Annotated in this window: 58 protein-coding genes and 1 pseudogene (2 of these 59 running past the window's edge); 29 read left to right on the top strand and 30 right to left on the bottom strand. The window is 65.2% G+C overall.

The features are described from left to right. The 8 genes from AC1DV8_RS16375 to AC1DV8_RS16340 all read right to left on the bottom strand — a co-directional run. On the bottom strand, positions 1–286 hold the start of the coding sequence (locus AC1DV8_RS16375; RefSeq protein ID WP_477149142.1) for a YoaK family protein. The gene continues 314 nt to the left of window position 1, outside the view; the window shows 286 of its 600 coding nt (coding positions 1–286); the start codon lies at positions 284–286; its stop codon lies off the left edge, out of view. A 32-nt stretch (positions 287–318) separates the two neighbouring features. Further along, on the bottom strand, positions 319–744 hold the full coding sequence (locus tag AC1DV8_RS16370) for an HIT family protein (protein WP_477149143.1): 426 nt from the start codon (positions 742–744) through the stop codon (positions 319–321). Further along, positions 741–2,069, bottom strand: a complete 1,329-nt coding sequence (locus tag AC1DV8_RS16365) for a glycosyltransferase (RefSeq protein WP_477158176.1) — start codon at positions 2,067–2,069, stop codon at positions 741–743. Before AC1DV8_RS16365 ends, AC1DV8_RS16370 begins: the two co-directional genes overlap by 4 nt. Positions 2,070–2,215: 146 nt before the next feature. Beyond that, positions 2,216–3,382, bottom strand: coding sequence for a GNAT family N-acetyltransferase (locus AC1DV8_RS16360; protein ID WP_477158175.1), 1,167 nt, complete (start codon positions 3,380–3,382; stop codon positions 2,216–2,218). Continuing rightward, on the bottom strand, positions 3,375–4,136 hold the full coding sequence (locus AC1DV8_RS16355; RefSeq protein WP_477158174.1) for a glycerophosphodiester phosphodiesterase family protein: 762 nt from the start codon (positions 4,134–4,136) through the stop codon (positions 3,375–3,377). The genes AC1DV8_RS16360 and AC1DV8_RS16355 overlap by 8 nt, the downstream gene beginning before the upstream one ends. Positions 4,137–4,213: 77 nt before the next feature. Next, on the bottom strand, positions 4,214–4,678 hold the full coding sequence (locus AC1DV8_RS16350; RefSeq protein WP_477149147.1) for a RidA family protein: 465 nt from the start codon (positions 4,676–4,678) through the stop codon (positions 4,214–4,216). After that, a complete protein-coding gene (locus AC1DV8_RS16345; protein ID WP_477158173.1) occupies positions 4,659–5,987 on the bottom strand; it encodes a DNA polymerase IV in 1,329 nt (442 codons plus the stop codon). Before AC1DV8_RS16345 ends, AC1DV8_RS16350 begins: the two co-directional genes overlap by 20 nt. A gap of 7 nt (positions 5,988–5,994) precedes the next feature. Beyond that, positions 5,995–6,267 carry a DUF3572 family protein gene (locus AC1DV8_RS16340; RefSeq protein ID WP_477149149.1) on the bottom strand — a complete coding sequence of 91 codons (273 nt, stop codon included), beginning with the start codon at positions 6,265–6,267 and terminating at the stop codon, positions 5,995–5,997. Between the two features lie 96 nt (positions 6,268–6,363). Here AC1DV8_RS16340 and AC1DV8_RS16335 point away from each other — a divergent pair, with 96 nt between their 5' ends. Next, positions 6,364–6,738 carry a response regulator gene (locus AC1DV8_RS16335; RefSeq protein ID WP_326870215.1) on the top strand — a complete coding sequence of 125 codons (375 nt, stop codon included), beginning with the start codon at positions 6,364–6,366 and terminating at the stop codon, positions 6,736–6,738. Positions 6,739–6,794: 56 nt separating this feature from the next. Next, positions 6,795–8,165 (top strand): PleD family two-component system response regulator, encoded by a 1,371-nt coding sequence (locus AC1DV8_RS16330; protein WP_477149408.1) that lies wholly within the window; start codon positions 6,795–6,797, stop codon positions 8,163–8,165. Positions 8,166–8,527: 362 nt separating this feature from the next. Here the strand turns inward: AC1DV8_RS16330 and rpmG are convergent, their stop codons facing one another. From rpmG to topA, 4 genes are all read right to left on the bottom strand, one after another. Next, on the bottom strand, positions 8,528–8,695 hold the full coding sequence (gene rpmG, locus AC1DV8_RS16325) for a 50S ribosomal protein L33 (protein WP_055048921.1): 168 nt from the start codon (positions 8,693–8,695) through the stop codon (positions 8,528–8,530). A 147-nt stretch (positions 8,696–8,842) separates the two neighbouring features. Next, a complete protein-coding gene (locus AC1DV8_RS16320; RefSeq protein ID WP_477158172.1) occupies positions 8,843–9,259 on the bottom strand; it encodes a DUF983 domain-containing protein in 417 nt (138 codons plus the stop codon). A gap of 2 nt (positions 9,260–9,261) precedes the next feature. After that, positions 9,262–11,553 carry a ribonuclease R gene (gene rnr / locus AC1DV8_RS16315; RefSeq protein ID WP_477158171.1) on the bottom strand — a complete coding sequence of 764 codons (2,292 nt, stop codon included), beginning with the start codon at positions 11,551–11,553 and terminating at the stop codon, positions 9,262–9,264. An 11-nt stretch (positions 11,554–11,564) separates the two neighbouring features. After that, positions 11,565–14,216, bottom strand: a complete 2,652-nt coding sequence (gene topA / locus AC1DV8_RS16310; protein ID WP_477158170.1) for a type I DNA topoisomerase — start codon at positions 14,214–14,216, stop codon at positions 11,565–11,567. 172 nt (positions 14,217–14,388) lie between these two features. On the opposite strand from topA, the gene AC1DV8_RS16305 reads away from it, so the two are divergent. Continuing rightward, positions 14,389–15,735 carry a hypothetical protein gene (locus AC1DV8_RS16305; protein WP_477158169.1) on the top strand — a complete coding sequence of 449 codons (1,347 nt, stop codon included), beginning with the start codon at positions 14,389–14,391 and terminating at the stop codon, positions 15,733–15,735. Here AC1DV8_RS16305 and dprA read toward each other — a convergent pair. From dprA to ruvX, 5 genes are all read right to left on the bottom strand, one after another. After that, positions 15,703–16,821 (bottom strand): DNA-processing protein DprA, encoded by a 1,119-nt coding sequence (gene dprA, locus AC1DV8_RS16300; RefSeq protein WP_477149155.1) that lies wholly within the window; start codon positions 16,819–16,821, stop codon positions 15,703–15,705. The two genes, AC1DV8_RS16305 and dprA, sit on opposite strands and share 33 nt — an antisense overlap. Positions 16,822–16,825: 4 nt before the next feature. After that, a complete protein-coding gene (gene plsY / locus AC1DV8_RS16295; protein WP_477149156.1) occupies positions 16,826–17,461 on the bottom strand; it encodes a glycerol-3-phosphate 1-O-acyltransferase PlsY in 636 nt (211 codons plus the stop codon). Continuing rightward, entirely contained in the window at positions 17,458–18,771 is a 1,314-nt protein-coding gene (gene pyrC, locus AC1DV8_RS16290; protein ID WP_477158168.1) for a dihydroorotase, read from the bottom strand. The genes plsY and pyrC overlap by 4 nt, the downstream gene beginning before the upstream one ends. Continuing rightward, positions 18,768–19,754, bottom strand: a complete 987-nt coding sequence (locus AC1DV8_RS16285) for an aspartate carbamoyltransferase catalytic subunit (RefSeq protein ID WP_477149158.1) — start codon at positions 19,752–19,754, stop codon at positions 18,768–18,770. Before AC1DV8_RS16285 ends, pyrC begins: the two co-directional genes overlap by 4 nt. 95 nt (positions 19,755–19,849) lie before the next feature. Beyond that, the gene (ruvX, locus tag AC1DV8_RS16280) at positions 19,850–20,317 is read right to left on the bottom strand and encodes a Holliday junction resolvase RuvX (RefSeq protein ID WP_477149159.1); all 468 of its coding nucleotides are present in this window, start codon (positions 20,315–20,317) and stop codon (positions 19,850–19,852) included. A 59-nt stretch (positions 20,318–20,376) separates the two neighbouring features. On the opposite strand from ruvX, the gene AC1DV8_RS16275 reads away from it, so the two are divergent. The 5 genes from AC1DV8_RS16275 (at position 20,377) to AC1DV8_RS16255 (ending at position 23,764) form a co-directional block, all read left to right on the top strand. Then, complete coding sequence (locus tag AC1DV8_RS16275; RefSeq protein ID WP_477158167.1) at positions 20,377–20,892, top strand: hypothetical protein; 516 nt, start codon at positions 20,377–20,379, stop codon at positions 20,890–20,892. 82 nt (positions 20,893–20,974) lie between these two features. Further along, on the top strand, positions 20,975–21,262 hold the full coding sequence (gatC, locus tag AC1DV8_RS16270; RefSeq protein WP_477149161.1) for an Asp-tRNA(Asn)/Glu-tRNA(Gln) amidotransferase subunit GatC: 288 nt from the start codon (positions 20,975–20,977) through the stop codon (positions 21,260–21,262). A gap of 4 nt (positions 21,263–21,266) precedes the next feature. After that, positions 21,267–21,746 (top strand): GNAT family N-acetyltransferase, encoded by a 480-nt coding sequence (locus AC1DV8_RS16265; protein ID WP_477158166.1) that lies wholly within the window; start codon positions 21,267–21,269, stop codon positions 21,744–21,746. 95 nt (positions 21,747–21,841) lie between these two features. Beyond that, a complete protein-coding gene (gene gatA / locus AC1DV8_RS16260; protein ID WP_477149163.1) occupies positions 21,842–23,326 on the top strand; it encodes an Asp-tRNA(Asn)/Glu-tRNA(Gln) amidotransferase subunit GatA in 1,485 nt (494 codons plus the stop codon). Positions 23,327–23,449: 123 nt separating this feature from the next. Further along, on the top strand, positions 23,450–23,764 hold the full coding sequence (locus AC1DV8_RS16255) for a hypothetical protein (protein ID WP_477149164.1): 315 nt from the start codon (positions 23,450–23,452) through the stop codon (positions 23,762–23,764). A gap of 372 nt (positions 23,765–24,136) precedes the next feature. Here the strand turns inward: AC1DV8_RS16255 and AC1DV8_RS16250 are convergent, their stop codons facing one another. Then, positions 24,137–24,394, bottom strand: coding sequence for a YjhX family toxin (locus AC1DV8_RS16250; protein ID WP_477158165.1), 258 nt, complete (start codon positions 24,392–24,394; stop codon positions 24,137–24,139). Between the two features lie 310 nt (positions 24,395–24,704). Between AC1DV8_RS16250 and AC1DV8_RS16245 the strand changes: the two genes are divergently transcribed. The 6 genes from AC1DV8_RS16245 to AC1DV8_RS16220 all read left to right on the top strand — a co-directional run bounded on the left by AC1DV8_RS16245 (position 24,705) and on the right by AC1DV8_RS16220 (position 28,423). Beyond that, positions 24,705–25,013 carry a chorismate mutase gene (locus AC1DV8_RS16245; RefSeq protein ID WP_477158164.1) on the top strand — a complete coding sequence of 103 codons (309 nt, stop codon included), beginning with the start codon at positions 24,705–24,707 and terminating at the stop codon, positions 25,011–25,013. Between the two features lie 27 nt (positions 25,014–25,040). Further along, positions 25,041–25,562: an N-acetyltransferase family protein gene (locus AC1DV8_RS16240; RefSeq protein WP_477149167.1), complete on the top strand. Its 522-nt coding sequence runs from the start codon at positions 25,041–25,043 to the stop codon at positions 25,560–25,562. 15 nt (positions 25,563–25,577) lie between these two features. Beyond that, positions 25,578–26,057, top strand: coding sequence for an N-acetyltransferase family protein (locus AC1DV8_RS16235; RefSeq protein WP_477158243.1), 480 nt, complete (start codon positions 25,578–25,580; stop codon positions 26,055–26,057). Further along, complete coding sequence (gene gatB / locus AC1DV8_RS16230; RefSeq protein ID WP_477149168.1) at positions 26,054–27,556, top strand: Asp-tRNA(Asn)/Glu-tRNA(Gln) amidotransferase subunit GatB; 1,503 nt, start codon at positions 26,054–26,056, stop codon at positions 27,554–27,556. The genes AC1DV8_RS16235 and gatB overlap by 4 nt, the downstream gene beginning before the upstream one ends. Before the next feature lie 9 nt (positions 27,557–27,565). Continuing rightward, positions 27,566–27,859 (top strand): DUF1330 domain-containing protein, encoded by a 294-nt coding sequence (locus AC1DV8_RS16225; RefSeq protein ID WP_477158163.1) that lies wholly within the window; start codon positions 27,566–27,568, stop codon positions 27,857–27,859. 78 nt (positions 27,860–27,937) lie between these two features. Further along, positions 27,938–28,423, top strand: a complete 486-nt coding sequence (locus AC1DV8_RS16220; RefSeq protein WP_477149170.1) for a VOC family protein — start codon at positions 27,938–27,940, stop codon at positions 28,421–28,423. Here the strand turns inward: AC1DV8_RS16220 and AC1DV8_RS16215 are convergent, their stop codons facing one another. From AC1DV8_RS16215 to AC1DV8_RS16205, 3 genes are all read right to left on the bottom strand, one after another. Further along, a complete protein-coding gene (locus AC1DV8_RS16215; protein ID WP_477158162.1) occupies positions 28,424–29,008 on the bottom strand; it encodes a carboxymuconolactone decarboxylase family protein in 585 nt (194 codons plus the stop codon). Positions 29,009–29,110: 102 nt separating this feature from the next. Next, entirely contained in the window at positions 29,111–30,001 is an 891-nt protein-coding gene (locus tag AC1DV8_RS16210; protein WP_477158161.1) for a DMT family transporter, read from the bottom strand. A 22-nt stretch (positions 30,002–30,023) separates the two neighbouring features. Continuing rightward, entirely contained in the window at positions 30,024–30,410 is a 387-nt protein-coding gene (locus AC1DV8_RS16205) for a tautomerase family protein (RefSeq protein ID WP_477158160.1), read from the bottom strand. Positions 30,411–30,568: 158 nt separating this feature from the next. Here AC1DV8_RS16205 and AC1DV8_RS16200 point away from each other — a divergent pair, with 158 nt between their 5' ends. Continuing rightward, positions 30,569–31,534, top strand: coding sequence for a bifunctional helix-turn-helix transcriptional regulator/GNAT family N-acetyltransferase (locus tag AC1DV8_RS16200; RefSeq protein ID WP_477158159.1), 966 nt, complete (start codon positions 30,569–30,571; stop codon positions 31,532–31,534). Here the strand turns inward: AC1DV8_RS16200 and AC1DV8_RS16195 are convergent. Genes AC1DV8_RS16195 through purM form a run of 4 tightly spaced genes read right to left on the bottom strand, consistent with a single transcriptional unit; the run spans position 31,531 to position 34,194 of the window. Continuing rightward, a complete protein-coding gene (locus AC1DV8_RS16195; RefSeq protein WP_477158158.1) occupies positions 31,531–32,037 on the bottom strand; it encodes a P-loop nucleotide/nucleoside kinase family protein in 507 nt (168 codons plus the stop codon). The two genes, AC1DV8_RS16200 and AC1DV8_RS16195, sit on opposite strands and share 4 nt — an antisense overlap. 3 nt (positions 32,038–32,040) lie before the next feature. Then, the gene (gene purN, locus AC1DV8_RS16190) at positions 32,041–32,640 is read right to left on the bottom strand and encodes a phosphoribosylglycinamide formyltransferase (protein WP_477149176.1); all 600 of its coding nucleotides are present in this window, start codon (positions 32,638–32,640) and stop codon (positions 32,041–32,043) included. Beyond that, positions 32,633–33,115 (bottom strand): P-loop nucleotide/nucleoside kinase family protein, encoded by a 483-nt coding sequence (locus tag AC1DV8_RS16185; RefSeq protein ID WP_477158157.1) that lies wholly within the window; start codon positions 33,113–33,115, stop codon positions 32,633–32,635. Before AC1DV8_RS16185 ends, purN begins: the two co-directional genes overlap by 8 nt. A 2-nt stretch (positions 33,116–33,117) precedes the next feature. Further along, entirely contained in the window at positions 33,118–34,194 is a 1,077-nt protein-coding gene (gene purM / locus AC1DV8_RS16180) for a phosphoribosylformylglycinamidine cyclo-ligase (protein WP_477149178.1), read from the bottom strand. A 33-nt stretch (positions 34,195–34,227) separates the two neighbouring features. On the opposite strand from purM, the gene AC1DV8_RS16175 reads away from it, so the two are divergent. The 4 genes from AC1DV8_RS16175 to AC1DV8_RS16160 are packed head-to-tail and all read left to right on the top strand — an operon-like array spanning position 34,228 to position 39,854. Continuing rightward, positions 34,228–35,415: an AI-2E family transporter gene (locus AC1DV8_RS16175; protein WP_477149179.1), complete on the top strand. Its 1,188-nt coding sequence runs from the start codon at positions 34,228–34,230 to the stop codon at positions 35,413–35,415. After that, a complete protein-coding gene (locus tag AC1DV8_RS16170; RefSeq protein ID WP_477158156.1) occupies positions 35,412–36,152 on the top strand; it encodes a P-loop NTPase family protein in 741 nt (246 codons plus the stop codon). Before AC1DV8_RS16175 ends, AC1DV8_RS16170 begins: the two co-directional genes overlap by 4 nt. 1 nt (position 36,153) lies before the next feature. Next, positions 36,154–38,319 (top strand): RNA degradosome polyphosphate kinase, encoded by a 2,166-nt coding sequence (locus tag AC1DV8_RS16165; RefSeq protein ID WP_477149181.1) that lies wholly within the window; start codon positions 36,154–36,156, stop codon positions 38,317–38,319. Next, positions 38,316–39,854: a Ppx/GppA phosphatase family protein gene (locus AC1DV8_RS16160; RefSeq protein WP_477158155.1), complete on the top strand. Its 1,539-nt coding sequence runs from the start codon at positions 38,316–38,318 to the stop codon at positions 39,852–39,854. The genes AC1DV8_RS16165 and AC1DV8_RS16160 overlap by 4 nt, the downstream gene beginning before the upstream one ends. Before the next feature lie 10 nt (positions 39,855–39,864). Here the strand turns inward: AC1DV8_RS16160 and rnd are convergent, their stop codons facing one another. Further along, on the bottom strand, positions 39,865–41,028 hold the full coding sequence (gene rnd / locus AC1DV8_RS16155) for a ribonuclease D (protein ID WP_477149183.1): 1,164 nt from the start codon (positions 41,026–41,028) through the stop codon (positions 39,865–39,867). A gap of 177 nt (positions 41,029–41,205) precedes the next feature. Between rnd and aspS the strand changes: the two genes are divergently transcribed. From aspS to AC1DV8_RS16125, 6 genes are all read left to right on the top strand, one after another. After that, on the top strand, positions 41,206–42,978 hold the full coding sequence (gene aspS, locus AC1DV8_RS16150; RefSeq protein ID WP_477158242.1) for an aspartate--tRNA ligase: 1,773 nt from the start codon (positions 41,206–41,208) through the stop codon (positions 42,976–42,978). 153 nt (positions 42,979–43,131) lie between these two features. Beyond that, on the top strand, positions 43,132–44,721 hold the full coding sequence (locus AC1DV8_RS16145) for an EAL domain-containing protein (RefSeq protein WP_477149184.1): 1,590 nt from the start codon (positions 43,132–43,134) through the stop codon (positions 44,719–44,721). Between the two features lie 130 nt (positions 44,722–44,851). Further along, positions 44,852–47,143, top strand: a complete 2,292-nt coding sequence (locus AC1DV8_RS16140; protein ID WP_477158154.1) for an NADP-dependent malic enzyme — start codon at positions 44,852–44,854, stop codon at positions 47,141–47,143. Then, positions 47,143–47,433, top strand: a complete 291-nt coding sequence (locus AC1DV8_RS16135; protein ID WP_477149186.1) for a Dabb family protein — start codon at positions 47,143–47,145, stop codon at positions 47,431–47,433. Before AC1DV8_RS16140 ends, AC1DV8_RS16135 begins: the two co-directional genes overlap by 1 nt. Before the next feature lie 81 nt (positions 47,434–47,514). Beyond that, entirely contained in the window at positions 47,515–47,874 is a 360-nt protein-coding gene (locus AC1DV8_RS16130) for a YciI family protein (protein WP_477149187.1), read from the top strand. 28 nt (positions 47,875–47,902) lie between these two features. Beyond that, positions 47,903–48,415, top strand: a complete 513-nt coding sequence (locus tag AC1DV8_RS16125; RefSeq protein WP_477158153.1) for a putative immunity protein — start codon at positions 47,903–47,905, stop codon at positions 48,413–48,415. 3 nt (positions 48,416–48,418) lie between these two features. Here the strand turns inward: AC1DV8_RS16125 and AC1DV8_RS16120 are convergent, their stop codons facing one another. Both AC1DV8_RS16120 and AC1DV8_RS16115 read right to left on the bottom strand, forming a co-directional pair. Continuing rightward, positions 48,419–49,894 (bottom strand): AMP nucleosidase, encoded by a 1,476-nt coding sequence (locus AC1DV8_RS16120; RefSeq protein WP_477158152.1) that lies wholly within the window; start codon positions 49,892–49,894, stop codon positions 48,419–48,421. Between the two features lie 321 nt (positions 49,895–50,215). Further along, complete coding sequence (locus AC1DV8_RS16115) at positions 50,216–50,698, bottom strand: hypothetical protein (protein WP_477158151.1); 483 nt, start codon at positions 50,696–50,698, stop codon at positions 50,216–50,218. A gap of 271 nt (positions 50,699–50,969) precedes the next feature. Here AC1DV8_RS16115 and AC1DV8_RS16110 point away from each other — a divergent pair, with 271 nt between their 5' ends. Further along, on the top strand, positions 50,970–51,476 hold the full coding sequence (locus tag AC1DV8_RS16110; RefSeq protein WP_477158150.1) for a hypothetical protein: 507 nt from the start codon (positions 50,970–50,972) through the stop codon (positions 51,474–51,476). Between the two features lie 38 nt (positions 51,477–51,514). Further along, on the top strand, positions 51,515–52,018 hold the full coding sequence (locus tag AC1DV8_RS16105) for a DUF1993 domain-containing protein (protein ID WP_477149192.1): 504 nt from the start codon (positions 51,515–51,517) through the stop codon (positions 52,016–52,018). Positions 52,019–52,060: 42 nt separating this feature from the next. On the opposite strand, the gene AC1DV8_RS16100 is transcribed toward AC1DV8_RS16105, so the two are convergent. After that, the gene (locus tag AC1DV8_RS16100) at positions 52,061–52,720 is read right to left on the bottom strand and encodes a sulfite oxidase-like oxidoreductase (protein ID WP_477158149.1); all 660 of its coding nucleotides are present in this window, start codon (positions 52,718–52,720) and stop codon (positions 52,061–52,063) included. Positions 52,721–52,896: 176 nt separating this feature from the next. Here AC1DV8_RS16100 and AC1DV8_RS16095 point away from each other — a divergent pair, with 176 nt between their 5' ends. Together AC1DV8_RS16095 and AC1DV8_RS16090 are read left to right on the top strand one after the other, a co-directional pair. Beyond that, positions 52,897–53,556: a DUF2076 domain-containing protein gene (locus AC1DV8_RS16095; protein ID WP_477158148.1), complete on the top strand. Its 660-nt coding sequence runs from the start codon at positions 52,897–52,899 to the stop codon at positions 53,554–53,556. Positions 53,557–53,609: 53 nt separating this feature from the next. Continuing rightward, positions 53,610–54,272 (top strand): exopolysaccharide biosynthesis protein, encoded by a 663-nt coding sequence (locus AC1DV8_RS16090; RefSeq protein ID WP_477158147.1) that lies wholly within the window; start codon positions 53,610–53,612, stop codon positions 54,270–54,272. A gap of 52 nt (positions 54,273–54,324) precedes the next feature. On the opposite strand, the pseudogene AC1DV8_RS16085 reads toward AC1DV8_RS16090, so the two are convergent. Next, positions 54,325–54,675, bottom strand: a pseudogene (locus tag AC1DV8_RS16085) (cell wall hydrolase); its annotated part runs 60 nt beyond the window's last position; the annotation flags it as partial.

Raw genomic sequence — 54,675 nt, 5'->3', positions numbered from 1 at the left:
CGGCGGAAAAGCCGTTGGTGTGGAGCGTCAGGGTGATGAGCAGGCCGGCAATCACGATGGCCAGGACGCCGACCCGGCCGCGACGATTGCCGATGCTGGAGACCAGGCTGCCGAGAAAGCTGCCGATGACGAACATGACCACCAGGCCGGCAGGGAGTGCCAGCGCGGGGCCCAGATGTGCGAGGCCGGCGCCCAGCTGCGTGGTGTTGCCGCTCATGAACGAGGTGTAGAAGCCGCCCAGTTCGATGAAGCCGACGACGTCGATCATGCCCGCGGCAGCGGTCAACAGCAGGCCCAGGGAGAGATGCGGCGCCGGAGTCACGTCAGATTGGCTGCAATCGCCTTGGCCTGTGCGGCAAGTTCGGCATCGTCAGCCTTGCCGCTGTCGCCGTGCCGGCCGACGGGGATACCCTCGTAGACCGGGATGACGTGGAAATGCAGGTGGAACACCGACTGGCCGGCCGGCGCTTCATTGTACTGCACGACGCGGATGCCGTCGGGGTTGAGGGCGGTCTGGGTGGCCTTGGCGACGCGCTGCACCTGGCTGATCGCCCTGGCGAGGACCGCCGGATCGGCATCGAGCAGGTTACGCGAAGCGGCCTTGGGGATGATCAGGACGTGACCCTTGGACTGCGGGAAGATGTCCATCATGACGAAGACATCGGCATCCTCGTAGACCTTGTGCGATGGGATTTCGCCCTTGATGATCCTGGAGAAGATGTTGCTCGGATCGTAGGCGGTCACGAGGCAGTCTCCATCACGTCGTCGGTGTCGTAGAAGTTGCCCGGGTAGCTCTCGATCGTCTCCTCGACGATGTCGGCGGCGAGGCCGGTGCCATCCTCGAGAACGAGGCGGTCGCGGAGTTCGGTCGCGGCGATCTGGAACGTGGTGTCGGTGGCGAGTTCCTCGAGCGCCGAGGCGAGGATGCCCGGGGTAAGTTTCCGCAGGCGCACCGGGGCAGGGCCGCAGCCCAGTTCGTAGACGCGGCGGCCCCAGTAGGGCTGGTCGAAGAAGTGCGGTACGACGAAGGTCGGGCGACCGGCATAAAGGCCGGCATACGTGGTGCCGGCGCCGCCATGATGGACCAGTGCCTTCATCAGCGGGAACAGCTTGGTGTGGGGCGCCTTGTCGATGGTGTAGACCGTCTCAGGTAGGTCTTCGGCCTTGATGCCGCCCCAGCCCTTGCCGACGACGGCGCGGCCGCCCCATTCCTTGAGCGCCTTGGTGATGATTTCGGTGTTCCGCGCCGCGCCCCAGGGCATCGAGCCAAAGCCGAGATAGATCGGGGCTTCGCCGGCATCGAGGAACTTGCGGAACGACGTGTCCGGCTGCCAATTGGTGATGTCGTCCAGCCGCCAGAAGCCGGTGACGGTGGTGGTCTCGGGCCAATCGCCGGGGCGGGGGGAGATCACCGGGGAATAGGCGTGCAGCGCCGGGATCGGCTCGCCACGGGCGTTCTTGGAGAAGCCCGAGCGCTTACGGCTACGGAGGCCGAGGAGCTTCGCGCGCATGCGGTCGCGCGGAAAATCGTAGTAGCTCTGGTGGGCCGCCTGGACGACGTAGCTGAGCCGGTTGAACAGCGGATCGAGGCTGATGCGGTTGAACAGCGGTTCGGGCTGCGGGCCGTCATAGCCGAAGTACGGGAACTCGCCGGTCGGGTTGATCGGCTGGAACGCCGTCATGATCGCCGGGATGTCCAGCGCCTCGGCGATGTCGACGGCGAAGTTGGTGGTCTGGTGGAAGATGATGGCGTCGACGTCCTGGGCGGTGGCCCAGAGGTGCCGGCAGGCCTCCTTCATGATCTTCTGGCCGTCGCGGAGCAGCTTTGGCGCGTAAAGCAGCGAGTTCTTCGACATGACGTTGTCGAACTGGCTCTGCCGCATAAAGGCCTGGATGTCGCTGCCCAGCGTCGCGAACTCGACACCGTGGCCGGTGACGAAACCCTCGAAGTCGCTGGTGGCGCAGAGGACCACCGAGTGCCCGCGCTTCTTCAGCGCGAGCGATAGCGCGACGAAGGGCTGGACGTCTCCCATCGTACCAATCGCGGCTATGGCGATGCGCTTGCTCATTCAGTCTCCGTCGGCCTCGGGATGAGGCGGGGCGTCATATCCATCGCGAGTGTGGTCTGGCTGAGGCGGCAAGGTACCGCGCCAGACCCAAACCCGTCCAGTGTGGTGCTTTCGAACCACAGCGGCGAAGGCCGCGCAACTCCCAGCTATTGCGGGTCCCCATGTCTGAATGGGGTGTAGCGCTCCAGCGCCTCCTGTTCGCGCGCCACCGATGCGCGTTCCTGCGCGACGAAACGGGACACCGCGTCGCGGAGACCCGGGTGGCCGATCCAGTGAACGGAGCGGGTGGTGGCGGGAGCGTAGCCCCGCGCCAGCTTGTGCTCGCCCTGCGCGCCGGCCTCGACCACGGGCAGCTTGTGCGCGATGGCGAAGTCGATGGCCTGGTAGTAGCAGAGCTCGAAATGGAGGAACGGCACGTTGCGGGTGGCGCCCCAGTAGCGGCCGTAGAGCCGGTCGTGGCCGATCATGCTGAAGGTGCCGGCGATCGGCTCGTCGCCGTCGTAAGCGAACATCAGCAGCACGCGGTCGGCCATCGCCTCAGAGAGCAGCGAGAAGAAACGGCGGTTGAGGTAGGGGCGGCCCCATTTGCGGCTGCCGGTATCCTGGTAGAACTCGAAAAAGGCGTCCCAGACCTCCTCGGTGAGGTCGGCGCCGGTGAGCCATTTCACCGTCAGGCCCTCGGCCTCCAAGGCATCGCGGCGCTCACGACGGGTAACCTTGCGGTGACGCGAGGAGAGGGTGCCGAGGAAGTCCTCGAAGCTGGAGAAGCCATCATTGTGCCAGTGATACTGGGTGTCGTGGCGGACAAGCCAGCCCGAGGCACGGGCGAGGTCGGCTTCGGCCTCGCTGACGAAGGTGGCGTGGACCGATGAGATATTGTTGCGGGTGGCAAGCGTCTCGGCGGTGCGGATCAGCGCTGTGCGGCTTGCGTCGTCGCTGGCGAGGAAGCGCGGGCCGGTGACCGGGGTGAACGGGACGGCGCATTGGAGCTTTGGATAGTACTCGCCGCCGGCCCGCGCGAAGGCATCGGCCCAGCCGTGGTCGAAGACATATTCGCCCTGCGAGTGCGACTTGAGGTAGAGCGGCATGGCCCCGACCGGGGCGCCGCCACTGTTGCTGAGCAGGATGTGCTGCGGCTGCCAGCCGGTGCGGTTGGAGGCAGAGCCGGACTGCTCCAGCGCCAGCAGGAAGCGGTGATCGAGGAAGGGGTTGTCGACTACCCCGTCATGACTCGGGGCCAGTCCGTTCCATACCTCCGCGGGGATCTCCGCGATGGAGCTGAGCACGTCGGCGCTGAGCGTTTCCTCAGGCACTTGGCGGATCGAACCCCTCGAATACGATCTGGTCGGCCTTGCCGAGCACGGCGAGCGCCGCAGCCGGCGACTTGATGGTCCAGGCGGTGACCGGCATGCCGAACGAGCGGAACAGCTTCACTGCCGGCAGATCAAGCGACTTGTCGCGGCATGAGATGAAATCGAAGCGGCTCGCCGGCCAGTGCAGCAAGTGGCGCAGCACGAACTTCGTGCCGTCGCTCAGATGCTGGTCCCACTCCGGTTCATCATAGGCATAAGTGACGATGCCGACGGGCATGGTGGCGCCGCGCTTCTTCACCTCGATGATCAGCTTGGGGTCGAAGGATTCGAGCGTCACCGGACCCCGATAGCCATTGAGGCCATCCATCACCGTCTGCGCCAGCACTTCGGTCGTGGCCTGGTTCGGCTGCTGTTTCAATTCGATCTGCAGCAGTACGCGTCCGTTGATCTGGGCGAGGAACTCGTCGAAGCGCTGCGGGGTATCGCCGGCGGCACTGTCGAGCAGGGTGTAGCTCGCGAGCTCCGCCATGCTGCGCGCGCCGACCGGGCCGGCGACGCCGGTCAGCCGGTCGAGATCGTCGTCGTGGAAGATCATCGGGATGCCGTCGCGGCTGAGCTGGACGTCGCACTCGATGGCGTAGCCGCGCTCAATCGCCGCGGCGAAGGCGCTCGCGGTGTTCTCGATGATGCCGCGAGCGCGGTCATGCAGACCGCGATGGGCGATTGGGCGGTCGAAATTGGGTTTGGCGCTCATGCTTCTAAGCCGTCATATGGGGTTCAGGACGCGCCGGCGCTAGCAGCCCCGCATGACACTTTCGCGTCGCCGCCGCCTCAGTCCTCGACTTCGATGATGCCTTCGACTTCGACGGCGGCGCCGAGGGGCAGGGAGGCCATGCCGACGGCCGAACGGGCATGTTTGCCCTTGTCACCAAGCACGCCGACGATGAGGTTCGAAGCGCCGTTGGCGACGAGGTGCTGTTCGGCGAAGTCAGGCGTCGAGGCAACGAACACCGTGAGCTTCAGCACGCGCTTGACCTTGGCGAGGTCGACGCCGGCGCTATGGACGATCTGGCTGAGGAAGTTGACTGCAGCGAGTTCGGCGGCGTTGCCGCCCTGGACGACGTTCATGGTATCGCCAAGCAGACCGACCGCCACGCCATCGGGGCCCGAGGAGATCTGGCCCGAGACATAGATGATGTTGCCCGTGCGAGTGACCGGAATGTAGGTCGCGACCGGCGCTTTCGGCTGCGGCAGCTCGTAGCCATATTCGCGGAGCTTATCGAGGGGGCTGGTCATCCTGGTTCTCTTCGTCTTTGTCTGCGTTGCGGGCGGCGCGAGCCTTCACCCGGTCGTATAGCTTGCCGCGGATCACCGCGTCCCGTCCGAAGCGATCGCGTACACGATCAATGGCCCGTTCGGCGGCAGCGCGCCGCGCGATTCCCGGCTCGATCAGGTCGACCGGATCGACGCCGTCTGCCTCCGAAATGCCGCTGACGCCGATGCCGATCAAGCGGAACGCCGTCCCGTCGATCTCGCGGGCGAGAAGCTGCAAGCCGGTCTCGTAGAGCACGTTGGCAAGCTGTGTCGGGATCATCAATTGCCGGGCCCGGGTGCGCAAGCGAAAACCGGCGGACTTGAGCTTGAGGGTAACGGTATCGCCGAGGATCGACTTGGCCTTGAGGCGCTCCGACAGGCGTTCGCAGAGGGCCAGCAGCTCGGTCGACAGGTCGTCGAAGCTCTTGAGGTCGGTGTTGAAGGTGGTCTCTGCAGAAACCGTCTTCATCTGGTCGTCGGTGGAGACGATGCGCGCATCTTCGCCACGGGCCAGACGAGCGAGGCGGGCGCCGGAATCGCCATAGAGACGCATCAGCTTTTCGGGTGGCGTCGCCTGCAGCTGGCCGATGGTGTCGAACCCGTCCTTGCGCAGCGTTTCCGCGAACACCTTGCCGACGCCGTAGATCAACGTGACCGGTTGGCGGGCGAGGAAATCCACGGTTTCGGCCCGGCCGATCACCGCGAAGCCGCGCGGCTTGTCCAGGTCCGAGGCGACCTTGGCGAGGAACTTGTTGTGGCTGAGGCCGACCGAGATGGTGACGCCGATCTCCTGCTCGACCTTGCGGGCAAAACGGGCGAGGACCACGGCGGGCTTGGCCTTGTGCAGAGTCTCCGTGCCGGTGAGGTCGAGGAACGCCTCGTCTATCGACAGCGGTTCGACCAGCGGGGTCAGCTGGTCCATCAGCACGCGGATCTCGCGGCTGACCGTGACGTATTTCTGCATGTTAGGCGGGATGATCACCGCGTGGGGGCAGAGTTCCTTGGCCTTGAACATGGGCATGGCGGAGCGCACGCCGTACTGCCGGGCGATGTAGCAACAGGTCGAGACCACGCCCCGCACGCCACCGCCGATGATCAGCGGCTTGTCGACGAGGCTCGGATCGTCGCGCTTCTCGATCGAGGCGTAGAAGGCGTCGCAGTCGACGTGGGCGATGCTCAGCGCGCCGAGCTCGTCATGGGCGATGATTCTCGGTGAACCGCACGTGCGGCAGCGGCTGGGGGCGTCGAGAGCCTCCAGCGTTGCCGAACAGTCGCGGCAGATCGATAGCATCGCTCGGTCATCCCGCCGGGTTGAGCCTGGCCCAGACGCGCATGAAGTCGTCGGGCTTGAAGCTGTTGTTGGCGCAGAGCGCGAGGAGCAGCGCCTCGTTGGTGGCGAAGTAGTCGATCAGGCCGCTATCGAGCCCGTCACCCCCGGCGGCCTTGCGCAGCGCATCGGGCGAGTAGCCGGTCAGGCTCATGAACTCGGCGAGTTGCGCCGGGTTCTCGGCCAGGTGGTGCAGGCACAGATCGCCCAGCGTGCGGGAGGTGAGTTCGGCGGTTTTGGGCAAGGGCAGGGGCTCGGTTGTAATCGATTGATGTTACCCCGAACTTCGGGCAGAACACGAGTACCCGCCAGCCCCCTTTCCGGGTGGATTTGAGTCTGCATGCCCAAGACTGTGATGATCGTTGAAGACAATGAGCTCAACATGAAGCTCTTCAACGATCTGCTTGAATCGCGTGGATATTCCATCATCCAGACCCGCAACGGACTGGAGGCGCTGGACCTTGCCCGGGCGCATCGCCCCGACCTGATTCTGATGGACATCCAGCTGCCGGAAGTCTCGGGCCTGGTGGTCACCAAGTGGCTGAAGGAAGACGACGAGCTGATGGCGATTCCTGTCATCGCCGTCACCGCCTTCGCCATGAAGGGCGACGAGGAGCGTATCCTGCAGGGCGGCTGCGAGGGATACATCTCCAAACCGATCTCCGTGCCTCACTTTTTGGAAACCATTGCCCGCTACATTGGACCCGCCAACTAGGCTTTTGCCTTGGCTGGCAACGGCAGATTTCCTCAAATCGCGGGGGCTTGAGGTCTTTGACGGCGCGGGTGCTGATCGTCGACGATATTCCGACCAATGTACGCCTGCTCGAGGCGCGGCTTTCTGCCGAGTATTTCGATGTGGTCACGGCGTCGTCGGGCAAGGAAGCGCTCGCCATCTGCGCCGAAGGCGAGATCGACATCATCCTGCTCGACGTGATGATGCCCGAGATGGATGGCTTCGAGGTCTGCGCGCGGCTGAAGGCTGACCGCAAGACCAGCCACATCCCGGTGCTGATGGTCACCGCGCTCGACCAGCCCTCCGACCGCGTGCGCGGGCTCGAGGCCGGCGCCGACGATTTCCTGACGAAGCCGGTCGACGACATCCAGCTGATGGCGCGGGTGAAAAGCCTTGTTCGCCTCAAGGCGCTGACCGACGAGCTCAGGGCGCGTGCCCGCACCGGCCAGGAGATCGCCATCGAAGACGCGATGCGCGCCATGGACACTATCGACCACGAGGATGGCCGCATCCTGCTGGTCGATGCCGACGTCCGGCACGCGGAGCGGATCAAGGGCTACCTGAGTGCCAACAATCGGGTGGATGTGCTCGTCAACCCGTCCGACGCCGCGCTGGCAGTCAGCGGTGGCGACTTCGAGCTGGCACTGGTGTCGATGGCGCTGGGCGATTTCGATCCGCTGCGAATCTGCTCGCAGATGCGCACCGCCGAACAGACACGCACGCTGCCGATCATCCTGATCGCCGAGGAGGACGACCGGCCGCGCGTGGTGCGGGGGCTCGACCTCGGGGTCAACGATTTCATCATGCGCCCGGTGGAGCGCAACGAGCTGATGGCGCGGGTGCGGACGCAGATCCGCCGGCAGCGCTACGCCGTGGAACTGCGCCAGAGCGTCAACAATACGCTGGCGCTGGCGGTGACCGACGAGCTGACCGGGCTCTATAACCGGCGCTACTTCGAGCGGCATCTGTCGATCCTGTTGCAGAAGGCGCAGCAACAGGACCGCGACATGGCGGTAATGCTGATCGACATGGATTACTTCAAGGCGGTCAACGACACGCACGGCCACGACACCGGCGATGCGGTGCTGCGCGAGTTCGCCGATCGGCTGCGCCGCAATATCCGCGGCGTCGATCTCGCTTGCCGATTCGGCGGTGAGGAATTTGTGGTGCTGATGCCGGACACTGACTTTCGCCAGGCGCAGGGCGTTGCCGAGCGGGTGCGCGGGGCAGTGGCGGAGAAGGGCTTTGACGCCGGCAACGGGCGGCCGCTGGCGGTTACGGTGTCAGTCGGGATGGCGCTCAACGAGCACGACACCGATACCCCAGAGATGCTGCTTAAGCGCGCCGACGTGGCGCTTTACCGCGCCAAGCGCGAGGGCCGGAACCGAGTCGTATTCGACGCAGCGTAGTTGCGATCGTCACGATTCCGTCGCATAGCGAAATCATTAAGGTTAAGGATTAGTAACGTTGTGGAGCGCCTATTTGCTCCGCAGCGAGAAAGGGTTAAGTTAGCCCCATAGAACAACGCCGACACTATCGGTGTCAGCAGTCACCCCTACGGTTCTCCTCAGGTCCGCCGCAACTCCTGGGTCCGTAGGGAGGCTGGTCCGTAGCGGGCAAGAGTGGCCTCTTCGACATGCCGCTACGGACCAGCCACTCATCGAACGCCCGTCCCGTTTACCGGGGCGGGCGTTTTCCATTCGTGATGCCCATAACGCAAAACCCCGCGCCAAGGGGCGCGGGGTTTTGAAACCGGCACGAAAGCGGCAGATTATTTGATCTTGGCTTCCTTGAACTCGACGTGCTTGCGCACGACGGGATCGTACTTCTTGAACGAGAGCTTCTCGGTCTGGGTACGCGAGTTCTTCTTGGTGACGTAGTAGAAGCCAGTGTCGGCGGTCGACACGAGCTTGATCTTGAGGGATACGGCTTTGGCCATGGTCAGGTTCCTTGAAACGGCTTGCCGCGCGCTATCCGCGGGGCACTGAATTCAACCGGCCAACCGGCCCGTGGAAATTTGGCCGGAAACTACGGATTTTCGGGCCGATGTCAAGCGGACACTAGGCGGCCGGGGCCGCCCATTGTGTCAGACGTCGCTGCGCGAAGTATCGCCGCGGCTCGGGTCGAACCCGTACATGTGGTTGGCCCACTGAAGGCCAACGACGGCGCCCTTGATCGAGGGCAGCATGATCAGCGGCAACAGAATCGCGGCGGGGATCATGGTCCAGACGTAGAGCATCGGATCGACCGGGCCGCTCATCTCGGCATGCAGCATCCAGCCGATCAGCACGTGGCCAACGATGAAGATGGCGATATAGGGCGGGAAATCGTCGGCACGCGCCGCGCTCAGCTTCTCGCCGCATTCGCTGCAAGTGTCGTTGAGCTTGAGGTAGGAACGGAACAGCTTGCCCTTGCCGCAGTTCGGGCAGCGGCACATCACGCCGTTGCCGATTGCCTTCCACAGCGAACGCTGCTCGCGCACAAAACCGATCTCGACCGCCATCGCTATCTCTTTCGTTTGGCGAGCTTGCGATAGGCGCCCGCCTTGCCTCGGCTGCTAGATGGTCCTTTGCGGCCGCGCCCACCAGATGACGGAACGCCGCGGCTACCTTCGCTCAGGAGTTCGAAGCGAAGAGCCCCGGCAACGGGGGCGACCTCGAGCAGGCGGACGCTGACATCATCGCCGATGCGGAAGGTTTCGCCGGTGCGATCGCCGACCATCGCCTGCATCTCCTCGACGAAGCGATAGTAGTCCTGCCCGAGGGTGGAGGCGGGAATGAAGCCGTCGGCGCCGGTATCCTTCAACCGGACGAACAGGCCCGAGCGGGTGACGCCGGAGATGCGGCCCTCGAACTTGGCGTTGACGTGAGCGGCGAGGAACTCCGCCAACAGCCGGTCGATGGTCTCGCGCTCGGCCAGCATAGCGCGGCGCTCGGTCGACGAGATGTGCTGGGCGATGCCCGGCAGCTTGACGATCTCGCCTTCGGTCAGCCCGTCCTTGCCGAGGTCGAGCGCAGTGATCAGCGCGCGGTGCACGATCAGGTCGGCATAGCGGCGGATCGGCGAGGTGAAGTGGGCGTAGCGGTCGAGATTGAGGCCGAAATGGCCGTAGTTCTCGGCCGCGTACTCGGCCTGCGCCTGGGTGCGGAGGATGATCTCGCTGACTTGCTGGATCTTGCCGTCGGTGCGGGCCTTGTCGAGGATGCGGTTGAAGTCCGAGGGACGCACCGCGTCGGACTTCGGCGCAGGCAGCTGCAGCGAGCTCAGGAAGTCGCGCAGCGCCACCAGCTTCTCCTGGCTCGGCGTATCGTGCACCCGGTAGAGCAGGGCGCTCTTGTGCTTCTCCAGCGTCTCGGCCGCCGCGACATTGGCGGCGATCATCATCTCTTCGATCAGCCGATGCGCATCGAGCCGCTCGGGGACTTTGACGTCGACGACCATCCCGGCCTTGTCGAGGATGATCTTGCGCTCGGGCAGGTCGAGATCAAGCGGACCGCGATTGTCGCGGGCCTTGGCCATGGCACCGTAGGCGGCCCAGAGCGGGCGGAGGATAGTGTCGAGGATCGGGCCGGTCTTGTCGTCCGGCCGGCCGTCGATGGCGGCCTGCGCCTGCTGGTAGTTGAGCTTGGCGGCGGAACGGAACAGCACGCGGTGGAAGCTGTGCGAGCGCTTCTTGCCATGCTGGTCGAAGACCATGCGCACCGCCATCGACGGGCGGTTCTCGCCTTCCTTCAGCGAGCAGAGGTCGTTGGAGATGCGCTCGGGCAACATCGGCACGACGCGATCAGGGAAATAGACCGAGTTGCCGCGGATGTAGGCTTCGCGATCGAGGGCCGTGCCTGGGCGGACGTAGGCCGAGACGTCGGCGATGGCGACATAGACGATGTGGCCGCCGGCGTTCTTCGGATCGGTGTCCGGTTCGGCATAGACCGCGTCGTCGTGATCCTTGGCGTCGGCCGGATCGATGGTGACGAGCGGGATGTGCCGCCAGTCCTCGCGGCCCTTGATCGTGGTTTCCTTGGCTTCTTCCGATTCCTTCAGCACAGAGGCCGGGAAGCGGTAGGGGATATCGAGGTTGTGGATCGCGATCATCGAGACCGCGCCCTCGGTCTTCGGATTGCCGATGACGAGGGTGACCTTGGCCTTGGGGATCATCAGCCGGCCGGTGAGCTTCACCTCCACTTCGACCAGGTCGCCATCACGGGCGCCGCCGAGGTCGCCACCCTCGATGCGCATTTCCTTCTGCTTGCGATCGACCGGGATCAGACGTGCGCCGTCTTCGTCCATGCGGACGATGCCGATCTGGCCGCGCCGCGGCTTGTCGAGGATCTTCATCGCCCGGGCAGTGTAGTTCGGCAGCTCGCCATCGCCGGCGCTGATGCGGGCGAGGATGCGGTCGCCCGGGGCGGGAGCAACACGGGCATCCTTGGGCTGCTTGACCATGACGCGGGGCCGCGCGCCTTCCTCGTCGTTCCACTGAGCGGGGAAGGCGTGGAGGTTGTCTGGGTCGGCGTCGGTTGGGATATCGAGCACGGTGACGGCGGGCAGGGCGGCTGTGGGCCGGATCTGCTTGCGGGTGCGGGCGATGAAGCCCTCACCCTCCATCTGCTTCAGCAGCACCTTGAATGGGGTGCGCATGTCGCCATGGATGCCGAAATGGCGCGCCAGGTCGCGCTTGCCATCGAGGGTCGGCTGCTGCGCCATCGCTTCGAGGATGGCTTCGCGAGAGGGGAGGTTGCCGACGGCGAACTGCCGCGGGCCTTTGGGAGTAATCTTGGTTTTTGGCGCTTTCGCCATTGTCTCTTTCTTTAGGCGGGTGTCTCCGCCTTCGTCTTCGATGCGGCCTTGGGCTTGGCTGCTGTCTTTGCAGTCGATTTGGCCTTGGCCGCTGGTTTCTTTGTCGCCGCTTTCTTCGCTGGGGCTTTCTTAGCACCCGCGCTGCGCGACGAGGATTTCTTTGCGCCGGATGCGCCTCCCTTGGCCGCGATCAGTTCGAGCGCCTGCTCGATCGTCACGTCTTCGGGCTTCAACTCCTTGGGCAGCGTTGCGTTCACCTTGCCCTGATTCACATAAGGGCCATAGCGGCCGGCGCGGACCGAGATCGGACCAGCGTCGTGCTCGAAGGTCTTGATCGCCGCCGGCGTACCGGAGCCTCCTCGGCCGAACCGTCCGCCGCCCGCCGCCTTCTGGGCGAGGAGATCGACGGCGCGGTTGAGCCCGACCGTGAACACTTCCTCGACTTCGGGGAGATTGGCATAGGTGCCATCGTGCAGGATGAATGGTCCATAGCGGCCGATGCCGGCGCTGATCGGCTTGCCCGTCTCCGGGTGCATTCCGACTTCGCGTGGCAGCGTCAAAAGCTGCAACGCCTTCTCGAGCGTCAGACTGTCGGGAGTCCAGCCTTTTGGGAGGGACGAGCGCTTCGGCTCGGTTCCGTCGCCAAGCTGTACATATGGACCGAAGCGGCCCGACTTCAAGGCCACCTCCAACCCGCTCTCGGGGTCGGTGCCGAGGATGCCGTCACCTGCACCGGCTTCGCTGGCCCCGCCAGCGGCGGCATCAGAAAGCTGCATGGTGTAGCGGCACTCGGGATAGTTCGAGCAGCCGATGAAGGCGCCGAACTTGCCCAGCTTCAACGACAGCTGGCCGGTCCCGCAATTCGGGCAGCGGCGCGGATCGGAACCGTCGGCCTTGGCCGGGAAGATATGGTCGGCCAGCATGTCGTTGAGAGCATCGAGCACCTCGGAAACGCGCAGGTCCTTGATGTCTTCGACGTGGCGCTGGAACTCGGTCCAGAACTCGCGCAGCACGTCCTTCCAGGCAAGTTTGCCGTCGGAGATCAGGTCGAGCTGCTCCTCGAGGCTGGCGGTGAAGCCGTATTCGACATAGCGATCGAAGAAGCTCTCGAGAAAGGCGGTTACGATGCGGCCGCGATCCTCGGGGATCAGCGTGCGCTTTTCGAGCCGGACATAGTTGCGGTCCTGCAGCACGCTCATGGTGGCGGCGTAGGTGGAGGGCCGGCCGATGCCGAGCTCTTCCATCTTCTTGATCAGGCTCGCCTCGGTGTAGCGCGGCGGCGGCTGGGTGAAGTGCTGTTCGATCAGCGCTTGTTCAAGCTTGGGCCGGTCGCCGACGTTGAGCGGCGGCAGCTCGCGGCTATCCTCGTCGTCCTCGCTATCGGCAGTGCGGTCTTCCTTGGCCTCGACGCCATAGAGCGCCAGGAAACCGGAGAAGGTGACGACCGAGCCAACGGCGCGCAGCGCGATATCGCGGCTGGTAGCAAAGACTGAGATATCGGCCGTGGTGCGTTCGATTTCGGCCGAGCGCATCTGGCTGGCGAGGGTGCGCTTCCAGATCAGCTCGTAGAGGCGATGGCGGTCCGGGTCGTCGCGCACGGTGTCGGGGTGGCGGAACATGTCCGTGGGACGGATGGCCTCGTGCGCCTCCTGGGCGTTCTTGGCCTTGGTCTGGTAGATGCGCGCCTTCTCGGGGATGTAGTCGGCGCCGAAATTCTTGACGATGGCGCGGCGCGCCTGGTCGATGCCTTCCGGCGCCATCTGCACGGCGTCGGTTCGCATATAGGTGATGATGCCCTCTTCGTAGAGCCGCTGCGCGATCTGCATGGTGCGGCTCGGCGAGAAGCCGAGGCGCGACGAGGCGTCCTGCTGCAGGCTCGAAGTGGTGAAGGGCGGATAGGGGTTGCGCTTAGTCGGCTTCTTGTCGACCGACGACACGCTGAACGTGCCGGCCTCGATCGCCTTCTTCAGCGCCTCGGCTTCGTCGCCGGTGCCGACGTCGAGCTTGTCGGTCTTTTTGCCATCGACCGAGTAGAGCCGGGCCTCGAAGGATTTGCCCTTCTCGCTCAGCTTGGCGCCGATCGACCAGTATTCCTGCGGGCGGAACTTCTCGATCTCGCGCTCGCGGTCCGAGACGATGCGCAGCGCAACGGACTGCACACGGCCGGCGGAGCGGGAGCCCGGGAGCTTCCGCCAGAGTACGGGCGAGAGCGTAAAGCCAACCAGATAATCGAGGGCGCGGCGCGCCAGGTAGGCATCGACCAACGGCTCGTCGATCTGGCGCGGATGCTGCATCGCCTCGGTGATCGCGGCCTTGGTGATCGCGTTGAACACAACGCGGCTGACCGGCTTGTCCTTGATCAGCTTCTTTTGCCGCAGCACGTCGAGCACGTGCCACGAGATCGCTTCGCCTTCGCGATCCGGATCGGTAGCGAGGATCAGTTCGTCGGCGTTCTTGAGCGCATTGCCGATATCGGCGAGCCGCTTCTTGGAGTTGGTATCGACCTCCCAGATCATCGCAAAGTCATCGTCGGGCAGCACCGAGCCATCCTTGGCCGGCAGGTCACGGACGTGACCGAAGCTCGCCAGGACCTCATAATCCTTGCCGAGATAGGTGTTGATTGTCTTGGCCTTAGCCGGACTTTCAACGATGACGAGCTTCATGGGATAGGGCTTTCGGGAGTGGCGTTCGAACGCGGCGCAACATGGTGAAGCGGGTTGGGGCTGTCAACCGGGCGGGCAGCGCCGGTCGGCGTTCCCCCTATGGGGGAAGAAACTTGGGCTCAGCAAAGCATAAAGAGACTCGTGCTAAGCCGAGGACGGTTTGGGGGCCGGCATGCGCATAGTAAAGGCGGCGATCATCTTCGTCCTGGCGTTCCTCGCCTTTGCGCGCCTGGCGCCGCAGGACCCCTACAATCCGCAGCATATCACTCGCGTCGCTCTGGCGCTGTCGTTGAGCGAGGGGCGCGTCGACATTGACTCGTTCGCCGCGCAGACGGTCGATAAGGCCTTCTTCAATGGCCATTACTATGCCGACAAGCAGCCGGGCATCTCGTTCCTCGCGGTGCCCGTCGTGGTTGGGACCCGCATGGCGCTGCAGGCCGCGGGGGCGCCGAGCGACCTGACTGATCTCGATACGCTGGCGGTCTACGTGCGGGCTGTAGCCGTCGCGACGGTGTCGTTGCCGGCCGCGCTGGCAGTGATGCTGCTCTATCTGATGGCGTTGCGGCTTGGCGCCGGCCATGTGGTCGCGACTTTCGCCAGTTGCGCGCTCGCGCTGGGAACACCGTTCTTTGGTTGGTCGACGACAGTGTTCGCCCATTCGCTCTCGGGAGCGATGCTGCTCGGCGCGCTGTCACTGATCGTGCTCGCTCGACCATCGGGCTGGGTGCCGCCGCTGGTGGGGCTGTTGCTCGGCTACCTGTTGGTCGTCGACATAACGGCGGCACCGGCCGGGGCCATAGTCGGACTGTTCGCGTTGATCCGCTCGGATCGCCGCGGGCGGGATTTCGTCGGGCTCGCGCTTGGTGGGATCGTCGGGCTGCTGCCGCTGCTGGTTTACAACCAGCTGACCTTCGGCTCGCCGTTCCGCCTTGGCTATTCGCAGGTGCAGGGCTTTGAGGGCATGCAGCAGGGGTTCTTCGGCATCACCTTCCCGCAGCCGATGGTGCTCGGCGAACTGCTCTTCGGCCATTATCGCGGCCTGCTGCCGCTGGCGCCGGTGCTGCTGATGGTGCCGATCGGGCTGGTGGCCATGCTGAAGCAGGCGCCGATCCGCGGCGTCGGCATCGTGATCGTCGGGGTGGTGCTGAGCTTCCTCCTGATCAACGCCAGCTACTTCTATTGGGACGGCGGGTCATCGACGGGGCCACGGCACCTGGTGGCGGCGCTGCCGCTGGCGTGCCTCGCACTGGCGTTCGCCTGGCCGCCGGGATGGCCGGCCAAGACCGTGGCTTTGCTGTTGCTGCTCATCAGCCTGCTGATCTCGATGGTCTCGGCCAGCGTCGACAGCATGTCGCCGCCGTGGTTCGCCAATCCGCTCTTCGACTACCTGCTGCCGGGCTTCTTCAAGGGCGGCTGGCTGCGGGCGACGGGGGCGACGGCGGTGCTGTGGGTCGGCTTCGCGATTATCGCCCTGCTGCCGGATCGCTCAGGGGCGGAGCGCCACCAACTGGCCGCTTGACCATTCGACGCGGCCTTCGAGGTCGAGTTCGAGCAGCAGCGTCTGCACGCGGCTGATGGCGATGCCGGTGGACTTGATGACGTCGTCGACCGCGACCGGCGTGATGCTGAGCGCGTCGACCAGGCGGGAGCGCTCGTCCTCCGATGGCGGGGCGGGATCGAACACATCGGCATCGGGGAGCCAGTCGGGTTCGAGGAGGCTCGTGCGCGAGGGATCGGCCTCGCGCAGCGTTTCGATGATATCGGCGGCACCGGTGATCAGCTTGGCACCCTGCTGGATCAGCGCGTTGCCTCCTTCGGCACGCGGGTCGAGCGGCGAGCCGGGTACCGCGAAGACCTCGCGGTTCTGCTCCAGCGCCAGACGGGCGGTGATCAGCGAGCCGGAGCGCTTGGCGGCTTCGACAACAACGGTGCCAAGCGTGAGGCCGGAGACGAGGCGGTTGCGGCGGGGGAAGTCACGGGCCCGCGGCTCCCAGCCGAGCGGCATCTCGGTGATCAGCGCACCGCCGTTCTCGACGATCTGATGCGCCAGCGGAATGTTCTCGTCGGGATAGATGCGGTCGAGGCCGCCGGCGAGCACGGCAACGGTGCCGGTGCGGAGCGCTGCCTTGTGGGCCGCCGCATCGATGCCGCGGGCGAGGCCGGAGACCACCGTGTAGCGCGCTTCGCCCAGATCGAGCGCCAGCATCTGCGCGAACTTCTGCCCGGCGGTGGAGGCGTTGCGGGCGCCGACGATGGCGACGCTGCGCCACCAGTCGAGATTGTAGCCGCCGGCGATGGCGACCAGCGGCGGGGCGCCGGAGATGTAGCGGAGGAGCGGCGGGTAGTCGGGCTCGCCCGAGCCGACGAAACGCGCGCCGAGCCGCTCGGTGCCGGCGATCTCATCTTCAGCTTCGGAGACTGAGGGAATGCGGGAGGGTGTGCCGAGGCGTTTCAGCAGGTCGGGCAGGGCGGCGAGGGCCGCCTCAGCCGAGCCTTCGCGGTTGATCAACTGGCGGAAGGTCTGCGGTCCGACATTGTCGGTGCGGATGAGCCTCAGCCATGCAGTGCGCTGCGACGGCGTCAGTTCGATGCCGTCGCGCGCCATGATTTCAGCCGGCCTTGGGCTTTTCCGAGCCGATCTTCGGCTCCGTGCCGTTCCACAGCCGCCGGATGTTCTGCCAATGCGTGAAATAGAGCACGAAGCTGAGCAGCCCGCAGGCCGCGGCGAAGGTGAAGCCCTGCATGTCGGTGCCGGCGAGCGCGTAGGCGAAGACGGGGGCCGTTGCGGCAGCAGTAAGCGCGGCGAGCGAGGAGAAGCGGCGAGCCACGGCGATCAGCAGCCAGACGGCGCAGAAGATCAGGCCGACGACCCAGCTCCAGGCCAGCAGCACGCCGATATAGGTAGCGACGCCCTTGCCGCCCTTGAAGCCGAGCCAGACCGGGAAGCAGTGACCGAAGAACGCACCGATGCCAGCGCCGTAAATGATGAACTCGGCCGCGAGCGGCGAGTCGGCGCCCGGGGCGAGGAAGTAGCGCGCGATCAGGACGGCGGCGGCGCCCTTGCCGGCATCGAGCAGCAGCGTGGCGACAGCGAGCCAACGGTTGCCGGTGCGGAGCACATTGGTGGCGCCGATATTGCCCGAGCCGATCGACCGGATGTCGATGCCGACGGCGCGTGTCAGCAGCATGCCGAACGGGATCGAGCCGAGGAGATACCCCAGTACGGTTGCGATCAGAAAGTTCATGCGTCGGCCCCCTCAGCGGTTGCAGCATGGCTGAAGACCGGACGGCCTGCAACGAACGTATGCATCACGGCGCCCTGCATCCTCGCGCCCTCGAAAGCGGTGTTGCGGGAACGGGAGCGCAGTGCAGCCTCCTTCACCACCCACGGGAAGTCCGGATCGAAGATGATCAGGTCGGCCGGAGCGCCGACTGCGAGGCGGCCCGAGCTGAGGCCAAGCAGCTCAGCCGGGCGGCTGGTCATGGCGCGCAGCAGGGTGAGCAGCGGCACGTCACCGGAATGAACGAGGCGGAAAGCTGCAGCGAGCAGGGTTTCGAGACCGACCGCGCCGTAAGACGCCTCGGCGAACGGCTGGCGTTTCACCTCGCTATCCTGCGGATCGTGCCCGGAGTGGATGGTGTCGATGGCGCCGGAGTTTAGACCATCGATGACCGCGCGACGATCGTCCTCGGAGCGGAGTGGCGGCGACAGCTTGAAGAACGAGCGGTAGGGCGCGACGTCGTTTTCGTTGAGCGAGAGATTGTTGATCGAGATGCCGGCCGACACCGTCGAGAGGCGACGCTTGGCATTGGCCATCAGATCGACGGCGGCGCCGGTCGAGATCTGCGCCGCGTGGTAGCGCGCGCCGGTGAGGGCGGCGAGCTGCAGGTCGCGGGCGAGGGGGACAGTCTCGGCTTCGCCGGGGATACCCTTGAGGCCGGAGACGGTCGCCAGCGTGCCCTCGTTCATCACGCCGTCGCCGACCAGCGTGTGGTCAGCGACATGGTGGATGATCGGCAGGTCGAAGTTGCGGGCGTAGGTGAAGGCGGCGCGCAGCAGGCCTGCGGACTGGATCGACTCGCGGCCGTCGGTGAGGGCAACGGCGCCGGCTTCCTTGAGCAGGCCGAACTCGGTGATCTCCTCGCCCTTGAGGCCGCGCGTGATGGCGGCGGCGGGGAGGATGTTGACCGACGCTTTAGCGCCGGCGCGACGGAGGACGAAATCGACCAATGCGCCGTCGTCGATCACCGGCGTGGTGTCGGGCATCAGCACGAAGCTGGTGACGCCACCGGCGGCGGCTGCCTCAGCTGCACTGGCGAGGGTCTCGCGGTATTCGTGGCCGGGCTCGCCGGTGAAGACGCGCATGTCGATGAGGCCGGGCGCAACGATCTGGCCCTTGGCGTCATAGGTCTCGGCGCCGTCGGGGATGCCTTGCGGCGCACCATTGGTGATGCCGGTGATCTTGCCGTTTTCGACCAGCACCGCGCCGGGGGCGTCGCGATTGGTGGCCGGGTCGACCACGCGGGCATTGGCGATGACGATGGGCTTGGTCATGGCTCGTTCCGCTGCGGATCGGCAAGGAGAGTATCGAGCACTGCCATGCGCACGGCGACGCCCATCTCGACCTGCTCGGTGATCACCGACCGCGGCCCGTCGGCGATGGCCGGGTCGATCTCGACGCCGCGGTTCATCGGGCCGGGGTGCATGACGATCGCGTCCGGCTTTGCGTAGCCGAGCTTTTCCTCGTCCAGACCGTAGAAGTGGTAGTACTCGCGCACTGACGGGATCATCCGGCCGTTGGCGCGCTCGTGCTGCAGGCGCAGCATCATCACCACGTCGGCGCCTTCGAGGCCCTGGCGCATGTCGGTGAAGACTTCCGAGGTCAGCGCCTCGATGCCCTTTGGCAGCAGTGTCCTCGGCGCGATGACGCGGGTACGGGCCTGCATGGCGCCGAGCAGCAGGAGGTTCGAGCGGGCGACGCGGGAATTGGCGATGTCGCCGCAGATGGCGACGGTGAGGCCGGCGAGGTAGCCCTTGTGCTGGCGAATGGTTAGCGCGTCGAGCAGCGCCTGCGTCGGGTGCTCATGGGCGCCGTCGCCGGCATTGATCACCGAGCAGCCGACCTTCTGGCTGAGGAGTTCCACTGCGCCTGACGAGCCGTGGCGGACGATGATCACATCCGGCCGCATGGCGTTGAGCGTCGCGGCGGTATCCACCAGCGTCTCGCCCTTGGCGACCGACGAGGTCTTCACCGACATGTTGGTGACCTGCGCGCCGAGGCGCTTGCCGGCGATCTCGAAGCTCGACTGGGTGCGGGTCGAGTTCTCGAAGAACAGGTTGATCTGGGTCTTGCCGGTCAGTGTCGGCAGGATCTTCCGCGGCTGGCGGGAGATCGGGATCATCGCCTCGGCCCGATCCAGCAGATCGACGATCTCGTACTGGTTGAGCTGGCTGATGCCGAGAAGATGGCGATGGCGGAAAGCCGGTCTCGCAGCCCCCTGGCCGCCGGTGACCGATGCTGGCGAGGAAGTAGCCATGCCGCTCCGTTCCGAATGTTCGCGGGGGCATACCGCACGAGGCGTCGGCTGTATAGTTTAACTGTACATTTTCCCCACGGGTGCCAAGGCAGACTCTACAAGGAGCCTCGCCGCAGCCGCTCCAGAGCGCCCTGCAGGATGTAGCTGGCGGCCAGCTTGTCGACGACCTCACGGCGCTTGTCGCGCCGGACATCCGCTTCGATCAGCGTGCGGGTAACGGCGGTGGTAGAGAGCCGCTCGTCCCAGAAGACGATGGGGATGGTGATCTTGGCGGCGAGATTGCGGGCAAAGGCGCGGGTGGATTGGACGCGGGGGCCCTCGGAGCCATCCATGTTGAGCGGCAGGCCGAGCACGATGCCGACCGCGTCGTTCTCGGCGATCAGTTCCTGCAGCCGAATCGCATCCTGCGTGAACTTCAGGCGCTTGATGGTCTCGAGCGGGGTAGCCGAGTAGCGCATGCCGTCCGAGATCGCGACGCCGATAGTCTTGGTGCCGAGATCGAGCCCGAGCAGCTTGCCTGCAGGAGGCAGGGCGGTCAGCGGGTTGAGAGCGTCGTCTGTCACGCGCATCCTTTGCATCAGCTTCAGTTCTGGCTACCTGTGGCGCTGACAAGAGGCAAGCGATGAAACTCACCTGGTTCGGCGGCACCACGATCCGCATCCACATCGGCGGCAAGATACTCGTGGCGGATCCGTCCGGAGTTGGCGGCGTGGTGCCCGAGGAGTTGGTCTCGGGGGCCGATGCGACGTTTGCGCTCGATGGCAGTTTGCCCGAGATCGATCCGGTGCTGTGGCAGCCCGGGCGGGCAGGGACAATGCTCGATGAGGATGTGCTGGGCGAGGTGACGGCGCACGGGCTGGCCGGCGGCGCGCTGATTGCGGCGGTCGGCGAGGCGCCCCTGCTGTTGCTGGCTGGTGCCGTGCCTAAGGCCGGGCGCTGGGCGCGGGATGCAGTGGTTGTGGTGTTTGGCGGCGAGGGCGACAGGCTTGCGGCCGAAGTGCTGGACGCATTCGGGCCGCGGCTGATCGCGGTTGCCGGGCCCGATGCGGTGGGGGAGAGGGCGATCGCGGCGCTGCGCGATCGGCTCGCTGGCACGGCGCTGGTGGCGCTCGAGGCCGGCATGGCCTTGGAAGTTTGATGGCGCCCATCAACGCTTTTCGTTTTTCTTCCCCCGGTTCCGTTGCTAGAACGCCGGAAATCGTGACGTTCGGAGTGACCCCATGTCGGTAGATGCCGCCACCGTGAAGCGTATTGGGCGCCTCGCCCGCATTCGCATCGAGGAAGGCGAGGTCGAGACCTATCGCAATGAGCTCAATGCCATTCTCGGTTTCGTCGAGCAGCTCGGTGAGGTCGACGTGACGGGCGTCGAGCCGATGACCTCGGTGACGCCGATGACGCTGCGCCGGCGCGAGGACAAGGTCACCGACGGTGGCTACCCGGACAAGATCGTCGCTAACGCGCCGCTGACCGAAGACAACTTCTTCATGGTGCCCAAGGTCGTCGAGTAGCGCCATGGTCACCATCGCCATCGAGACGCCGCTGCAGGATGATGTCCGCGGGTTGGTCGAAGAGTTGAACACGCACCTGATTCCGCTGTCGCCGCTGGAGTTCCAGTTCAAGATGACGGTCGAGCAGATGGCCGGCGCCGACACCACGCTGTTCGTGGCGCGCAACGAGGTCGGCGAGGCTGTCGGCTGCGGGGCGCTGAAGGTGATCTCGGCCGACGAGGGCGAGGTGAAGCGGATGTACACCCGGCCGTCGGTTCGCGGTCAGCGGGTGGGTTCGCGGCTGCTCGAAGCGATCACCGAGCTGGCGCGGTCGAAGGGGATCTCGCACTTGCTGCTGGAGACCGGGACGGGGCCGGGGATGAGCGAAGCGCACCGGCTTTATACCAACTCGGGCTTCACCGAGCGCGGGCCGTTTCTCGACTATCCCGAGAGCGAGTGGTCGGTGTTTTTCGAGAAGCGCATCGGGCAACCGGCCGTCGCTTGATGCGACCAGTGTTGCGAATGTTGCGATAATCGCAACACAGCTATAGGAACGGCGGTCGACTAATCTCCCGCGTCCTTTCCTCGCGAGCCAAGCCTTTGACCGACCTTACCCGCCTGACCCTTGCCGCCGCTCGTGATGGGCTGAAGGCCAAGGATTTCACCTCGAGCGAACTCACCGGCGCCTATCTGACGGCGATCGAGGGGGCCAACCCCAAGCTCAATGCCTATGTGGCGGTGACCGGCGAGCAGGCGCAGGCGCAGGCAAAGGCCAGCGACGCCAAGCTTGCGGCCGGGCAGGGCGGTCCACTGGAGGGGATTCCGCTGGGGATCAAGGACCTGTTCGCGACCAAGGGCGTCCATACCCAGGCGGCGAGCCACATCCTCGACAGCTTCAAGCCCGAGTACGAATCGAGCGTCACCAGCAACCTGTGGCGCGACGGCGCGGTGATGCTGGGCAAGCTCAACATGGACGAGTTCGCCATGGGCTCGTCGAATGAGACCAGCTACTACGGCCCGGTGATCAACCCGTGGCGGGCGAACAACTCGAACGCCCAGCTGGTGCCGGGCGGCTCGTCCGGTGGTTCGGCCTCGGCGGTTTCCGCCTGGCTCTGTGCCGCGGCGACGGCGACGGATACCGGCGGCTCGATCCGCCAGCCGGCAGCCCTGACCGGCACCGTGGGCATCAAGCCGACCTACGGCCGCTGCTCGCGCTGGGGCGTGGTGGCTTTTGCATCGTCGCTTGACCAGGCCGGCCCGATCGCCCGCACCGTCGAGGACGCGGCGATCATGATGACCTCGATGTCGGGGTTCGACCCCAAGGACTCGACCAGCGTCGACCTCGCCGTGCCGGACTTCGCCGCGGCGGTGGAGCGCGGCGTGAAGGGCCTCGTCATCGGCATTCCGCGCGAGTACCGCATGGACGGCATGCCGGCCGAGATCGAGGCCTTGTGGCAGCAGGGCATCGCCTGGCTGAAGGCCGAGGGCGCCACGGTGCGCGACATCTCGCTGCCGCATACCAAGTACGCGCTGCCGGCCTATTACATCGTGGCGCCGGCCGAAGCGTCTTCGAACCTCGCCCGCTATGACGGCGTGAAGTACGGCCTGCGCGATACCGGCAAGGACATCACCGACCTTTACGAGCTGACCCGCGCCGATGGTTTTGGCCGCGAGGTAAAGCGCCGCATCATGATCGGCACCTATGTGCTGTCGGCGGGCTATTACGACGCCTATTACGTGCAGGCGCAGAAGGTCCGTACGCTGATCAAGCGCGACTTCGAGATCGTCTTCAACGACGGCGTCGACGCCATCCTGACCCCGGCGACCCCGTCGGCGGCGTTCGGCATCGGCGACGAGGACATGAAGGCCGATCCGGTCAAGATGTACCTCAACGACGTGTTCACGGTGACCGTGAACATGGCCGGGCTGCCGGGAATCGCGGTTCCGGCCGGCAAGGACGGCGCAGGTCTGCCGCTCGGCCTGCAGCTGATCGGCAAGCCGTTCGACGAGGAAACGCTGTTCGCGGCGGGCCGTGTCATCGAGCGTTCGGCCGGCATCGACTTCTCTCCTGACAAGTGGTGGTAGTCACCATCAGAGTCGAAACCGCTTGAAGCCTAGCGGTTTCAGCACTATTTGCCGCCCATGCGCAAATTGAGACTTGTCGACCTCCCGGCCAAGCCGGTGGTTTCGTTTCAGAGGATTGGCTCCATGGCCGATGTGTTCACGACCCTCGACTGGTCGGCCCCGCCCAAGGATATGTCCAAGCCTCTGCAGGCCCTGTGGTGGATGAAGAAGGGCGAGTTGCGCGTCGGCCCCGAATGGGAAGAAGCGCATCGCATCGTCCAGGCGATGGAGGGCACGTTCGAGTTCGACTGGGTGCACGCGCTGCTGCACTGGATCGAAGCCGACATGGGCAATGCCGACTACTGGTATCGCCGCGCCGGCCGCAAGCGCGCCACGGCAAGCGTGTCCGCCGAGTGGGAACACATCGCCAAGGAATTGAGCGGCGTCACGCAGCACTAGAAGCCCGACGGCCTTGGGCCTCGGGGTTTCTTGTCAGTCTTGCCGTTTCTTGCGAAAGCGGCATGGGCGGGACTTCGTCCCTGTGGCGGTCGTCCGCCGAACTGTACAAGGTTGGGACTCTCGCCCCGCCCATTGCGAACGGTCTTTTGGCCCGATGGTGCGCAAAGCGGACGCTTCCACCAAGCCCTGGCCGGGACGCCTCCCAACCAGCCCGAACCCTCCCCGCGACGCCGCGTAGCGCCTCGCATCGGAAAGGTGGAGGGAAGGTACGAGATGGCCGGAGTGCGGGGATAAGTTTCTTTGCAGGTCGAGAGAGACGGCCCCCTCCCGGCCTCCCCCATGACGGGGGAGGTGAAGAGGGGACCATCGACGCTACCTGTTGTCGTACTCGCTTCGCACCAGTTCGAGGCCGCGCCGGGTGATGCGGTAGGGGCGGCCGCTGCTGGAGGCGATGGCGTTCTTGTTCTTCAGTTTGCGGAACAGGCTGAGGTTGCATTGCTGCATCAACCAGCCGTCGCGGTTGAGGCATTCGACGCGGACGACCTTGCCGTTCGGGGCTTTGAGCACGTGAATAGCGCCGCCCTGCGCGAGTGCGTGCAGCACCCGCTGTTCCTCGCGGGAAATATCCATGAAAGTCTAGACCTTGGGATGCGTGGAAAGAAGGCCCGGCCAGCATCTCGCCTGGCAGGTCGCCTGGTTCCAAACCCCGTCGCAACGCGTCGTGAGCCCTAGGGCTCAGCGGGCGGACGGGGTACTACGCAATCTCAACTTTGCTAGACATGGGGCAGTCCATTTCTTGACGGCGCCGCGATATCGCCTTGCCGATGAACGATGGCTGAATAGCCGATGAGCGGATTCTGCGCCAGCGTTGCGGTTGCAATCCCGGTTCCGCCGGTGCAAACCAGCAACAGTGAAAGTCCTGTCAACGAGTGCCTCCCCCGTGACCAAAGCCCCCGCCGAATGCCAGACCAAGGAAGATGTACGCGTCGAGATCGACCGGATCGATCAGGCGCTGCTGACCCTGCTCGCCGAGCGGCACGGCTATGTGACGCGGATGGCTGAGATCAAGACCGATCCGCACGAGGCGTATGACCCGACCCGCATCGAGTCGATCATCGCCAAGCAGCGCAAACGCGCCGAAGAGCTGGAACTCGACGAGGACCAGGCAGAGTTGATCTGGCGCACGCTGATCAACTGGAATGTGAACTACGAAAAGGGCATTATCGCTGCACGCAAGCGCCACGGCTGAGTTAGGCTGGTTGCAGTGGAGACTTCGATGACGTCGCCGGAGATCACGATCCGCAAGGCTGTGGCGAGCGAGGCAGAGCGTCTCGCCGACATCGCGCTGCTCGCCTGGGAGCGCGACCTGAAGCCCTTCCTCAGCGGGGAAGCGGCTAGCCGCCAGAACGAGAAGCGCCGGCTTGGCATTGCCGTCCACGAACTGCTGGACCGCACCATTGTCGCCGAGATCGACAGCTCTCCGGTGGCCTGGTGCGCGCGGGCGCGGAGCCGGCCCTACATCCCGTATCTGTTTGTCACCCCGTCGCTGCAGAACCAGGGCATCGGCTCGCTGCTGCTCAGGCGGATGGAATCGATCATCGAGCTCGAGGGCGCCGACCGGGTGCAGCTCGATACGCTGAGCGACAACGTGCGGGCCGTGAACTTCTACCAGCACCAGGGCTATCGCATCCTGGTGCTGAAGCGCGAGGGCGCCACCGGCAGCGACCCGCAAACCAGCGTGCGGCTGGAAAAGCGGCTCTCCCCGTACCGCGGTCCGCTGACCGACGACGAAGACTGAGAAATCAACGTGAGCATGACGGTGCGGCGCGCCCGGCCGGAGGAGGCCGTGATCCTTGGCGACATTGGCTTTGCCGCCTGGAAGGCCAGCGCCTTTGCCGAGGGCGACGCCGGCAGGGTCGATCGCGACCGGTTGCGCGAGGAGTTCCGTGGCTTCGGGGTCAGTCATGCACCGACCATCCTCGTTGCCGAAGCCGGCGGCCAGGCGCTCGGCTGGGGCGCACGCGAGGATAGCAACCAGCTGATCTCGGACCTCTGGGTAGCGCCTCAGGCGCAGGGGCGCGGTGTCGGCAGTCTGCTGCTGGAAGCGCTGGTCGCCGAGATCAGGGCCGCCCACTACCCATTGGCCGAGCTCGAGACGCTGGCCAGCAACGCGCGAGCGATCGGCTTCTACCAGCGGCACGGATTTGCTGTCGTCTGGCGCAGGGAGAAGTTTTCCGCCTCGCTCGGTTATGCCATAGACAAAGTTGGAATGAACAAGAGCCTTAGCCCATGACCCTCATCGATACCCGCACCCCCAACCCCAAGAGCTTCATCAAGGGAGCCACCGGGGACTGGGAGATCGTCATCGGCATGGAAGTGCATGCGCAGGTGACATCCGAGAGCAAGCTGTTCTCCGGCTCCTCGACCGAGTTCGGCTCGCCGCCGAACTCCAATGTGAGCTTCGTCGACGCGGCGATGCCCGGCATGCTGCCGGTGATCAACGACGAGTGCGTGCGCCAGGCGGTGCGGACCGGGCTGGGGCTCAAGGCCAAGATCAACAAGCGCTCGATCTTCGATCGGAAGAACTATTTCTATCCGGACCTGCCGCAGGGCTATCAGATCAGCCAGTTCAAGGATCCGATCGTCGGCGAGGGCTCGGTGTTCCTCGACATGGGCGGCGAGGAGCACATCGAGATCGGCATCGAGCGGTTGCATCTTGAGCAGGACGCCGGCAAGTCGATCCACGACCAGCACCCGAACCTGAGCTTCGTCGATCTCAACCGCTCGGGCGTGGCGCTGATGGAGATCGTGTCGAAGCCCGACCTCCGGAACTCCGACGAGGCCAAGGCGTACCTCTCGAAGCTGCGCACTATCCTCCGCTATCTCGGCACCTGCGACGGCAACATGGAGCAGGGCTCGATGCGCGCCGACATCAACGTTTCCGTGCGCAAGCCCGGCGGCGAGTTCGGCACGCGCTGCGAGATCAAGAACGTCAATTCGATCCGCTTCGCCGGCCAGGCTATCGAGTTCGAGGCGCGTCGCCAGATCGACATCCTCGAGGATGGCGGCAAGATCGACCAGGAGACGCGGCTCTACGACCCCAAGACCGGCGAGACGCGCTCGATGCGGAGCAAGGAAGAGGCGCACGATTATCGCTACTTCCCCGATCCGGACCTCCTGCCGCTGGAATTCGACCAGGCTTTCATCGACGAGCTGGCCAAGCACCTGCCAGAGCTGCCGGACGACAAGGAAGCCCGCTTCATCAAGGAATACGGCGTGACGCCGTATGACGCGATGGTGCTGACGCTGGAGCGCGAGACGGCCGACTACTACGAAGCCGCGGTGAAGTTCGGCGGGACCAAGCGCGACGGCAAGGCGGTGGCCAACCTCGTTACCGGCGACATCGCAGCGTTCGCCAACAGCCAGGGGCTGTCGGCGTTCGAGACGCACATCAAGCCGAGCCAGATCGCCGGCATCGTCGACCTCGTGGCGGCCGGGACGATCTCGTCCAAGGGCGCCAAGGACCTGCTGCAGGTGATCATCGCCGAGGAGCCCGAAGGCGAGCCGGCCGAGATCGTCGAGCGGCGCGGCATGAAGCAGGTGACCGACCTGGGCGCCATCGAGGCGGTGATCGACGAGATCATCGCAGCCAACCCGGGCCAGGTGGCTGCCGTGCAGGCGAAGCCGACCATGCTCGGCTGGTTCGTCGGCCAGGCCATGAAGGCCTCGGGCGGCAAGGCCAACCCGCAGGCGCTGAACGAGATCCTGAAGAAGAAGCTGGGGCTCGAGTAGGAGGGGCCGATGGCCAAGGGCTACTGGGTCGTCAACATCGAGGTCAGCGACCCCGAGACGTACAAGCAGTACCAGGCCTTAGTCCGGCCCTTCCTGGCCGCCAATGACGGCCGGTTCGTCGTTCGGGGCGGCCAAGTGAGCGTCGTCGAGGGCCAGGTCGGCCCTCGCGTCGTAGTGGTCGAGTTTCCGAGCTACGACCACGCGTTCCGCGCATACCACTCGCCGGAATACCAGGAGGCAATGAAGACGCGGCTGAACTCCAGCACCGCCAACTTTGCCATCGTCGAGGGTTTTGACGGCTGACGCACGAATAGGCGCCGGTTTCGGAACCGTCCCCCGCTCCGCATCGTTGACGAGAAACCCCCGTCAAAGGAGCCTGCGATGTCCGTGCTCAACCGTGTCCTGTTCAATGTCCTCTGCAAGGACCTCGCCGACAGTACCAAGTTCTACAAGGAGCTGTTCGGACTCGAGACGATCTACGACAGCGACTGGTTCGTGGTGCTCACGCCGAAGGGTCAGGCGAATGTGCAGATCGGGTTGATCGACCAGATGAGCCAGTTCACCCCGCGCCACGCCTGGGGCATGCACGAGGGGACCTACCTGACCTTCGAGGTGGACGACGTGTTCGAGGTGCTGGACCGGGCGCGCGCCATGGGCGCCGAGGTGGTGTCCGAGGCGATCGCGCTCGACTACGGCCAGACGCGTGGGCTGATCCGCGATCTCAACGGCATGGTGATCGACGTGTCGACGCCAACCGCCCAGCTTGCCATGCGCGAGGACGTGATCATCGAGGATGGCGAACGCCGCACTGCCATCGATCAGCAGCAGCCGGAGGACCGCGGCTCGGCATCGCGGCCCGTCTGGTAGCTAGGTCGGCTTGCCCACCGTCATTGCGGCACGGAACGCCGGATCGGGATCGAGCCAGGTGGATTCGGGCATCGCACCGACGGCATCGAAATATCGGCTCATGAAGCAGCGGTAGGAGGCGCAGAAGGCTATGTCGGCGATCTCCCGGTCGGTGAAGCCGTGCTTGCGGAGCCTTTCGACATCCTCCTCGGTGATGAGGCTGGCGTCCCGCGCAACCTGCTCGGCGTAAGCCAGCATCGCAACGGTCTTGGCCGCGAGGCCGGCGCTGCGGAAATCGTGCTGGATGGCGAACACCTTCTCCTTCGAGCCCAGGTCGTTCACCAGCAGCTTGGCATAGACATGCGAGCAGTAGGTGGACGGGATCTGCTTGGCTGCGATCAGGGTGATCAGCCGCCAGCTCACCAGGCCCAGCGAGAAGCTGTTGCGCGCGGCATGCAGCAGATGCTCGACCATCGGGGAGAGGTGCGGCAGCGCTGTCCAGCACTTGGTGCCTTCCATGACGAAGCCAAGCGCCTTGGCCTCATCCCGGTAAATCTCGGCGATCTCGCCAGTGGCATCCTTTTCGTCGATCGTTCCGATAAACACGTCTGGCCTCCTCAGGTCATATGATGACTGAGGACACTAGGTCGCGAAGCTGAACCGGACTTGAACGGAAGTGCTCTATCACCGGTTAGGGCAGGGAGGAGATCAGGCCGGCGCTTTGCGCCAGCCTTTCACCAGGCGGCCATCGATGAATACGAGGCCGAGGAAAATCACGATGATGCCGAGGATGTGCACCAGCTCGAAGCGCTCGTGCAGGACCAAGACGCCCAGCAGGATCGCCGAGATCGGGGTGATGAAGGTGTTGAGCGACAGGTTGGTGGCGCCGACGCGGGGCAGCAGCCAGTAGACCAGGAGGAAGCTGAAGCTGGTGGAGAACACCGAGATGCCGAACAGCGCCGCCCAGGTCTCGGGCAGGGTGATCACTGGGATGCCGCTGAAGAACAGCGCGATGGGGATCGACACCAGTGCCGCGCCGGTCAGCGAGCTCGAGGCGACCGCATAAGGTTCGACCTTGGCGAAACGCCGGGCATAGTTGAGCGTCAGGGCATAGCAGAGCGTGGCAACGAACGCCGCGAGCAGGCCAATCACCTGCGCCGAGGCGCCGACGCCGAGCGAGGGCAGGGACAGGATGACCGCGCCGGCAAAGCCGATGGCAACGCCCACCACCTTGTTCCAGGTCGCCTTCTCGCCGCCCGGCCAGAGCTGCGAAACGATCACCGTGGTCATCGGGGTCATGCCGTTGATGACGCCGACGATGGAGCTGGCGACGGTCTGCTCGGCGAACGGGAACAGCGCGAACGGGATGGCGTAGTTGAGAATGCCGAGAATGAGAAACTGCACATAGAGCTTGGGATCGGTGGGCAGCTTCTTGCGGGTGGTGAAGAAGACCACCCAGCAAATTGCGGCGCCGATGGTGACGCGCCCCGCTGCGACCCATAGCGGGCTGATCTCCCGGATCAGCACGGCGTTGAACAGGAACGAACAGCCCCAGACGGCGCCGAGCAGGATGATGAGCAGCCAGTATTGCAGTTTCATGGGGGGTGATCCGTTCCGTTGGTCAGACGTCGACCTTGAAGCCGAGTTCTATGTCACTAGCAGCCTTGCCGCCCAGCCCCCAATTTTCGCGCGGCACGTCATGGACGATGACCTTGAGGTCGGACGGGGCGATGTCGAAGGCGGCCAACTCGGCGACGAGACTGGCATAGAGCCGGCGCTTGGCATCCAGCGACCGCCCGGAAAACATGGCGATCTCGATGATCGTGTAGTGAGGGCCGCGTCCGGGCGGCGGGGCGAAGGCTTCGCCGGAGTATTCGAGGATGCGGATGTCGCGATCCTGCTGCGGGATGCGGATGCCCTCGACCAGCGCCCGCTGGACGGCGGCGATGAACTCGGCGTGGCGGCCGCCGAGCCAGCCGGCTCGGGTTTCGACGCGTGTGGACGGCATGGGCAATTCTCCAAGCCGCCATAGATGAACCCGCAAGGGGAGTCGCGTCGAACCGATTTTGACGATGGGACCCATCGATTCTGGTGATGGGCGGATGCCTCTGGCTCGCATCGCGAGGATATGTTAGTACTTACATATCTCTGCTTCGAGGAACGAAGATGACCTATCTTGGCGACATGGGGCTGCTCTCCCTTGGCAGCCAGCTCAAGGCGATCAGCGACCAGCTCTATGCGATGGCGGACGAGATCTATGCGCGCCACGGCATTGAGCTGCAGGGCCGCTGGTTCCCGATCCTGCGGCTGCTGCACGATCGCGGCCCGCTGACTGTGGGCGAGATCGCTACGGCTGTCGGGCAGACGCATTCGGCGATCAGCCAGCTGACGACGCGGCTGGTACGCGATGGCTGGGTCAGTACGTCGAGCGATGCCGACGACAGGCGCACGCGGCGGCTGGCGCTGACCGCAAAGGCCGAGGCGACCCTGCAGGCAGCAAAGCCCTTGTGGCGGGCTATTCGCGAGGGCCTGGCAGAGCGCGTTCGCGGCGCCGGGCTCGATGCGGGGGCGCTGCTCTCCGGGCTCGAGCAGGTGGCGGCGCCGGGGCTGGCGGATATCATCGCGGCCAAGGTGCGCGCGCATCAGCAGGACGCCGTCCGGATCGTCCCGCTGCGACCGGAGTTGCGGGAGCACTTCTACCGGCTCAACGCCATCTGGCTCGAACGCTACTTCGTGCTGGAACCCTACGATATCGAGGTGATGTCGAACCCCGAGGCGATCGTCGAGCACGGTGGCGCCGTGCTGTTCGCGCTGCTCGGTGGCGCGGTCGTGGGGACCTGTGCGCTGAAGCAGCACGCGCCGGGGGAATACGAGCTCACCAAGATGGGCGTCGACCCATCGGCGCAGGGCGTCGGCATCGGCCGGCGGCTGATCGAGGCGGCGATCGCCGAGTTCGAGCGGCTGGGCGGGCGGGAGTTGTTCCTCGAGACCAATACCCGGCTCGAATCAGCGATCCATCTTTACGAACGCACCGGGTTTGAGCACCAGCCGGCGGTCCGCGCGGGCTCGCCCTATGACCGGGCCAATGTCTACATGATCTGGCGCGGCCACTCGGCGACGAAGGCGGCCTAAGGGGCCGACGGAGCGAGGCGGGCGATGATGCGGTCGACCGCATCGGGGGGAGGCTCGTGCGACGTGTCGACGACCAGGGTCCCCGACGGGAATGGCTCGAATGTGATGGCCTCTACCTCGGCCCAGGTCGGCAGCGCGTGGCCCGCGATCTCGGCGGCGCGGGTTTCGACGCGGCGGCGGTGTTCGACCGGGTCGGAGCAATGGACGCCAACCAGTAGAGTGCGGACCGCGAGCCCTCCGCCGAGCTCGTGCCACGCGTCTCGGCTGATGGCGGCGGCGTTGACCGCGTCTGCAACCACGGCGGTACCGGCGCGCAGCGTATCTTCGGCTATTGCGAAAGCGACCGCGTAGCCCTCGACGCCGACGGGTGAGGCCGCCCCGGCCCGGATCAGCGCCTGTTCGATGCTGTCGATGCGCAGATAGGCCGCGCGAAGGCGGGCCGCGACCAGTTTGGCGATCGTCGACTTGCCGCTGCCGGGGAGGCCGCTGAGCGCGATTAGCATGGCTCAGCCCGGCCGGTAGAGGGCTTCGCCGCGCGCCAGCATGGCGAGCGCTTCGGGATAGGCACGGTGCTCTTCGACGAGGATGCGGGCACCCAGCGTCTCCTCGGTGTCGCCGGGCAGGATCGGCACGCGGCGCTGCAGGATGGCCGGGCCCTCGTCCATGCCGGGGGTAACGAAATGCACGGTGCAGCCGCTCTCGCTGTCGCCGGCATCGAGCGCCTGCTGCTGGGGGTGGAGGCCCTTGTGCAGCGGCAGGAGCGAGGGATGGACGTTGATCATCCGGCCTTCCCACTTGGCGGTGAACTCGGGCGTAAAGATACGCATGAAGCCCGCGAGCGCGATGATGTCGGGGCGCCAGAGCTTCAGCACGTCGCTCAGCGCCAGCTCGAACCCGGTGCGGCTGGGATAGTCCTTGTGCCAGCGCCAGGCGGTGGCGATGCCGTGGCTGGCGGCGGACTGCAGGCCTGCTGCATCGGGCTTGTTGGCGAACACGCCGACGATCTGCGCCGGGTAGTCCGGCGCCTTGGCGGCCTCGATCAGCGCGGACATGTTGGAACCGCGGCCGGAGATGAGGATGGCGACGCGCTTCTTGGGTTCAGTCACGAGGCATGGCCTTTGCTGGGGGATCGTAGAGGGCGAGTTCGTCCGGCGTCGGCACTTCGAACGCCGCCGCGGCATCTTCTAGCATGGCGCGGCCGATCGGCGGCGATTCCCTGCCGCGCTGGGTGACGCGGTCGAGCAACACGTCGATTGGGGCATCCATATGGATGAGTTCCACAGCGGCACCGAGGGCACGCGCACCCTCGCGCAGGGCATCGCGTTCGGAACGGGCCCAAGTGCCCCACTCGATAACGGCGGTGCCGCCAAGGGCCAGCAGACTCTGCGCCGCCTGCCACTGCAGCGTCTCGATGCCGGCACGCTTCTGCTCATCCCACAGGTTGATGCCGAGGGCATCCATCCAGTCGTCGGGCGAATAGCGGACGCCGTGATGGCGGTCGACCAGCTCGGCCGCGAGCGTAGTCTTGCCCGATCCGGGCAGGCCGCAGATGATGATGAGGCGACCGCGCGGACCGGCCATTGCTAGAGGGCCAGTGCGCCTTCGAATGTCACGGGTTCGCCAGTGCGGGGGCGGAGTTCACCGACGATTGCGGCGGTTTCGCCAGCTGCAGCAAGATGTTCGACGAGTTTGCTCGCGTCATCCTTCGAGACGGCGCAGAGCATGCCGACGCCGCAATTGAAAGTGCGGAGCATCTCGCGCTCGTTCATGCCACCGACCCGGGCCAGCCAGCCGAACACCTTGGGTACGGTGATCCGGTTCAGCTCGATATGGGCCGACAGGCTGTCGGGCAGGACGCGCGGGATGTTGTCGATGAAGCCGCCGCCGGTGATGTGGGCGAGGGCCTTGATGCCGATGCCGGCCTTCAGCGCCGAGAGCAGCGGCTTGACGTAGATGCGGGTCGGGACCAGCAGCGCGTCGCTGAGCGACTTACCGGGCTCGAACGGGGCCGGCAGGTACCAGTCGATGCCTGAGACTTCGACGATCTTCCTAACCAGCGAATAGCCGTTGGAATGGACGCCCGAGGACGCGATGGCGACGAGCACGTCGCCGGCCTCGACATCTTCACGCGGCAGCAGCGTGCCGCGCTCGGCGGCACCGACGGCGAAGCCGGCGAGGTCGTAGTCCTTGCCATGGTACATGCCCGGCATTTCGGCGGTTTCGCCGCCGATCAGCGCGCATCCGGCAATGCGGCAGCCCTCGGCGATGCCTTCGACGATCGCGGCGCCGGTGGCGACGTCGAGCTTACCGGTGGCGAAATAGTCGAGGAAGAACAAGGGCTCGGCGCCCTGCACGATGATGTCGTTGACGCACATCGCGACGAGGTCGATGCCGATGGTGCCGTTATTGCCGGTCTCGATGGCAATCTTCAGCTTGGTGCCCACGCCGTCATTGGCGGCGACGAGGATCGGGTCGACGAAACCGGCGGCCTTAAGATCGAACAGGCCGCCGAAGCCGCCGATTTCCGCGTCGGCGCCGGAGCGGCGGGTGGACCGGACGGCGGGCTTGATGGCCTCGACAAGCGCGTTGCCCGCGTCTATGTCGACGCCGGCCTGCTTGTACGAGAGCCCGTTTGATGGCACGTTTTGCGCGTCGGACATGGGCTGTTCGCCAGATTTTCAGGGGTTGCGGAATTGCCGAGCGCTGATAACCGCTCCACCTCGGTGAAGCAAGAGACGCCCGGGACGTTGAGCCTAAGATATCAGGTCGTGATCTGGGCGGGGCTGTTTCTTGCGGCCATCCTGCTGCTCTGGGTTTTCCGGTCGATCCTCCTGCCGTTCGTCGTGGGACTGACGCTCGCCTACCTGCTCAATCCGGTGGTTAACTGGTTGCAGAAGCTGGGGATTGGCCGTTCGTGGGGCTCCATGCTGGTGCTGCTGCTGGTGCTGATCCTGCTGCTCGGGCTGCTGCTGGCCCTGGTGCCGCTGGTCGCGGTGCAGGTCGGTGGTCTCATCGCCGGCTTGCCTGGATATGTTGCCGATTTGCAGGACCTGCTGCGGCAATACATGCCGCAGTTCACCGAATGGCTCGGTCCAGAGCGCACGGCGCAACTCGAAAACAGCCTCACCGACCTCATCGGCCGTGGCGTCGAGTTCGCTGGAATCATCACCGCGACGCTGGCGCAGAGCGGGCTGACGGTGATCAACACCATCGCCGTGCTGTTCATCACCCCGGTTGTCGCGTTCTACCTGCTGGTCGACTGGGAGGGCATGGTCAAGAAGGTCGATGACCTGCTGCCGCGCCGTTATCGCGGTGAAATCCGTGGCGTGATCGCCGATATCGACAAGGCGATGGCCGGCGTGATCCGCGGGCAGGGCTCGGTCATCCTAGTGCTCTGCGTGTACTACGCCACGTCGCTGACGCTCGCGGGGTTGAACTACGGGCTGGCCATCGGGCTGATCGGCGGCATCCTGAGCTTCGTGCCCTATGTGGGGTTCTTCGTCGGCTTCGCCCTGTCGATGACGGTGGCCCTGGTGCAGTTCTGGCCCGATCGCTGGGTGTTCGTGCTGATCGTGCTGCTAATCTACATCGTCGGGCAGTTCCTCGAGGGCAACATCCTCTATCCCAAGCTGGTCGGGCAGAGCATCAACATCAACCCGGTCTGGCTGATGTTCGCGCTGTTCGCCTTTGCCCTGCTGTTCGGCTTTGTCGGCCTGCTGCTGGCGGTGCCGCTTGCGGCCATCTCGGGGGTGCTGACGCGGTTCGCGCTGACCAAGTATCAGCAATCGAGCCTCTATCTCGGACCCGACGACCTTCCCGCAGAAGCGCAGGCGGTGGTGGCGAAACCGGCACGGAAGCCGCGCGTTGCGGCGGAGAAATGATCATCGCTGATTCCGCTCAACCGGGGCGCGGCCAGCTGGCGCTGGATCTGGGGCACGAGGCATCGCATGCAGAGGCCGACTTCATCGTCGGCGAGGGCAACCGGCTGGCGCATGCGCATATCCTGGCATTTCCACATTGGCCCGGACCACTGACGTTGATCGAGGGCGCGGCGAGCGCGGGGAAATCGCATTTGGCGCGGATCTGGGCAGAGCGGGCAGGGGCCGAGCACGCCACTCCGCCGACCGCCGAGGCGTTGTCGCGCGATGGTGGGACGCAGCCACTGGTGGTCGAGGATGCCGATCGGGCGGGCTATGACGAGGCGGCGCTGTTCCACCTTCTCAACCAATCGATGCGCGATCGGCGGCCGGTGCTGCTGACGGCGCGGGAGTCGGTTGCAAACTGGCCGTTCGCGACCGATGATTTGAAATCGCGGGCCAGACTCGCGGCGCATTTCACTGTGTCACTGAGCGACGATATCCAATTGTCACAGATGTTCGTGAAGCTGTTCGATGACCGCCAGGTGACCGTTGAGCCCAAGATCATCGCTTACCTGGTGGCTCGCATGGAACGATCGTCGGAAGAAGCGGTTGCGCTTGCGGGGATGATGGATCGCATGGCGCTGGAGCGCGGTACCGCCATCAATCGTGCCATTGCCAGCGAAGCGCTCAGGCACCGCAGCGCGCTGCGCGACGATACTCAACTGGCCCTAGACCTCGGAGCCGACGACGATGAATGAAATGAGCGAAATCGCCGAAGAGCAGGTTGGCGAGGCTCCGGACGTCAGCGAGCTGCGCCAGAGCCCGGCGCGCTTCGTCAACCGCGAGGTCAGCTGGCTGCAGTTCAACATGCGGGTGCTGGAGGAGGCGGGCAACATCAACCATCCGCTGCTCGAGCGGCTGCGGTTCGTGTCGATCTCGGCCAACAACCTCGACGAGTTCTTCATGGTGCGCGTCGCCGGGCTGAAGGGCCAGCTGCGCGCCGGGCTGACCAAGCAGAGCGCGGACGGGCTGAGCCCCGCCGAGCAGCTCGAAGAGATCGCGACGCTGGCCCAGCACCTGCATCTCGAGCAGCAGGACCATTGGCAGCAGCTGCGCGAAGAGCTGTTCGCCAAGGACGTGGTGATCCATGAGGCCGACGATCTGACGCCGGAGCAGGTGAAGTACCTGCAAAAGCTGTTCCGCGAAGAGATCTTTCCGGTGCTGACCCCGATCGCGGTCGATCCGGCGCACCCGTTCCCGTTCATCCCCAATCTGGGCTTCACGCTGGCTTTCGAGATGGTGCGCGAGGGAACGGCCCAGACGCTGACCGCGCTGGTGCGCGTGCCGTCCAATCTCGACCGCTTCGTGACGCTGCCGAACGAGCTGGCGGCGCCGAACCGGGTCGAGGTGGTGACCATCGACACCCTGATCAACCGGTTCATCGACAAGATGTTTCCGGGCTACACCGTGTCGGGTTCGGGCGCCTTCCGCATCATCCGCGACAGCGAAATCGAAATCGACGACGAAGCGGCCGACCTGGTGGTGGAGTTCGAATCCGCGCTGCGGCAGCGCCGCCGCGGCATGGTGATCCGCCTCGAGATCGAAAAGAAGATGCCGCGGGCGCTGCGCCGCCACATCTCCGAGCGGCTTGGCGTCGGGCCGACCGACACCTTCGAGGTCGAAGGCTTTCTGGGGCTCGCCGACGCATCGAAGATCTGCGACATCGACCGGGCGGACCTGCGGTTCCCGCCCTACCAGCCGCGTTTCCCGGAGCGCGTCCGCGATTTCAATGGCGACATCTTCGCCGCCATCCGGGCCAAGGACCTGTTGGTCCACCATCCGTTCGAGAGCTTCGATGTGGTGGCGCAGTTCCTGATGCAGGCGGCGCGCGACCCTGACGTGGTGGCGATCAAGCAGACGCTCTATCGCACGTCGCGCGACAGCCCGATCGTCAAGGCGCTGGTGCAGGCCGCCGAAGCGGGCAAGACCGTGACGGCGCTCGTGGAACTGAAGGCGCGCTTCGATGAGGAGGCCAACATCCGCTGGGCGCGGGACCTCGAGCGCGCCGGCGCTCAGGTGGTGTTCGGCTTCATCGAGCTGAAGACACACGCCAAGATGAGCCAGGTGGTGCGGCGCGAGGGTGGGAAACTGGTGAGCTATTGCCACCTCGGGACCGGCAATTACCATCCGATCACCGCCAAGATCTACACCGACCTCAGCTACTTCACGACCGAGCCGTCGATCACCCGCGACGTGGCACGGGTGTTCAACTTCATCACGGGTTATGCACGGCCCGCGGAGATGGAGGCGATCGCGTTTTCGCCAGTGACGCTGCGGCAGACGCTGCTCGATCACATCGCCCGCGAGATCGAGTTCGCCGAACGGAACGAGCCGGCCAATATCTGGCTGAAGATGAATGCCCTGGTCGACCCGGAGATCATTGACGCCCTCTACGACGCCAGCCGCAAGGGCGTGAAGATCGAGCTGATCGTGCGCGGCATCTGCTGCCTGAGGCCAGGTATCCCAGGCTTCTCGGATAATATCCGGGTGAAGTCGCTGGTCGGGCGCTTCCTCGAGCACAGCCGCATCTTCTGCTTCGGGCAAGGGGCGCTGCTGCCTTCGCGCAAGGCCAAGGTCTACATGAGCTCGGCTGACATCATGCTGCGCAACCTCGATTGGCGCGTCGAGGTGATGGTGCCGATTCTCAACACCACGGTGCACGAGCAGATTCTCGATCGCACCATGGTTGCGTATTTGAAGGACAACCAGCAGAGCTGGGAGGTGCTTCCCGACGGCAGTTCCGATAGGATAAAGCCCAGGGAGGGCGAGGAGCCCTACAATGCGCACGACTACTTCATGACGCACGCGAGCCTCTCCGGACGCGGCACGGCTCTGAAGCGCGACAACGAAGAGAGAAGCCAGTGAACCAATACTGGGGCGTCGACGCCGACCCCACCGCGCAGGGCCGCCTCAAGGGCGCACGTCCTGTTGCCGTGCTCGATATCGGGTCGAACTCGGTTCGTCTCGTGGTCTACGAACGGCATGCCCGCTCGCTGACCCCGCTCTACAACGAGAAGACTGCCTGTGCGCTCGGCCGTGGCTTGGCCCAGACCGGCAAGATTGCCTACGAGAACATCGACCGGGCACTGACGGCGATCCAGCGCTTTGCGCTGGTGTCGCGGCTGATGCGGGTGGGCACTACGCACATTCTTGCGACGTCCGCTGTGCGCGAGGCCTCCAATTCCAAGGCCTTCGTCGACGCCGTCGAGGAGATCATGGGCGCCAAGGTGACGGTACTGTCCGGCGCCGAGGAGGCGCATTTCGCGGCGCTGGGCGCGATCTCGGGCATGCCCGGATTCGTCGGCGTGGTGGGCGATCTCGGCGGCGGCAGCCTCGAGCTGTCCTCGATCGCAGATGGGACCGATTCGACCGGCGAGACCTACGAGCTCGGCGTCATCCGGATGCAGGACGATTCGGAGAACTCGCCGGCAAAGGCGCAGGCCGTGGCCAAGCGCCGGCTGAAGAAATCAGCGCTGTTGACGGCGAGGGGCGGCAGTTTCTGCGCCATCGGCGGCACCTGGCGGTCGCTCGCCAAGGTGCATCAGGTGCTGCGCGACTATCCGCTGCACATGGTGCAGCACTACGAGGTCGCCGCCGCAGACATGCTCGAGCTGTGCGAGCAGATCGTCGCGGCGACGGCGGCGGGCAAGCCCTACACGGGCTCCGAGCATGTCAGCTCCAGCCGGCGCGAGCTGGTGCCATACGGCGCCGCGGTGATGATCGAGGTGCTGAAGGCTGGCAAGTTCGACACCGTGGTGTTCTCGGCGCTGGGCGTCCGCGAGGGCTATCTCTACGGCCTGCTCGGCGACGCCGAGCGATCGGTGGACCCGCTCATGCAGACCGCCGAGCAGATGAGCGTGCTGCGTTCGCGCTCGCCGGCGCATGCCGAGGATCTGATCGAGTTCACCGCGGAGTTTCTGACCACGGTGGGGATCACCGAGACCGAGGAAGAGCTGCGGCTACGCAAGGTTGCCTGCTACCTTGCCGATATCGGCTGGCGCGGGCATCCGGACTATCGCGGTGAGCAGGCGGTCGACATGGTCGCCTACGGCTCGGCTACCGGCGTCGACCACCCGGGCCGGGCGTTCCTCGCCGAGGTGCTGGCGGTGCGCTACATGGGCCTGAAGCAGAAATCGATGAGCCAGAGCCTGCTGGCGCTTTCCGGAGCGGGGATGAGCGCCCGGGCGCGGCTGCTGGGCGCGGCGTTCCGCGTCGCCTACCCGATGTCGGCGGCGATGCCGGGCGTGCTGCCGCGTGTCAGCTTCTCGGTCGACAAGGGCATCCTGAAACTGCACCTGCCGACGGACCTGGCGTTCCTCGACGGCGAGCACCTGCGCGGCCGGCTGGATCAGCTGGCGGGCGTGGTGGGCATCAAGTTGACGGATGTGGTGGCGGGGTAGGGCCTGAGCCCTACTCCTCGTCGTCCAGGATCTCGATCTCGATCACGCCCTGCTTGCTCGCGGCGAGCCCGAGTTTTCCGTGCTTGATGGCCAGCGCCTTGTCGCCGAACAGCTTGCGGCGCCAGCCTTTGAGCGCCGCCACATCTGCGTCGTCGTCGAGCACCAGGGCGTCGATGTCGTCCGAGGTGGCGATGATGCGGGAGGCGACACCGTTGTCTTCGGCGACGGACTTCAGCAGCACGCGCAGCAGGTCGCCGACGGCGCCCTTGGGCGAGGGGCCGCGGTAGCGGTCCGGCAGCTTGGGAAGGTCGGTCTTGTTGAGGGCCTCGACGTCCTTGAGGATCGAGACGATCTCGCCGGCGGCGGACGAGCGGCCGTAGCCGCGCTGGACGGCGCGCAGCTTGTCGAAGCTCTCGGGGTTGAGCGGGCGCTGCATGGCCAGTTCGATCAGCGCGTCATCCTTGAGGATACGGCTGCGCGGCTGGTCGGTATCCTGGGCGCGCTGCTCGCGCCAGGCGGCAAGCGCCTTGAGGGCGGCGACGTCGCGCGGCTTGGTGAGGCGCGCCTTGAGCCGCTCCCAGGCGTGCTCGGGCTGCACCACGTAGGTGTGGATGGACTCGAGCACCGCGAGCTCGTCCTCAACCCAGTCCCAGCGGCCGGTGTCGTCGACCTGCTTGACCAGCGCGGCGTAGACATCGCGGAGGTGGGTCACGTCGGCGAGGGCGTAGGTCTTCTGCTTCTCGGTGAGCGGTCGTGCCGACCAGTCGGTGAAACGGGAAGACTTGTCGAGTTCGACCTTGGTGATCGAGCGGACCAGGTTGTCATAGCTGACGCTGTCGCCGAAGCCGCAGACCGAAGCGGCGACCTGGGTGTCGAAGATATTCACCGGCACCTTGCCGGTAAGCTTGACGAAGATTTCGATATCCTGGCGCGCCGCGTGGAAGACCTTACGGACCTTGTCGTTGGCGAGGAGCTTGAAGAACGGCGACAAATCGAGGCCGGGGGCGAGCGGATCGATCAGGACCGCTTCGTCGAGAGTTGCCGCCTGCAAGAGGCAAAGCTTCGGCCAGTAGGTTGTTTCGCGCAGGAACTCGGTATCGACCGTCACGAAATCATAACCGGCGGCGCGCTTTGAAAAGGCAGCGAGCACGTCGGTCGAAGTAATGAGCTCCATCAAGACTCTTTCAAGGGCAGCAAGACTAGAGCCCTTGCATAACAGGCGAATCCAGCACCTGCCAGCGTCGAATCACAGCTTGGTTGCCAGCGGTAGCCCTCAACTTGACAATTGCGCCCTCGCGTGCGCTTGTCCGGCCCCGAAATCCGCCTGCCTCAGAGACAAGAGATGAGTGAAATGCACCGCTATCGCACCCATACCTGCGCCGCCCTTCGTCAGGGTGACGTGGGCAATAATGTGCGGCTTTCGGGCTGGGTGCATCGCGTCCGCGACCACGGTGGGCTGCTGTTCATCGACCTGCGCGACCATTACGGCCTGACCCAGCTGGTCGTGGATCCGGATTCGCCGGCGTTCAAGGACGCCGAGCGCGTACGCTCGGAATGGGTGATCCGCGTCGATGGCGAAGTGAAGCAGCGCACGCCCGAGACGGTGAACGGCAAGCAGCCGACCGGCCAGGTCGAAGTGTTCATCCGCGAGCTCGAAGTGCTGGGCGAGGCGACCGAGCTGCCGCTGCCGGTGTTCGCCGAGCCGGACTATCCCGAAGACATCCGGCTCAAGTACCGCTTCCTTGACCTGCGCCGCGAAACGCTGCACGCCAACATCGTCAAGCGCACCAAGGTGATCTCGTCAATGCGCCGGCGCATGGGCGATATCGGCTTTGCCGAATACTCGACCCCGATCCTCACCGCGTCGTCGCCGGAAGGGGCGCGCGACTTCCTGGTGCCGAGCCGCATCCATCCGGGCAAGTTCTTCGCCCTGCCGCAGGCGCCGCAGCAATATAAGCAGCTGCTGATGGTGGCCGGGTTCGATCGCTATTTCCAGATCGCGCCGTGCTTCCGCGACGAAGACCCGCGCGCCGACCGTCTGCCGGGCGAGTTCTACCAGCTCGACCTCGAGATGAGCTTCGTCACCCAGGAAGAGATCTGGGACACCATGCAGCCTGTCATCACCGGGCTGTTCGAGGAGTTCGCCGACGGGAAGCCCGTGACCAAGGAATGGCCGCGCATCCCGTATGACACGGCGGTGCGGACGTACGGCTCGGACAAGCCGGACCTGCGCAACCCGATCGAGATGCAGGAAGTCACCGAGCACTTCCGCGGCTCGGGCTTCGGCGTGTTCGCCAACCAGATCGCCAGTGACGACAAGGTCGAGGTCTGGGCCATTCCGGCCAAGACCGGCGGCAGCCGCGCCTTCTGCGATCGTATGAACGCCTGGGCGCAGTCGCAGGGCCAGCCGGGCCTCGGCTACATCTTCTTCAAGGACGGCGCGGGCTCGGGCCCTGTGGCCAAGAACATCGGCGAAGAGCGCACGGCGGCGATCCGCACCCAGCTCGGTCTCGCCGACGGCGACGCCGTGTTCTTCGTGCTTGGCCGGCCGGACAAGATGTACAAGTTCGCCGGCGAGGCGCGGGTGAAGGTCGGTCTCGATCTCAACCTGACGCAGCTCGACCAGTTCAAGCTGTGCTGGATCGTCGACTTCCCGTTCTACGAGTGGAGCGAGGAAGAAAAGCGCGTCGACTTCGCGCATAACCCCTTCTCGATGCCGCAGGGCGGGATCGAGGCGCTGAACTCGCAGGACCCGCTGACCATCAAGGCATACCAGTACGACGCGGTGTGCAACGGCTTCGAGATCGCGTCCGGCTCGATCCGTAACCAGCTGCCCGAGACCATGGTCAAGGCGTTCGAGCTGACCGGCAAGTCCCGCACCGAGGTCGAGGAGCAGTTCGGCGGCCTCTACCGCGCCTTCCAGTACGGCGCCCCGCCGCATGGTGGCGCAGCGTTCGGCATCGACCGCATCGTCATGCTGATCTGCGGCGCGCAGAACCTGCGCGAGATCACGCTGTTCCCGATGAACCAGCAGGCCGAAGACCTGCTGATGGGCGCCCCGAGCCCGGCCGAGCCCAAGCAGCTGCGCGAGCTGCACGTGCGGGTGATCGCGGACGCGAAGTAGCCGGCGGCGAATTGGGTATTTCAAAGGGCGCCTTCGGGCGCCCTTTTCGTTTGCGTCCCATTCCGGCACGCCGACGCAATCAGCGTTAACACTCTCTTAAAGTCCGCCCGCTAGGCATTTGTTGCCTATCTCCGTTGGGGGCGGATTCGCTCGGTGAAGTCCAAGTATTCCCATGCGCTGATGCTGCTCGCGGCCATTGCTGCGTTTCTGCCGGTCATGGCGGTGGATTTCGTGCTCGATTCCTACGTGCGGGTGCGCGAGCGGGCGCTGCTGCAGCAATCGGTCGACGCAGTGGCGGGGAGGGTACAGGCGACCGCCTACGACACCATCGCCTCGCTGCGCCGCATCCTCGCGGAAAGCCCATCGCTCTGCACGCCGAGCTTCATCGCCAATGTGCACCGGCAGATGGAGCAGAGCCTGTATCTCAAGCAGGTGCTGGTCGAGAACGCGGACGGCGTCCAGTACTGCGACGCGCTCGGCAAGGACGTGAAGTACTCGCCGCTGTCCCGGCCGCTGTCGGTGCCCAACCAGACCGAGACCATCGAGGTGGCGAAGTATGCCGACCTGCGGATGCCCGTGCTGAAGATCACCCAAGCCTTCGGGACGGCGCGCCGCGTCTCGGCGTTCGCGCCGATCCTCGCGGCGGAGCCGGACAGCCTGCTGAACGGACTGAAGCCCACGTCGATGGTCCGTGTCTCGCTGACCGACGGGGCCGAGATCGTGACCGTCGGCGACCCCAAGGCCTACGACAGCCGGGGCGAGATCGAGTTCGTCACAGCCGAGAGCTTTGCCGGTGAGTTGCCGATCCGCGTGACGGCCGCAGTCCCGTTCGCCATGGTGCGGGCCGACTACGGCGATCTCGACGCCAGCTTCACGGTGGTGGCGGCGCTGATGTGCGGGGCGTTCCTGATCCTCGCGCTGCAATATGTGCGGCGCTCAGACCTGCCCGCCTTCGACCTTGAGCGGGCGATCGCGGCGGGCGAGTTGAAGCCCTACTACCAGCCGGTGATCAACCTCAGGACCGGCGCGCTGGCCGGGTGCGAGGTGCTGTGCCGGTGGGAGAAGAAGAACGGCGAGGTGGTGCCGCCTGGGGCCTTTATCGAATATGCCGAACTCACCGGCCTGGCCCTGCCGATGACGGTGAGCCTGATGCAGCAGGTGAAGGCCGATCTTGGCGGCATCTGTCGCGACATGCCGGACATCAAGATCTCGATCAACCTCTTCGAGGGGCACTTCCGCGACGGCAATGTCGTCGACGACGTGCATACGATCTTTGCCAACTCTTCGATCAATTTCCGCCAACTGGTGTTCGAAATCACCGAGCGCAAGCCGCTCGAGAAGATGGCCCAGGCGCAGAGCGTCATCGCCGGGCTGCACGCGCTGGGCTGCCGGCTGGCTATGGACGATGCCGGCACCGGGCACTCCAACCTCGCCTACCTGCAGACGCTGGGCGTCGACGTGGTGAAGATCGACCGGGTATTCGTCGACATGATCAAGGCGGACGGGCCGGCCGTGCCGGTGCTGGACGGCCTTATCTCGATGGCGCGCGACCTTGGCACCGAGATTGTCGCCGAGGGTGTCGAGACGGAAGCGCAGGCGCTCTACCTGCGGGCGCGCGGCGTGGTGCATGCGCAGGGGTACCTGTTTGCGCCGGCGCTGAAGGCCGGCGCGTTCCGTGATCTGGCGCGGGCGCTGAATGCACCGGTGGCGTTGCCGGGGCTGGCGCAGGTGAGCGCGGCGTAGCCGAAGAGCCGGTGCGAGCCGCCCCCCACAGCCAGCAGCCAGGGAAACACCCCGGACAGTTTCCTCTGCGCACCGCCTTTTCATCGCCCTCGATTAGTGGCACTCCACTCTGAGTTTCCGGAGGGTTTCGATGTCTGCCGACGTGACCGAACAGAAGAAGGCGCTGCGCGAGGCTGCGCTGCATTTTCACGAGTTTCCGAAGCCCGGAAAGCTGGAGATTCAGGCGACCAAGCCGCTCGGCAACCAGCGCGACCTGTCGCTGGCCTATTCGCCCGGCGTTGCAGCGCCCTGCGAGGAGATTGCGGCCGATCCGGAGGCGGTGACCAGGTACACGTCGCGCGGCAACCTCGTGGCGGTGATTTCGAACGGCACGGCCGTGCTCGGGCTGGGCAATATCGGGGCATTGGCCTCGAAACCGGTGATGGAGGGCAAGGCGGTCCTCTTCAAGAAGTTCGCCGGCATCGATGTGTTCGACATCGAGATCGACGAGACCGACCCGCAGAAGTTCATTGAGGTGGTGCGGCCCCTGGAGCCGACTTTCGGCGGCATCAACCTCGAAGACATCAAGGCGCCGGAGTGCTTCGCCATCGAGGAAGCGCTGCGCGAGCGGATGAAGATCCCGGTGTTCCACGACGACCAGCACGGCACGGCGATCATCGTCGGCGCGGCGGTGCTGAACGGGTTGGAGCTTAGTGGCAAGAAGATCGAGGACGTGAAGATCTGCACGTCCGGGGCAGGGGCGGCAGCAATCGCCTGCCTCAACATCCTGGTCGCCCTGGGAGCAAAACTCGAGAACATCTGGGTGGCCGACAAAGATGGGCTGCTGACCGACAAGCGCGACGACGTCAACGACAAGTGGCGCGGGCGGTTCTGCCGCCAGTCGAATGCGACGGCGCTGGCCGAGGTGATCGATGGAGCCGATATCTTCCTCGGGCTGTCGGCGGCCGGGGCGCTGAAGCCCGAGATGCTGGCGAAGATGGGGCCGAGCCCGCTGATCCTGGCACTGGCCAATCCGAACCCGGAAATCATGCCGGAGGTGGCCAAGGAAATCCGCCCCGACGCCATGGTCTGCACCGGGCGCTCGGACTATCCCAACCAGGTCAACAACGTTCTCTGCTTCCCCTTTATCTTCCGCGGCGCGCTCGATGTCGGCGCAACGACGATCAACGAGGAAATGAAGCTGGCGGCGGCGCAGGCCATCGCGAAGCTGGCACATGATCCCGGCCTCGAGGTGTCGCCATCCGGGCAGCCGGCGGTGTTCGGGCCCGAGCACATCATTCCCAACCCGTTCGACCAGCGGCTGATCCTCCGCATCGCGCCGGCGGTGGCGCGGGCAGCGATGGCGTCGGGGGTGGCCAAGCGCCCGATTACCGATTTCCAAGCCTATCACGACAGCCTCAACCGCTTCGTGTTCCGTTCGGGGCTGGTGATGAAGCCGGTGATCGACCGGGTGGTGGGGCAGGCCAAGCGCGTCGCCTTCGCCGATGGCGAGGATGAGCGGGTGCTGCGCGCCGCGCAGGTGATGATCGAGGACCGCATGGCGCAGCCGATCCTCATCGGCCGCCCGCAGGTGATAGAGAGCCGGCTACAGCGCTTCGGGCTGACCATCAAGCCGGGCCGCGACTTCGAGGTGGTGAACCCCGAGGACGACCCGCGCTACCGCGACTATGTCGAACTTTTCCACTCGCTGGTCGGCCGCAACGGCGTGACGCCGGATATCGCTCGCACCATCGTCCGCACCAACACCACGGTGATCGCGGCGCTGTCGGTGAAGCGCGGCGAGGCCGATGCCATGCTCTGCGGTTTCCAAGGCCGCTTCATCAAGCATGTGCGCGACATCCGCTCGATCATCGGGCTGCAGGAGGGCGTGAAGGACGTCTCGGCCCTCTCCATGCTGATCATGCCGCGCGGCGTGTTCTTCCTTGCTGACACCTACGTCAATGTCGACCCGACGCCCGATGAGCTGGTGGCGATCGCGCTGCAGGCCCGCGACCATCTCAAGCGCTTCAATATCGAAGCCAAGGCCGCGCTGCTGAGCTACTCGAACTTCGGCTCGCGCGACGGCGATACGGCCTACAAGATGCGCGAGACCTACCAGAAGCTGAAGGCGGTGGCGCCCGAGATGATCCTCGAGGGCGAGATGCAGGGCGACTTGGCGCTCAACGAGGAGTTGCGGAGCCGCTATATCCCCGACTCAATGCTGGGTGGCGAAGCGAACCTCCTGCTGTTCCCCAACCTCGACAGCGCCAACCTGTCGATGACGCTGCTCAAGGAAATGAACAACGCACTGGCCGTCGGCCCGATCCTGATGGGACCGCGAGCGCCGGCCCACATCCTTGCCCCCTCGACCACCAGCCGCGGAATCGTCAATATGACGGCAATTGCCGCCAGCGAAGCGGTTGCATTGGGGGAGAAGGTTTAGTGATCAGACATACTGTCGTCTTCAATTTGAAGCACGCACATGGCTCGCTGATGGAGAAGGCCTTCCTCCGCGACGCCTTGGTGCTGAAAGAGATCCCGGGCGTCAAGAAATTCGAGCAGCTGCGACAGATCTCGAAGAAGAACGACTACGAGTTCGGCTTCTCGATGGAGTTCGCCGACCAGGCCGCATACGACGTCTACAACGCGCACCCCAAGCACGAGAAGTTCGTCAAGGAACGCTGGGAGCGCGAGGTGGAGCGGTTCCTGGAGATTGATTACGTGCCGGTGTGACGGCGGCAAATCAAGGCATGTCGATTTTGAGCGGGGCGGAGCGACTACTCCGGACTGACGCGCGAAATGAGGAAACATGACATGCGCTACGCTTGCCTCGTCTACTTTGACCCCACTACGGCTTTCAACGGTTCAGCCGACAGCAACGCCGTGCTGCAGGAGGCGGAGATGAACCGCCAGAGCCTGCTCGCCGACGGCATAGCCGCCGAAGCGCTGACCCTGCCCAGCGAGGCCATCACGGTCCGGGTGCGCGGTGGCAACATGTCGACCACCGATGGCCCGTTCATGGAAACCAAGGAAGTGCTCGGGGGCTTCGTGCTGATCGAAGCGGACGACATCCACGCGGCGATCCGGATCGCGGCCACCAATCCGATGGCGAAGATCGGTTCGGTCGAAGTGCGGCCGTTGGTGGATTTCAGCAAGCCGCGGCCGGTGGTTTAGGGGTGCACTTAGGGAAGTTTCAGCCAGCATGATCCTCACCGAGCCCCGCGACCCTCGATTGGTCACCGTTCGCCGCGGCGGCTCGCTGAGTGATGCCGACCATCACCTCCTCGCACTGTGGGCCGCCACGTGCGCGGAGCATGTGCTGCATCTCTTCGAAGAAGCCGCACCAAGCGATGATCGTCCGCGACGCGCGATCGAGCAGACCCACGCATGGGTTCGTGGCGAGATACCAATGCGGGAGGCCCACAAGACTGCGTTTGTCGCCAATGCCGCGGCCAGGGAGCTGTCCGGCGCAGCGAAGTTCGCGGCTCTCGCGGCTGGGCAGGCGGTGGCGGTGGCGCATGTGGCGGCGCACGAACTCGGTGCGGCCGCCTACGCGATCAGGGCGGCACAAGCCGCTGCGGCAGAGGATGAGCGCGAGGCGGCCGGTCGCCGGGAATGCCAGTGGCAGCGGGAACAGCTCCCTGACGCGATCCGCGAACTCGTGCTCGATGACCAGTGGCTGCGCAATCACGCCTGCTGGAATGTGTTCAGCTAATCGCTACTGGAACGCCGTCTCCGCAAAGCTCCTGAGCTTCCGTGAGTGCAGCCGCTCCGGCGGCTGGTCGCGGAGAATCTCCATCGCACGAAGCCCGATCTGGAAGTGCCGGTTCACCTGCGTCCGGTAGAAGTCCGACGCCATGCCCGGCAGCTTCAGTTCACCGTGCAGCGGCTTGTCGCTGACGCATAGCAGTGTGCCGTAGGGGACGCGGAAGCGGAAGCCGTTGGCGGCGATGGTGGCAGATTCCATGTCGAGGGCGACGGCGCGGGACTGGCTGAGCTGGCGGGTGATCTCGGCCTGGTCGCGCAGCTCCCAGTTGCGGTTGTCGAAGGTGGCAACGGTGCCGGTGCGCATGATGCGCTTGGTCTCGATGCCCTCGAGATGAGTGATCTCGGCGACGGCCTGCTCGAGTGCAACCTGCACTTCCGCTAGCGCCGGGATGGGCACGGTGACCGGCAGGTCGGCGTCGAGCACATGGTCTTCGCGGAGGTAGGCATGGGCGAGAACGTAGTCGCCCAGCTCCTGCGAGTTGCGGAGGCCGGCGCAGTGGCCGAGCATGATCCAGGCGTGCGGGCGGAGCACCGCGATGTGGTCGGTCGCGGTCTTGGCGTTGCTCGGGCCGACGCCGATGTTGACGATGGTGATGCCGCGGTTGCGCGGCAGGGTCAGGTGCAGCGCGGGCATCTGCGGGGTACGGGTGGCGCGCTGGCCGGTGGTGCCGCCGCCGAGGCGCTCGTTGCGGGTGGTGAAGCCGCCCGGTTCGACGAAGCTCTCGTATTCGGGGTGGCCTTCTTCCATGTAGCGCTGCGCCACGCGGGCGAACTCATCCATGTAGAAGCCATAGTTCGTGAAGATCACGAAGTTCTGGAAATGATCCGCCTCGGTGCCGGTGTAGTGGCTGAGCCGCTGCAGCGAATAGTCGACGCGCGGCGCGGTGAAATGGGCCAGCGGGTAGGGGCCGCCGGGCGGCGGCACGAAGGTGCCGTTGGCGATCTCGTCGTCGGTATCCTGCAGGTCCGGCACATCGAACAGGTCGCGCAGCGGGATCGGCAGGGCGTTGATCGCCTCGCCGTCAATCCGCTCGGTCGAGGGAATGGCAAAATGCAGCGGGATGCGGGTGGCGGACTCACCGACCTCGATGGCGCCGCCGTGGTTGCGCAGGATCACCTCGAACTGCTCGATCAGATAGTTCTTGAACAGGTCCGGCGCCGTGATCGTGGTGCGGTAGATCCCCGGCGTGTGGAGATAACCATAGGGCAGGGTGCTATCGGTCTTGCCGTAGCTGCGCGACGTGACCTGCACCTCCGGGTAGAAGGCGCGCACCCGGCCCTTGGGAACGCGGCCGCGCGTCAGCCCGAGCAGCTGTTCGCGGATGAAGCCGGTATTGCGGTGATAAATCTCGGAAACGTAGGCCCAGGCGGCGTGCGGGTCGGTGAAGGCCTTTTGCGCCAGCGCCTCGGGAGTGATGGTGTCCATGTTCTTCTCGTTGGCAAGGCGGTGCGCGGCACCGCTTTGCAGCCCATCCTTAGGGTCTTCCGGCCGGTTCGGCAATCGCCGCACCTTACCGGCTGTTCATGTACTTCACCTTCCAGTGAAGGCACTTTTCATGCCGCAAAGGGCACCCATCTTTAAAGGGAGTTCACTGGACTACTGCAAACGACCCATGCACCGGTGAACCAGCGAGGAGTTGCCTGCCGCTGCCCCCAAGCCCTCAACAGTGCGGCCGGCGCTTCTCAGGGCCACGAAACCAGAAATGGTTTCGTGGCCCTCTTATTTTGTGCCGATGACGCCCCGATGTCAGTCGATCCGGCGCGCCGTGATCTGCATCGGCCGCTCATTCTTCACCGACGGCGTATAGGTGCAACGCAGCGTCTGCAGCACCGGCAGGTCCGGCACGATGATCCGGGCGAGGAAGGCCGGCAGCAGGCCACCGCCTCGGCAGACCATGCTATCGGCGCTCCAGGCTACGCCATTGCCGCACGAGGTGCGCTTGAGCTGGATGTTGATGTCCCGGCCGCGCGCATTCCAGGTGAGGCGCCCATCGCAACGCACGCCACCACCGCGCACCGAGTAGGTACCGCGCTGCTCGAGGCAGAAGCTCATGCGATATGGGCCATAGAGGCGCTGCTGCACGTTGTAGCAGCCGGTAAACAAGGCACCACCAGGCACATCGGGCACGATGACCCGGGTGCTCATGTCCTGCGCGTAAGTCGGGCTGATGACAGTCAGAATGATCATGAGGCCGGCCAGCAGACCGGCAAAGTATCGAACGACGCTCATAAGGGTTCTCCCAATGCGCTGCCGGCTCTCGGCAGCGTCCGCAATGGTGAGGCTAACACCTTGAAACAGGTGGCAATATGACTGACCTTTCCACATTGCATCAATGCTTACCGAATGGTTCGCCGCCACTGCGTATACTGCTCTTGCCATGCCAACGGGTGGTGCCTCGGCTCGCCCTCCGGCCGTCAAATCCACTTCCGATGCGAGTGGCGGCGGGCTAAGGTCCGGCCGAAGATTGAGAGGGAAGATGCGGCTGAGAATACCGGTTCTTATGGTCCTGCTGGCATCCGGCGCCGTTCCTGCCGGGGCGGCGGAGCTTGCCGATTCGGTTTTCCAGGTCACCTTCCGCTACGCCGGCACCGACGAGGTGCTCAACGACACCGTGGTGCCATTGCTGCCCGGCAATGCCTGCTACAACTGGTATGTGAAACTCGGCGAGGGGCCGGCGCCGGCCAGTGCGACTGAAACGCTGAGCCTGCCCGTGGCGCTCGCCGATTGGGGCACGCTGGCCACCGATCCCGACGACGGCATCGATATCTCGGCCGATGGCAAGGTGGCGACCCGGATGTTCACGCCCGAACTCGACGAGGAGGGCTGGTTCAGCCACAGCTGGTGCGTCGCCGCCGGCGACCCCGTCGGAGCCCATTCCATCGCCATTGCCGTCGACGGCAAGCCGCTCGTTACCTATGACTTCCAGGTGGTCCTGCCCGAGGACTATTACTGGCCGACAATCATCCAGCCGACGCCGCGCGAACGCTCCGTCGATCACAGCTGGTAGGACCTACCCGCCTTACGACCAACCCCCGAGGACTATCGATGTCGCTTTCCATGTACGCGGTCACCGTGCCGGTGTTCACGCGCTATCTCAACAATCTCGACGCCATGCTGGTGAAGGCCGAGGCCAACGCGGCCGAGCGCAAGATCAAGCCGGAAGTGCTGGTGGCATCGCGGCTGGCGCCGGACATGCATCCGTTGGCCTTCCAGGTGCAGTCGAGCACCGATCGCGTCAAGTTCGCGCTGTCGCGCCTGACCGGAAAGGCGGCGCCGAGCTGGGAAGACAATGAGGTGACGCTGGCCGACCTGCGCGCCCGGGTGAAGAAGGGCCTCGACTTCGTGGCAAGCTTCTCGGAGGCCGACTTGGCCGGCGCCGAGAACAAGACGCTGACACTCAAGGTGCGCGGCGAGGATACGCAGGTGCCGGCGATCGAGCACATCACGCTCAATGCGGTGCCGCAGATCTTCTTCCACATCACTGCCGCCTACGCGATCCTGCGCCACAACGGCGTGCCGCTCGGCAAGCGTGACTATACCGGCGCCTGAGCCACCCGATGACGAACCGATCCGGCCGCCAAGGCGGCTGGATCAGGAATAGCGCTCTTCCTTCCAGGGATCGGCGTGGTTGTGATAGCCGCGGACCTCCCAGAAGCCGCGGTGGTCGCGCTGCGCGAACTCGATCCGCCGCAGCCATTTCGGGCTCTTCCAGAAGTAGAGGTGCGGCACCACCAGCCGCACCGGGCCGCCATGGTCGCGGGTCAGTGGCTCATTTTCCCAGGTGTGGGCGATGAGCGCATCCTCCGAGGCGAAATCCTCGATGGCCATGTTGGTGGTGTAGCCGTCGTTCGAGGTGAAGAGCACGAAACGCGCCTCGGGCTTCACCCCCACGGCGTCCATCAGTTGATGCGTGGTGACGCCCTTCCAGTGGTTGTCGTAGCGCGACCAGCTGGTGACGCAGTGGATATCGTTGAGCTTTTCGGCCTGTGGCTGCTGCATCAGGTCGTCGAACGACCAGGTCTGCGAGTGCTCGACCTCGCCGGCAATATCGAGGCGCCAGACCTCCTTGGGGACGTTCGGGGTCTGGCCGAGATCGAGGATCGGCCAGTTCTTCACCAGATGCTGCCCCGGCGGCAGCCGGGCATCCTCGGGCCGCGTCTGCTGACCGGTCAGGAACTTGCCGAGCTCGGCCCAGCGCGACTTGGTCTTGGTAAGCTTGCTGTCTTCGGGCAGGTCGTCATCGCTGGACATAAGTGGCCTCGCTGGCTTGGTGCGGGAGAGCTTCGCCGACCGGCGAGGCAAGTCAATGGACATTCCTGCTGTTCTCGTCGGCGCCGGGTGCATGTCCAATTTAGCCCGCCGCGACCATTGTGAGGGTCGGCGATGGTCCCCATGTGTTCCGCATCGTTCAACATTGGAGACTGAAGATGCTGAACCCTGAAGATCGCCGCGCCATCGAGGGCCTGTTCGACCGGCTCGCCGATGTGGAGCGCAAGAACCCCGAGCGCGATCCTGAAGCGCAGGATCTGATCGATCGCGAAATTGTGAGGCAGCCGGGCGCGCCGTACTACATGGCGCAGACCATCCTCGTGCAGCAGCACGCGCTGGAGGTGGCTGAGCGTCGTATCCAGGAACTGGAGCGCGAGACCGAGGAGCGTGGTCGCGGTGGGCTGTTTGGCGGCCTCTTCGACGATGGCCGCGGCCGGCAGAACCGCTATGAGGATCGCCAGCAGGTCCAACGCAACCGCGGACCGTGGGATCGTGCGGACGACCCGCCGCCGGCGGGCTATCAGCGCGGGCAGATGGGGCAGGGCGGCGGCTTCCTGGCCGGCGCGGCGCAGACGGCGCTCGGCGTTGCTGGCGGTGTTCTGCTCGGCAGTGCCATTGGCTCGCTGCTCGGCGCCGGTGGGGCGCACGCCTCCGAGGCGCCTGCCAACGACCAGCCCAATGACACCGACAACCAGCAGGACCAAGGGCAGGATTCCGGCCAGGATCAGGCCGCGGATAACGGCGGCGGCGATGACGGCGGCTGGGGCGACGGCGGTGGTGGCGACGGCGGCGGTTTCGACATGGGTGGGGATTTCTGACGCAGCCCTAAAGGGTTGCGGCAACGAGGAATCGTTGGGCATGATCGCGACCGATGGCAGAGCATGATCCCGAAATCGACCTGAAGCACGTGGACAAGGCCGAGGGCGCCGACAGGCTCTCGGCCATTTTGACGGCGATCGCCGAAGCGGAGGACAAGGACCGGATATCGGTCGGCGACCTGCTGGAGGCGCTCAAGCGGCGGGCGTTGGGCGCCCTGATCTTCATCTTCTCCGTGCCGACGGCCCTGCCGATGCCGCCGGGCGTCTCCGCGGTGCTGGGTGCGCCGCTGCTGTTCCTAACCGTGCAGCTGATGCTGGGGATGAAGCCCTGGCTTCCCAAGCTCATCACCGACCGGTCGCTCAGCCGGGTGGATTTCCGCCGTGTGGTGACCACCGTGGCGCCGTGGCTGGCGCGGGCCGAAAACATCATGCGGCCCCGGCTGACTTTCCTCGCCACGCGCCCGGCGGTCTATCTCGTCGGGCTGGTCAGCGCGGTGATGGCGATCATCCTGTTCCTGCCAATTCCCTTGGGCAACATGCTGCCCTCGGTGGCGCTCTGCATCATGGCATTGGGGATCCTGGAACGGGACGGCGTCTGGATCCTGATCGGCTTCCTCGTGGCGATCGCCTCGGCAGTGCTCGTCTGGGGCGTGTTCTGGGCCATCATCTTCGGCAGCGTGTTCGTGCTGACGAATTGGTTCGGCCTGAGCCTCTAGCCTACCAGTAGGCGAGCGCCGAGAACGGGTCGTTGGTGAAGGTGCCGGCCTTGCGCTTCTCGTAAAAGTTGTTCCCGCCGGCCTCGAGCACGTAGAACATGTTGTTGTACGAGAACCGGTAGCCCGCCGTGTGGAAGTGCTTCACATCGCGCGACAGCGTCGGGTGGCGGGCGCCACGCAGTACTCCGTCGGCGACGCTATAGGCCAAGGCCGCCGAGCGCTTCTCGGTCATCCGCTTCGACAGCACGCCTGGCGCGAACTGGTTCTTCTGCCCGACCACGCCGCACACCGAATGCGGATAGCGCTTGTCGGCCACGCGGTTCATCACCACGGTGCCGACCGCCAGCATGCCGTCCTCGCTGGAACGGTTGGATTCGAAGTACATCGCTCGCGCCAGGCAATC

Source organism: Devosia sp. P3_B2 (assembly GCF_056402875.1).
This window is presented reverse-complemented; position numbering and strand designations above follow the sequence as displayed.

Excerpts from the sequence above, each read along its gene's own strand:
- AC1DV8_RS16165 (WP_477149181.1), top strand. The coding sequence starts at position 36,154 with ATGAGCGAAATCGCCGAAGAGCAGGTTGGCGAGGCTCCGGACGTCAGC.
- rpmG (WP_055048921.1), bottom strand. The coding sequence starts at position 8,695 with ATGGCCAAAGCCGTATCCCTCAAGATCAAGCTCGTGTCGACCGCCGAC.
- AC1DV8_RS16365 (WP_477158176.1), bottom strand. The coding sequence starts at position 2,069 with ATGAGCAAGCGCATCGCCATAGCCGCGATTGGTACGATGGGAGACGTC.
- dprA (WP_477149155.1), bottom strand. The coding sequence starts at position 16,821 with ATGGCGCGCGACGGCATCGAACTGACGCCGTCGCAGCGCACTGCATGG.
- purM (WP_477149178.1), bottom strand. The coding sequence starts at position 34,194 with ATGTCCGACGCGCAAAACGTGCCATCAAACGGGCTCTCGTACAAGCAG.
- AC1DV8_RS16095 (WP_477158148.1), top strand. The coding sequence starts at position 52,897 with ATGCTGAACCCTGAAGATCGCCGCGCCATCGAGGGCCTGTTCGACCGG.
- AC1DV8_RS16350 (WP_477149147.1), bottom strand. The coding sequence starts at position 4,678 with ATGACCAGCCCCCTCGATAAGCTCCGCGAATATGGCTACGAGCTGCCG.
- AC1DV8_RS16210 (WP_477158161.1), bottom strand. The coding sequence starts at position 30,001 with ATGAAACTGCAATACTGGCTGCTCATCATCCTGCTCGGCGCCGTCTGG.
- AC1DV8_RS16140 (WP_477158154.1), top strand. The coding sequence starts at position 44,852 with ATGTCTGCCGACGTGACCGAACAGAAGAAGGCGCTGCGCGAGGCTGCG.
- AC1DV8_RS16240 (WP_477149167.1), top strand. The coding sequence starts at position 25,041 with ATGACGTCGCCGGAGATCACGATCCGCAAGGCTGTGGCGAGCGAGGCA.
- rnr (WP_477158171.1), bottom strand. The coding sequence starts at position 11,553 with ATGGCGAAAGCGCCAAAAACCAAGATTACTCCCAAAGGCCCGCGGCAG.
- gatC (WP_477149161.1), top strand. The coding sequence starts at position 20,975 with ATGTCGGTAGATGCCGCCACCGTGAAGCGTATTGGGCGCCTCGCCCGC.
- aspS (WP_477158242.1), top strand. The coding sequence starts at position 41,206 with ATGCACCGCTATCGCACCCATACCTGCGCCGCCCTTCGTCAGGGTGAC.
- AC1DV8_RS16195 (WP_477158158.1), bottom strand. The coding sequence starts at position 32,037 with ATGCTAATCGCGCTCAGCGGCCTCCCCGGCAGCGGCAAGTCGACGATC.
- AC1DV8_RS16345 (WP_477158173.1), bottom strand. The coding sequence starts at position 5,987 with ATGCTATCGATCTGCCGCGACTGTTCGGCAACGCTGGAGGCTCTCGAC.
- plsY (WP_477149156.1), bottom strand. The coding sequence starts at position 17,461 with ATGAACTTTCTGATCGCAACCGTACTGGGGTATCTCCTCGGCTCGATC.
- AC1DV8_RS16235 (WP_477158243.1), top strand. The coding sequence starts at position 25,578 with ATGACGGTGCGGCGCGCCCGGCCGGAGGAGGCCGTGATCCTTGGCGAC.
- AC1DV8_RS16275 (WP_477158167.1), top strand. The coding sequence starts at position 20,377 with ATGAAACTCACCTGGTTCGGCGGCACCACGATCCGCATCCACATCGGC.
- AC1DV8_RS16170 (WP_477158156.1), top strand. The coding sequence starts at position 35,412 with ATGATCATCGCTGATTCCGCTCAACCGGGGCGCGGCCAGCTGGCGCTG.
- AC1DV8_RS16255 (WP_477149164.1), top strand. The coding sequence starts at position 23,450 with ATGGCCGATGTGTTCACGACCCTCGACTGGTCGGCCCCGCCCAAGGAT.
- gatB (WP_477149168.1), top strand. The coding sequence starts at position 26,054 with ATGACCCTCATCGATACCCGCACCCCCAACCCCAAGAGCTTCATCAAG.
- AC1DV8_RS16185 (WP_477158157.1), bottom strand. The coding sequence starts at position 33,115 with ATGGCCGGTCCGCGCGGTCGCCTCATCATCATCTGCGGCCTGCCCGGA.
- AC1DV8_RS16305 (WP_477158169.1), top strand. The coding sequence starts at position 14,389 with ATGCGCATAGTAAAGGCGGCGATCATCTTCGTCCTGGCGTTCCTCGCC.
- rnd (WP_477149183.1), bottom strand. The coding sequence starts at position 41,028 with ATGGAGCTCATTACTTCGACCGACGTGCTCGCTGCCTTTTCAAAGCGC.
- AC1DV8_RS16225 (WP_477158163.1), top strand. The coding sequence starts at position 27,566 with ATGGCCAAGGGCTACTGGGTCGTCAACATCGAGGTCAGCGACCCCGAG.
- AC1DV8_RS16120 (WP_477158152.1), bottom strand. The coding sequence starts at position 49,894 with ATGGACACCATCACTCCCGAGGCGCTGGCGCAAAAGGCCTTCACCGAC.
- AC1DV8_RS16265 (WP_477158166.1), top strand. The coding sequence starts at position 21,267 with ATGGTCACCATCGCCATCGAGACGCCGCTGCAGGATGATGTCCGCGGG.
- AC1DV8_RS16100 (WP_477158149.1), bottom strand. The coding sequence starts at position 52,720 with ATGTCCAGCGATGACGACCTGCCCGAAGACAGCAAGCTTACCAAGACC.
- AC1DV8_RS16200 (WP_477158159.1), top strand. The coding sequence starts at position 30,569 with ATGACCTATCTTGGCGACATGGGGCTGCTCTCCCTTGGCAGCCAGCTC.
- AC1DV8_RS16250 (WP_477158165.1), bottom strand. The coding sequence starts at position 24,394 with ATGGATATTTCCCGCGAGGAACAGCGGGTGCTGCACGCACTCGCGCAG.
- topA (WP_477158170.1), bottom strand. The coding sequence starts at position 14,216 with ATGAAGCTCGTCATCGTTGAAAGTCCGGCTAAGGCCAAGACAATCAAC.
- AC1DV8_RS16205 (WP_477158160.1), bottom strand. The coding sequence starts at position 30,410 with ATGCCGTCCACACGCGTCGAAACCCGAGCCGGCTGGCTCGGCGGCCGC.
- pyrC (WP_477158168.1), bottom strand. The coding sequence starts at position 18,771 with ATGACCAAGCCCATCGTCATCGCCAATGCCCGCGTGGTCGACCCGGCC.
- AC1DV8_RS16115 (WP_477158151.1), bottom strand. The coding sequence starts at position 50,698 with ATGAGCGTCGTTCGATACTTTGCCGGTCTGCTGGCCGGCCTCATGATC.
- AC1DV8_RS16105 (WP_477149192.1), top strand. The coding sequence starts at position 51,515 with ATGTCGCTTTCCATGTACGCGGTCACCGTGCCGGTGTTCACGCGCTAT.
- AC1DV8_RS16320 (WP_477158172.1), bottom strand. The coding sequence starts at position 9,259 with ATGGCGGTCGAGATCGGTTTTGTGCGCGAGCAGCGTTCGCTGTGGAAG.
- AC1DV8_RS16130 (WP_477149187.1), top strand. The coding sequence starts at position 47,515 with ATGCGCTACGCTTGCCTCGTCTACTTTGACCCCACTACGGCTTTCAAC.
- AC1DV8_RS16110 (WP_477158150.1), top strand. The coding sequence starts at position 50,970 with ATGGTCCTGCTGGCATCCGGCGCCGTTCCTGCCGGGGCGGCGGAGCTT.
- AC1DV8_RS16285 (WP_477149158.1), bottom strand. The coding sequence starts at position 19,754 with ATGGCTACTTCCTCGCCAGCATCGGTCACCGGCGGCCAGGGGGCTGCG.
- AC1DV8_RS16220 (WP_477149170.1), top strand. The coding sequence starts at position 27,938 with ATGTCCGTGCTCAACCGTGTCCTGTTCAATGTCCTCTGCAAGGACCTC.
- AC1DV8_RS16090 (WP_477158147.1), top strand. The coding sequence starts at position 53,610 with ATGGCAGAGCATGATCCCGAAATCGACCTGAAGCACGTGGACAAGGCC.
- AC1DV8_RS16355 (WP_477158174.1), bottom strand. The coding sequence starts at position 4,136 with ATGAGCGCCAAACCCAATTTCGACCGCCCAATCGCCCATCGCGGTCTG.
- AC1DV8_RS16125 (WP_477158153.1), top strand. The coding sequence starts at position 47,903 with ATGATCCTCACCGAGCCCCGCGACCCTCGATTGGTCACCGTTCGCCGC.
- AC1DV8_RS16335 (WP_326870215.1), top strand. The coding sequence starts at position 6,364 with ATGCCCAAGACTGTGATGATCGTTGAAGACAATGAGCTCAACATGAAG.